The following is a 45,339-nucleotide window of genomic DNA, read 5'->3' as shown; positions in this document are numbered from 1 at the left end:
CTGGCTGCCGCAGAGACCAGCGTACCACATACCACGCCGTGCGGAATCGGAAAAAAAGCGCCCAGTGGGGAAGCCAATCCGTGCACACTGCCGAGCCCTGCATTAGCCAGTGTCAGACCGGAGATGGACGAAGCGTAGAGCATGCCTGAGCGCGCCTCCAGATTATCGCCCTGCTCTACCGCCGGATCAGAGACTCCCGCACATGCGCCAGCCCACTCAGAGCCAGCGCATCGGTGATCGGACTGGCATCAGATGACAGATAGGATTCCAGCAACTGGGTCAAGGCATCCATACCGCAGGCCGCTGTCACATCGGGCGGGCAGCCCAGAGATAACTCCGGATCCAGAATAATAACGCGCGCCACCAACAGGTCATGACGAAACGATTTCTTGAATCCATTTTTACCGACCACCGATAACACTGCATTTTTGCTGGTTTCGCCACCGGTTCCTGCCGTGGTTGGAAGCGCGATGAATGGCGTCGATGGCCCGTTATATATACTACCCCGCCCTACCCCTTCGAGATATTCCATCACCGAAGCGCCACTCGGCAGCAGGCCGGCAATGGCCTTGGCGGCGTCGATCACACTGCCGCCGCCGATGGCTACCACACAATCGGGCAGCCAGCCGGCATATCCGGCAACCGCCTGATCCACCAGCTGCGGCGATGGCTCACCGCTGACACGAACTCGCCTGAGCTCGAATTGAGCCTGCAGGTTATCCAGCAGGAGTTGTCCATAACCAGATGCTTCAAAGGATGCAGCACCTGTAACCAGCAATACCCGCCGTCCGAATGATGCGATCACTTTCTCCAGTTCATGTCGCTTGCCAACGCCAAAATGGATATGTGGTGTTGCCGCAAAGCTAAAGCTCTCACTCATGACTCTCTCCCCCGGCCCGGGTTACACGCGCCGAACCTTAAGCAGCAAACTATCGCTTGCTTACGTTGGCGTAAAAGGCCACTCCGGATTTGGCATCTTCGTAAACCTCCATCCAGACATCTGTACCCCTGGCCGCATCCGGCAGGTCTGTGTCCGGAATATGGGCTTTCAGGCTTGTGCTCTCGCCATTGAAACGACCGATAATCTGGCAGTCACCATTGAGCTGATATTCCGTATCCCGGGCTTCACCGGTGTAGAGAAAACTCAGCTGGCAATTCACACCAACATCGTCCAGACCACCACTCTCATTGTCACTGAGCACATCCTGCTGAAGGTTGATCACGTCTCCGCTCAGCGCCCTTGCACTGTGCGACAGAAGCAGCAGGCGCGTACCGTTCATCTTGTCAATAAACTGGCTGAAATTGCCAAACATGATCGGGTCATACTCATAGTTCGGCTGCACCTTGACAAAGATCATGAAATTCACGCTTCTGGACTCATCCGCCTGAACATTAGCTGCCATCAGATTCATACCTGCCGTTGCAAGCAGCACAGCAATAATATAACGCATTAAAATACCCCGTTTATATGATTGTTTTATATAGATTACTTATATTCAATGAAGCGGGATATAACCGAGCTTCTTTACGATTGCCTGGCACTCATCTGCCTGCATATAGTCGATAAAGTCTTTCACTTCACCCACCGGCTCGCCCCTGGTCAGCAGTAACAACGGGCGCGAGAGCTTGTATGTGCCGTTCACCACATTGGCGGTCGTCGGCTCAATACCATCCAGCCTCAACAGCTTCACACTCCCGTTGCGGGAAAATTCACCGGCAACACCGACTGATGCAAATGTGATCGCATCTACATCATGGGCTACTTTATCCAGCGCGATATCCTGTGAAAAAGCGATCCATGCATGTCCATGATCAAATACCAGATTGCCGTCTACCTCCTCACCCTTCAGATGAAAATGGTGGGAAAACAGCTCGTAGGTTCCATGCTCCGTACCCAGTGAAATCAGATTCACCGCAGCATTCGCGCCGCCTACTGCCTGCCAGTTACTCACTGCGCCCTTGAACAACTGCTCCACCTGTGCGGAACTCAGATCTGAAATGGTATTGGCGGCATTTACCACAAGCACTACACCGTCGGTTGCAAGCTTGAAGGTTTTCATCTCCGGATAGGCTGCCAGCTCCTTATCCTTGATGGCACGAGAGGCACGACCAATATCCACTTTACCTCTTGCAATAGTCTTCACGCCTTTGCTCGAGCCACCTCCTGCAATAATAAATTGCATGTCAGCATGGGTCTTTTTATAGGCCTGTGAGCAGGCCTTCATCGCCGGCTGAACGGTGGTCGAACCGGCCGAAGTAATTACGCCTGCATGGGCAGAGGTTGCGCTCACAAACGCAGCGACAGCTGCGAGCGCTCTGAATCTGGTCATCTGTTCATCTCCACTATATCCGTGATTAAAGGTAGCTGTTAGCCAGCCGGATTTGCTGCACCTGTGCTAATAGTCGATTGGCCTGCATCAAAAGGCGGCGCATCATGCCAACGCACCATTGCTTTGGGAATAGTGGAACCAGGCTGATCCCATACCGATGCAGCAAGACAAGCCGAGGTAACATGACTGAAAAAAAGACTACCTGATTGAGCCCCCGTTGCACTAGGCTTTCGCCCATGAAAAATAATATGATTCTCAAGAAGATATCCATCGCCAACAATCTCAAACATTTCGAGATCAAGGAGATTTTCGAGCTTGGCGGTTTCGAATTCAGCAGCAGTCAGGTCAAGGCATTTATGGCCGGTTCACAAAACAAAAATCACGAGAAGCTGTCCGACGAACAGTTTGAAGCATTTCTCAACGGTTTCATTCTCTACTCACGCGGTACGCCGGATGACCCTGCACTGTTGCCGCGCACCATCGAAAACTTCATTATCGGCCTGATTGAAGCCGGTAACAGTGCCGCCATTGATGAGATCCAGTGCCTGATTGAAGACGCCAAAGACAACATGGGCACGACAGAGAAAACCGACTAAATCATACAGAGCAGCCAAACGTGACCATCGACAAAAATGAAGAACCCCCGCAGAAAACTGAACAATCGGCTGCAAATACCGGCCGGAGTGGCGCACCAGGACAGCCGATCAGACCAGGCACTGGATCTGCACAACAGCAAAAGGCATCCGCACACCATCATCACAAACGCCACCCGCATGCAAAAAAAGGACGCTGGCATCACCACAAGCGTCGTTTGCTACGGCTGTTAATCGGACTTACCGTGCTGGCATTGCTGCTCTCTTCCTGGGCTATATACCGCTCGTTTGAAGTAGCCTTGACCGGCGAGCATGCCAATCTGTGGAAAGCGGAGCTTAAACAGGGGCACTATACCGCCGCCGCCAGCCAGTTTCTGGGACTGACCAACAGTGCAATATCACAGGTCTTTAACAAGGAGCTCTCCCTTGAGCACATCAGCTCGGATATCAAGACAACGTTGCCATATCTGAAAAAGGCGGGCTATACGCTGACCGAGATCGATATTGAGGTCGGTGTGCCGCCAAAAGTGTTTGTCCATTTTCATCATCACGGCAGCGGAAAAGTCGATGAAGAACAGGCCATGCAAGCTCTGCATGACAACCTGATCGGCAAGGCGCTGGTCATGGCCATCTCACAAGCGGGCAAGCTACAGGACAAGGTGGAAGATCCCGACATGCCATTTAACCATGTGGAGGTTGAGCTGGCGCCCATTCCCAGTGTGAAGATTGAATACATCAGCCCGAGCAAACTGCACCCGTGGGGAAATGAAAAGCACTGAAGCGGTTAACAACCCGGTTTCCATTTCAGAGCAATCAGCTGCTCCGTTACTCGCAGAGGACGGCGCGTACTCTCTCAGCTGATACCTTGCTTCAGGTTACAACAACAGAAGCACCTCTTACCCGGCATCAGGATAGCACGAATTTACAATTTCCTTACATAGCTTTGCACAGTGGATGCACTTCTATGCATTTCTCCGCCTAGGGTTTCCCACTATGAGGGATATATCCCTACAGGAGACAGATATGAAACGAATAGTGACTATTACCCTGTTGACCACGACTCTGCTTGCCGCACCTGTTGTTCAGGCTGCATCCTATCAGGATCGGGCCATGACTACCGGTGCCGTTGTCGGTGCAACCACCGGCGCTGTTGCCGGTTCTTCCAGCGATCAGGCCCTGCAGGGCGCTATCTTCGGCGCCGTACTGGGTACCATTGCCGGCGCGGTCATTGCCAGCCAATATCAGGAGCAGGTTGTTTATGTGGCACCGCATCAACCACGCGTCCACCACAAACCGGTAGTGACGCGATATGAGCACCGCGTGCGGAGACCTCTCTATGTGCATCGCACACAGAGACCCATCTATGAACATCGCGTACAGAGGCCTGTCTACTCACACAGTCGTCAGGTCCGCAGCAACAACCGCCAATACTCCCGTTATGCCGACAATCGTAGCTATGGGCATGAGCGCCGCGACTAATTGCTTAGTCTAAAAGCCTCACCTGTGAGGCAAGCCCATCTCTCAGCGACCGGCACCTCTGTATGTAAAAGGTGCCGGTCGTTTTTTTAACAGCACTCTCATTCAAAACTGAAATTATCAGCGAATACTTTCAGGCAGGCATCCACCGCGATCGGGCAGTACTTTTTACCACGATTTTTTGTAATTTCATCCAACGCCTCCTGATGCCCTTTTGACGCACGATAGGGACGATGCGATCCTATAGCCTCCACCACATCAGCCACGGCAACCACTCTTGCCTCAAGACAGATCGCCTCCCCTTTCAGCCCCTGAGGGTAGCCGCTTCCGTCCCATCGTTCATGATGCTGATAGGCGATTTCAGCGATTGGCCAGGGAAATTCAATGCCTTTTAAGATATTGTAGCCATTCAGTGCGTGCTCCTTGATTAATTCGAATTCAGCAGCACTCAACTTCGTCGGTTTTGACAGCAGTTCAGATGGAATCTGAATCTTGCCGATATCATGAACCAGCGCTCCCAAACGTATCCCCTCTACCTGCTGACTCTCCAGCCCCACTTCCTGGGCCATCCTTCGGGCAAGTCTTGAGACCCGCAGCTGATGACCTCCGGTATACGAATCCTTTGCCTCAGCAGCTCTGGCTACAATCTGGACCGTGGTGATCAAGCTCTTTCTCAATCGCTCGGTAAGAGACAGCAGTTCCGCCTCGGTCTGCTTTCTGTGGTTGATATTGCGGATAATCGCCGTTGCATGCCGGCATCCGTTACGCAGGTAGGAAGAGGCAGACAACTCAACCGGAATCTCCGTGCCATCTTTATGCAACAGCACTAGCTCGAGGGTTTCTCCGCCCCCATTTCCCCGGTCAGAATCATGATGATACGCCAGTGCATCGCGCAGCGTGGCCCTGTACCCCTGCGGCACAACAAGCGTATCTAACGAGTGTCCAATGGCATAACTTGCTTTATAACCCAACATTTTTGTCGCAGCATCATTCCAGATACTAATCTTTCCGAACTCATCCACTCCGAGAATGGCATCTGTAGCCGTTTTCGTCAGGGACTGAAACTGATCCTCGCTTTGACGCAGGGCCTGTAACAAGTGTGCATGCAGCGGCTTGAGAATCATAAAGTAGGAAATCGGAAACAAAACAATGATCAGTAGAGCCGCATCCAGTATCGCGACGGTCAGCCATTCAAGTTTATGATCCAAGCCATTAATCGACAGCATGATCATGAATTCAACAACTGCTATAACCAGCAGGTAAAGAAGCACTGCCCGAAAAAGCCCTTTTCTTTTCTGTCTGTCGCGTGCAGTAACTGTTTTATTCTTATCCATGCTCGCTTTACCTCTCTGTCAAAAGCAGCCCTCCAAGCAACAAATGCGTGCCTTGATAGCACTATCACAGTATAAAGTCAATCAAATCATATAAATACAAACCTTTGTCATAGCAGGAGTGATCCGGAGGTTACTTGCAGATTACGGATAAGCTTCAGGCATTGTGATTCATCAGCCCTGTGATTTTGGCAACGTAATTTACGGTCTCCTGCGGCATGCGTTCAGGGTCACGTTCGAGACTCCCCATCCCCCGGTCATAGTCTGCAAGGGCCAGTTTCGTATTCCCATAGTAGCAGCCCATCTGCTGTTTAAAGGCATTTTCTGACGGCCCGACCCACGCGGCACTCCCCCGGTGTCATCAAATTGAACGTTTCCGCTTAAGTACAGAGCGCCCATGGTCTAGGATAGGTTAATGGAACACACCTCTCTGGTCAGCGCAGTCATCTGGAGTATTTTCAGCCTGCTGCTGGTAGCACTCTTCATCCAGTTTCTGGCTCAACGTGTCCGCCTGCCCTTCACCATCCTGCTGGTACTCGTCGGCATTGGACTGAATTCCCTGCACGACGTATATCCCGGCTTCAGTATTTTTCATGCCTTAAAGATATCCCCGGACATGATTCTTTACGTCTTCCTGCCTGCCTTGATTTTCGAATCCAGTTATAATCTCAATGCCCGAAGACTTGTCCACAATATTGGCCCTGTGTTGACCCTGGCTGTGCCGGGGCTGCTGATCTCCACTTTTACAATCGGCTGCATCCTATGGTGGGCCACCGCTATTCCATTTTCCATGGCACTGCTGCTCGGCGCTATCCTGAGCGCCACCGATCCTGTTGCTGTTGTTTCCATTTTCCGCCAGATCGGCGCCCCGGACCGCCTGAATACACTGATCGAAGGCGAGAGTCTCTTTAACGATGCTACCTCAATCGTAGTCGCAGGCATTCTGATTGGCATGGTCATCGAACACAGTGGCGAGGCTTCTATCAGCAGTGGAATAATAACATTCTTTTGGCTTTTTATCGGTGGTCTGGCAACCGGCATCGGGCTCGGCTTCCTTACCGGCAAAATTATCGGCTGGGTTGAATCGGAATCCTTTATCGAGATAGGCCTGACCACAGCACTGGCCTATCTCTCCTTTCTGCTGGCCGAAGAGGTATTCCATGTCAGCGGCGTCATGGCCACCGTCGGTGCAGGGTTGACACTGGGAAGCTGGGGTCGTATCCGTATCTCTACATCGGTACGCATCTACCTGGAACACTTCTGGGAGCTGCTTGCCTTTATCGCCAATGCGTTGTTATTTCTTCTGGTCGGCATGAAGGTCAACCTTGCCGATATGTGGCAAACCATGGGCATGCTTGTCTGGGTTATTATTGCCATGCTGGTTGCACGGGCCATTGTCATTTTCTGCCTGATTCCACTGATCGGCCGGCTGCCGGGATCCCGGCCTATATCCATCCCCTACCAGTTCATTATGTTCTGGGGTGGCCTGCGCGGTGCAATCGCGCTGGCACTGGTACTCAGCCTGCCGGAATTTGAGTACTCCGATCTGTTCGTGGCGATGGTCATGGGAGCCGTCCTGTTCACGCTGTTGGTACAGGGGCTCTCGATCGAATGGGTGATGAAAAAATTGAGACTCAATGTCCCTCCGCTTGCCGACCGGTTCGCCTTCATCGAACTCGATCTGGCCTCCAGGCAACGGGCCATGGAACAACTGCCATCTCTCAGGGATGGGGGCTTTTTTTCCAGTCGTATCGCCCATAACCTGACTGTGGAGTGTGATCATGCCATCAGCAGTGCCCTGCAAAGGATTGATGAGCTGCGTGCATCAGAGTTGGACAGAAACAATGAGTTAAACCTGATCTATCTGCGGGCGCTGAGCGAAGAGAAGTCCTTTTACACAGAGATGTACAACAAGGGCCATATCAGTGAAGGGGCCTATCGGGAGCTATCACTGGTTCTGAACCTGCAGATTGATGCCTTGCGCTATCACGGCGCTTTCGAGCATGTGCACTCCCATCGCATCAAACGCGTACTGGAGCAGTCCTTTTTCCATATGGCTAACCTGGCCCCCTGGTTAATGCCGGTGGCTGAAAAAATACGTATGTCGCGAATCATTCTCGATTATGAGCAGATATGGGCGCACTTTCTTGGCAGCCAGCACGTCATCAGGTCGCTTGGCAAGCTGGCGAAAATGGAGTTGATGAGCGAGACGAATGCTGAAGAGGTGATCGACAAATATCGTTCATGGCACGAAATTGCCACCCGCCATCTCTATCAGGTTAGCGAGCAATATCCGGAGTTCGTCAACTCGATGCAGACCCGACTGGGGCAGCGCATGCTCCTGCTCGCCGAGCTTGAAACCGCAGAGGAAAAAGCTGAACAGGGGGCCCTGCCCGAAAGTGTGGCCAAAAATATCGAGGCAGGACTCTCCAGGAGGCTGGGGACACTGCGTGGCCAACAGGTAGAACCGATCCCGAACAACGTGCCCGACATGATTCGTCGCGTCCCACTGTTTTCTGACCTGAATGATAGTGAAATCGGACAGCTCGCAGCACAGTTCAAGACGATCAGTCTGCTGGAACACGAGTATCTTGTGCGGCCCGACAAACAGAACGAAAGTCTTTTTATCATCGCTCGCGGTGTTGTACGTATCACTTTCGATTCGAGTGACGAACACCGCGAAGGAGCCCTGTTAACAGGTGAGTGTTTCGGGGAGAAGGCACTGATGGGCCATGGTTCTGATATGGACAGTGCATCAACCGTTAAGGTGGAGGCCATAATTCCGTGTATGGTTCATGTGATCAGCCGCGACCGGCTGCTTACTTTGCTTGAGCAGGAGCAAGAGCTTGCCAACAAACTCACTACCCGTGATGCTGAACTGGGTGAAAGTTATTCGCTGACACAACAGAAACCTTTGTCACCGGCCGGCAAGCGTTAACTGACGCGAGCCTTCCATGCACATCTCAGGCTGCGCTATTCATCAGGCCGGTGATTTTGGCAACGTAATTTACGGTCTCCTGCGGCATGCGTTCAGGGTTTCGCTCGAGATTGCCCATACCCCAGTTGTAGGCTGCCAGCGCAAGCCCGGTATCTCCGTGATATCGATCCATCAGTTGCTTCAGGTATTTACTGCCCGCCTGAATATTCTGCTCGGGATCAAAAGCATCCTTAACGCCGAGATCCGCCGCCGTACCGGGCATCAGCTGCATCAGCCCCTGTGCCCCGACAGGAGAAACCGCCTGAGCATTAAAACCGCTCTCTGTCTGAATGACGGCTTTTATCAACTTCGGGTCCAGCCCGAAGGCTGCTGCTGCACGTGTAATCACTGGTCCATACTGTGCCCGTGTATCGGCACCTGGCACGACACCGGACTGCTTGATCTCTTCTTTCGTTGATATCACTGGTGGTTCAGAGTCCTTCATCACGGGTGTTGATATAGCCGGTTTTTCGCCTGCCGCAGGCACGGCAGAGGCTGCCGGCATAACGGCACTGTTACGCATGGCCATAAACAGGTCGGTGGAGGCAAAACCTGCATCCGAACCACCACTTCCGGATTCGGAAAACAGGGCATGCATGCTGGCCCGCTCCAGTGCTGAAATAAGGTTTGCCGCCAGTGTCCGGATGGCATCGGGCGTCAATGTTTTGTCTGATAGCGGCAACCCACCACCGCTGCTTTTATCCAGATATTGCTGGAACAGACCGGCAGCGGTATGCGTACCGCCCTGCTCCGGCAGCTTTACAGGCTTCAGGCTCCAGCCGGCCACACCTATATTTTGATAACTGTTCATAATGGTGAATCAGCAACAGACATGCCAAGTCACTTGTATCAGAGCGCTGGTCTGCCATCATTGAGTCACTGCAACCGGCAGGAGGGAGAGTGATTGGATGAAGGTGCTGGCCGTTTATAACATCAAGGGTGGCGTGGGAAAAACCTCGACGGCTGTGAATCTGGCATGGTACGCATCCAGTCAGGGGCAACGCGTCCTGTTATGGGACCTTGATCCTCAGGGGGCCTCAACATACTGCCTGCAGGTCAAACCGGGAAAACGCCCCGACCGGCTGCTGCGTGGCAAGGTGGATGCCGAAAATATTGTCAAACCAACGCTCTACGACAACCTCGACCTGCTACCCTCGGACTTCTCCATGCGACATGCCGACCTGTTACTACATGGGATGAAGAAATCGCAACAACAACTGCAGAAAATTCTCTCCCCGCTCTCACGCGATTACGATCTGGTGATTATGGACTGCCCGCCCGGCTTTACACTGCTTTCCGAGGCTATTTTCCACGCAGCAGACATGCTCATCGTACCTACGCTGCCGTCAGTGCTTTCTCTACGCATGCTCAAACAGGTTATCGACTTCAAGAAAGAGCACAGTATAGGCAAGCTGCGTATCCGCGCCTTTCTCAATATGGTGGATCGCCGCAAGAAACTGCACCTTCACATCCTTGGCCAACGGCATCGTATCGGCAAACAGATGATGCAGGCCTGCATTCCTTATGCCAGCGCCGTCGAGCAGATGGCCGAGCTCAGACAACCACTGCCCGAATTCAACCGTCTGGCACCGGCAGCCATGGCCTACGGCGTACTCTGGGCCGAAATATGGGACGCCATTCCCGGTGGTCTGAAACTACCCTGCACCCCGGAGTGACCAGAGTATCGTGCTTTAGCGCTTTGTTATCGGCACCTCAGTTGAATCTCTCCGCCATCGGCAACCGGGGTTATTCGACGCTATAGCGAACCCATAAACTATGCCTGTCACCAGCGGTCAGCTGCACAACATCCTCGGCGGCATTGGCGCTCTCCACGCATACCATACCAAGAAAACCCTGATCCGATCCGAAATCACCCATAGCCCGGCATTTATCAATCCACGGATTCCAGACTATTGTTGAGTGGCTGCCTCTTTTTTCGATGCGTATACCGCGATCCAGCCCAGGATCCTCGATCACAATATCCTGCCCCTGATCGAAATAGATGCGATCCACCTCTGAGGCGATCCTGATATCATGCTTCTGTGTCCTGCGCGCGGCAGGCCCGACCTTGTCCAGATAGTCACAGCCGTCCAGCCCTCGAACAGCAATCCTGCTGATATCGCTGACGCAAAAATAGGTATGCAGCGCATCACCGACGGTAATCGTTTCCTCACCCCGGTTTTCAGTAACCAGTTCCATCTCAAGTTTGCTGCCTATCACCATATGCATTTCAGCCGGTGCATCATATGGCCACAGCTCTCTGTTGATCTCGGCAATACGAAAGCTGATCGACGTGGAGCCATCATCCAGTGCCGCTGTAGCAATCACATCCCATGCCACCGTGCGGGCAAAACCGTGGCCGGGAAAAGAGGCTTCGCTGGCATGCGCGCCGAACCAGGGCCAGCAGATCGGCACCCCGCCGCGAATAGACTTGCCCTGTGCAAGTTTCGCCACGGGCGACATCCAGATGACCGGCTCCTCACCCTTCGGGTTCCACCTCATCAGATGAGCCCCCTGCATGGCTATGCTGGCCGTGCACTGACTATTATCGACATCAATGACAATAAAACCGCCTCCGGCATCGCGAAAGGCCAGTTGCTCTGCTATGCCGAAATCATCATTCAGTGTAAAACCTTTTGCATTCATAACATCTCCCTGTGCAACTGTCATAGCTTGAGGCATTGCAGAGTGTTGGGCAAGGTAAATAATGAAGAGTTTGTAAAAAGTCATCACCGCGCCCATGACCCTCCGGTATAACATAAAAACAGTGACCTTCCGATAGAGGCAACACACTCTGTGTTTTGCCCCGCCCTACTTTAATAGATCAAGTTTACTGTGGAGAGAAAATCAAAAGCCACTATGATTGTGACATTAGCCAATGGCAGAGTGTCCGGGCAGAAACAGGCAGGTAAAACATGAATCTTGTAGAAGCGCAGGTTGAATTTGACTTTAAAGGCATTCGCTATGCCCCGGCTGCCATCATTAACCTCGATGAGTGCATGCGCCATCATGATCCGGTTGACTACATTTTCAGAATGCTCGCAGCTGACTGCGGCATCGGCACCTATTCGCACGAATTTGATATCATGATCGAAGGGGAACTCTCATTTGATCACCCGACAGGGCTGGCGACTGATTGTGTTACCGATAACAAGCTGGATTTCGAACGATTCAGAAAGGCATGGCTGGAAGAGTGTACCATGCGTATTCTGCAACCGATCGCTGCGACATATTTGTCCATTACCAACCTCGATGAGCATCCGAAGCTGAAAGCTGCGCTGATCGCCGCTTATGAGGCCTGAGACACAACCCGAGGGAGTTTAACTCACCGGAAACGGAAAACGCCGGCATCTGTATATGCCGGCGTTTTCTATTATTGCACCCTTCTTACGTGGCAGAGAGCTTTTAATGCCCGGAAGTGAACCTACTCTTCGTGCGAAAAATCCTTGATGATATAACCGCCGGATTTCTCGTCCTTCTCCAGAGTCAGCAACTCGCGCTTTTCCGCCTCTTCAAGCATTTTTCCGAAACTGCTGAATCCGTGGTAGCCCTCGGAGAAGCCCGGTTTGCGGCGCTTTAGGGTCTGCTTGACCATGGAGCCCCAAACCTTGTCTTCATCACTGCGCTCCTTGAACAGATCCTCGACCGTTTCCAGCACCAGGTCGATCCCCTCCTGCTGAAGGGTAACTTCATCGACCGGCAGCTCATTATTCTCGGTTTTCGCTTTGGCTTTGGACTTGCCTGACGAGCGACGCCGGCGTGACTTGACCTGCTTCTCCGAATCGCGCACCAGATCATCGTAATAGATAAACTCATCGCAGTTGGCGATAAGCAGGTCGGAAGTCGACTGTTTGACACCCACCCCGATCACCAGTTTGTTATTCTCGCGTAACTTGGAGACCAGAGGTGAGAAGTCGGAGTCGCCGGAAATGATAACAAACGTATCCACATGCGCCTTGGTGTAGCACAGGTCCAGTGCATCAACGACCATGCGGATATCGGCAGAATTTTTACCGCTTTGCCGCACATGCGGGATCTCGATCAGCTCGAAAGCCGCCTCATGCATCGGTGCCTTGAAATCCTTGTAGCGCGCCCAGTCACAGTAAGCTTTTTTGACGACAATATTACCTTTGAGCAACAAGCGTTCGAGTACCCGCTGGATATCGAATGCATCGAGTTTGATATCGCGTACACCCAGTGCGACATTTTCGAAGTCGCAATACAGGGCCATACTGCGTGAATCATCTCTGCCGCTCATACCTGTCTCCTTATTACTATAACCGGTTTAACCATGATAGCGCACAGACTCTTCGCGCACAGCCTTGAAGAATTCGATCGCGTGCTCGGGCGGCACATCCGGGGTAATACCGTGCCCCAGGTTGAACACATGGCCGTTGCCGTGTCCGAATCGGGCCAGAATATCTTTCACCTCGGCACGAATCCGCTCCGGTTTTGCATACAGCATGGTCGGGTCCATATTACCCTGCAGGGCAACACGGTCACCAACGCGGGCTTTTGCCACATCGATATCAATCGACCAGTCCAGCCCCAGCACATCGCAACCGGTATCAGCCATCGCTTCCAGCCAGCCCATGCCGCCCTTGGAGTAGAGAATAACAGGCACGCGGCGCCCGTCATTCTCACGGGTCAACTGCTGCACAATGCGCTGCATATAGGCCAGCGAAAATTCTTTATAGTTACTTGTATTGAGAATGCCGCCCCAGGTATCAAAGATCTGTACTGCCTGAGCGCCGTTAGCAATCTGTCCATTCAGATAGGCTGCAACAGAGTCGGCCAACTTCTCAAGCAGTAAATGCATGGTCTCCGGCTCATTGAACATCATGGCTTTGACTTTGGAGAAATTCTTGGAACCGCCACCTTCCACCATATAGGTAGCCAGTGTCCACGGACTACCGGCAAAACCAATCAGCGGCACACGTCCGTTCAAATCCCTGCGAATCGTGCTTACTGCATCCATCACATAACCCAGCTCTTTGGATGGATCGTCCAATACGGGCAGTTTTTCCACATCGGCACGACAGGTGATCGGATCGGGAAATTTCGGTCCCTCCCCCACGCCAAAGGTCAACTCCATACCCATAGCTTCCGGGACTACCAGAATATCGGAAAACAGAATGGCGGCATCGGCACCCAGTATATCAATCGGTTGCAGCGTCACTTCCGAGCAGAGCTCAGGTGAGCGGCACAGATTCAGGAAACCACCGGCGCGGGCTCTTGTCGCCCGGTATTCAGCCAGATAGCGCCCGGCCTGACGCATCATCCATACCGGGGTGCGCTCTACATCTTCTCTCAGGCATGCACGCAAAAACAGATCATTCTTCAATTCAGTCATTCTTATATTCCTTTTTTCTCACCACAGAGGACACGAAGGACACAGAGGGTAATTGTTATAGTTTCGTCACAAGACACTCCCACACAAAGAGCAGAGACATTACACTCCTCTGCCTGCGATGGGAGATATTGAAATGTTGCATTTAGTCCCAGATATAACCTTCTGTCGGACTGGAGGCAGAAGCAAAGGCACGCTTGGGCATACGGCCTGCCAGATACGCCATGCGCCCTGCCCTGACCGCATCGCGCATGGCACGAGCCATCATGCACTCATCTCTTGCTTCGGCAATAGCGGTGTTGATCAAAACCGCATCCGCCCCCAACTCCATAGCCTTGGCTGCATCGGAAGCCGTACCGATCCCTGCATCGACAACAATCGGCACCTTTGCCCGCTCCTTGATAACACGAATATTGAACGGGTTGGCCAGGCCGCGACCGGAGCCGATCGGATTACCCAGAGGCATCACAGCCACGCAGCCGATCTCTTCCAGTCGTGTGGCTACAATCGGGTCGTCATTGGTATATACCATGACTTCAAATCCTTCGGCCACCAGCGTTTCCGCCGCCTTGATCGTCTCCACCACATTCGGATAGAGCGTCTGCGTATCGCCGAGCACTTCCAGCTTGACCAGATTCCAGCCGCCTGCCTCGCGGGCCAGCCGCAACGTGCGCACGGCATCATCGGCATTAAAACAACCTGCAGTATTGGGCAGAATGGTATATTTTTTCGGATCAATATAATCGAGCATATTCTCTTTGCCCGGATCGGTAATATTCACCCGACGTACAGCCACGGTAATCATCTCCGCTTCCGCCGCCTCGGTGGCACCTTTCGTGGTCTGAAAATCCTTATATTTTCCGGAGCCCACAATCAAACGTGATTTGAATTCATGTGTGCCAACCTTGAAACTGTCTGTCATGTCCTCTCCCGTTCAATGATCCGAATTAATGCATTACAAGCATGATTTCATGTCAGCCGCCACCTATCATGTGCACCAGCTCAATACGGTCACCAGTTATCAGCGGCGTCGAAGCATATTGACTTTTCGGCACAACTTCGAGGTTTCGTTCTATTGCGATCATCCGTTGCTCCAGACCAAGCTCGCTGATAAGCCCTGCCAGCGTGGCGGCCCCGGTACTGTACTCTTCCCCGTTCAAACGGATCATAATTGTTTTCGGCATATTCCCTCTCTGGCCAGAAACGACTCGATTTTGCAGCATATTGATTCAATACGGGCCTGTTTTTACTCATTTTTCACAAAATCGGATTGACCCGCTATGCGCGACTGCGTAGCTTCAGGGGCATGCTAGCAGCAAGCACATCTGCGCCCAATACCCATTCGTCCAAATCGATGCCAAAGCCGGTAAACTGGCGTGGTGTTTCAGAAGGTATGGCCGCCGCCTTTGCTGCGGCCCGCAACGGCAAACTGGAAACAGCCGAAGTTATTCTCAGAGATGTGCTCGAATTTGCGCCGGCGGAAATGCGCGCCTGGAAGCTGCTTGCCAGAATTCAGAGAAAGCTCGGCCATATTGATGCCGGCATTGCCAGTGCTATCCGCGCACTACAGCTTCAGGAACTCAATAAAAGACATGACCCGGCCGCCTCGATCACCCTTGCCCGACTTCTCTTTGAACAGGGTGAGCACGATGAGGCGCTACATATGCTCGACCGACTACTGCAACTAAAGCCGGGGGACGCCGTGCTGATACAACTTAAAGAGAAGTGGCTACTGGAGAGACCGGAATGAAAACATTACGCATACTTGTGCTGCACGGTCCCAACCTGAATATGCTGGGCACGCGCGAACCCGGCCATTATGGCAATCAGACACTGGCGGAAATCACGAACAACATGCACACACTGGCTGAGTCTCTCGACATCGAAATTGAGAACTTCCAGAGCAATCATGAGGGTGCATTGGTTGACCGCATCCAGCAGGCGGTTTCTGAAGATGTGGATGGCATTGTCATCAATCCGGCCGCTTATACCCATACCAGCATCGCGCTGCGTGATGCACTGCTGGCCACCGCACTGCCTTTCATTGAAGTACATCTGTCCAATATTCACCAACGGGAAAGCTTCCGCCATCACTCCATGCTGGCAGATGCTGCCGCCGGAGTCATTGCAGGCTTCGGCGCTACTTCCTATCTGCTTGCCCTGCGCGGGCTGAACGACTTACTACGTATACAACATATCAATACAGGAGTTTAATGTGGACATATCGCAAATTCGCAAACTGATCGGACTGGTAAGAAACACCGACATTACAGAACTTGAGGTCACTATAGCTGACCAAACGGTGCGCATCTCACGCCAGAATCAGGCTGCTGCCACGCAGACGCCAGCCGCCGCTCAGCAGGTCTACGCAGCAGCCGCACCTGCAGCAACACCAGCACCAGCTGCTGCCGAAGCTCCAGTCGCAGCAAGCGAGCCGGATGATGCACATGTCGTCAAATCCCCCATGGTCGGCACCTACTACTCTGCCCCCAGCCCGGATGCTGATGCCTTTATCAGCGTAGGCGCGAAAGTGGCCAAGGGCGATACACTGTGCATTATCGAAGCAATGAAAATGATGAATGAAATCGAAGCGGAATACGGTGGTATTGTCGAGGCCATTCTGGTTGATAACGCCTCCCCGCTCGAGTATGGCCAGCCTATGTTTATCATCACGCCTCTGGCATAACGGGGGTTACATGTTTCACAAAATTCTTATTGCCAATCGCGGCGAAATCGCAGTCCGTATTATTCGCGCCTGCAAAGAGATGGGCATCCGTTCTGTCGCCGTCTATTCTGAAGCCGACAAGGATGCCATGCACACGCGTCTGGCCGATGAATCTATATGTATCGGACCAGCTCCCAGCACATTATCCTATCTTAATATAGCAGCCATCATGGCTGCAGCCGAACTGACCGATGCCGAGGCCATCCATCCGGGTTACGGGTTTCTGGCTGAAAACGCTTCATTCGCGGAGATTGTCAGTGAATCCGGTCTTGTCTGGATTGGCCCGACACCTGAATCGATGCGCATTATGGGCGACAAGGTGGCTGCCAAACAGAAGATGGATGAGGCCAATGTGCCGTTGGTGCCGGGCTCAGATGGTGCAGTTACCACTGTCGATGAGGCAAAAGCAATTGCCAAGGCAGCCGGATTTCCGGTCATTGTGAAAGCTTCTGCCGGTGGTGGCGGACGCGGCATGAAGGTAGTTCATAGTGAGGCTTCACTGCCGAATGCCTTCTCCATGTGTCAGAGCGAGGCCGGAGCTGCATTCGGTGACGACACCGTATTTATCGAGAAATATCTGGAAGAGCCGCGCCATATCGAAGTACAGGTACTCGGCGACAAGCACGGCAATATCGTGCACCTGTTTGAACGCGAGTGCTCCATGCAACGGAATAATCAGAAAGTACTGGAAGAGGCGCCCAGCCCCTTCGTGGATGACGAGACGCGCGCAAAGATTTGTGCTGCCGGCGTTGCCGCCGCCAGGGCTGTTGATTATGTCGGAGCAGGCACCATCGAGTTCCTTATGAATCCGGATAAATCCTTCTATTTCATAGAGATGAATACACGTATTCAGGTTGAACATCCTGTTACCGAATGGATCACAGGCGTCGATCTGATCGAATGGCAGATCCGCGTTGCCAGTGGTGAGCAGCTCGCCTTCACTCAGGATGATATCAAAATGAAGGGGCATGCCATTGAGTGCCGCATCAACGCCGAGCATCCATTCAAGTTCACTCCGTCACCTGGAACTGTTCAGCTGTATCACGCACCGGGTGGTCGCAGTGTACGTGTGGACTCATTCCTCTATACCGGCTACTCCATCCCCCCCTACTATGACTCCATGATTGCCAAAATCATCACCCATGCACGTGACCGCCAGAAATGCATCCGCCGCATGCAGCGGGCAATGGATGAACTGGTCGTATTGGGTGTTACCACCAACCAGGAACTACACCAGCGCCTGCTGGCCAATCCGGGGTTCCAAAGTGCCGATTTCAATATTCACTTTCTGGAGCGCTGGCTCAACCAGATGCACCTGTAAAAGACAAGGCGTAAAGGGTGTTGTATCACACACCCTTTACGCCTGATTCACGCCATGGGTCGTGGCACCCCGGCTGCATGTAAATCAAATCTGCACGGCAATAGCAATAACAGGTAAAGCGGATCAGCAATGATGATCGTTACAGGGAGAGCAATCACCCTGCAGATGAGATGATTCGGGCTGCAGCGTGGCGTGATCCACCCCCTGCTTGCGCAGTTTCTCCAGCAGGAGAGGCAGGATTTCATCCCATTCCGACATCGATTCAATCTCAACATGAGCTGACATACCCATACGGCCATCCGGTAATTTCCAGAGATGGATATGGTGAATATCGGAAATACCCTGCACAGCTTTCAGACAGGCTTCGACAACCTCAGTATCGATAGCATCAGGAACGGCCTCCATCAACTCCGCGGTAGTCTCACGGATCAGTCGCCATCCTCCCCATGCGAGAATTGCAGCCACAAGGAATGAAAGAATCGGGTCAATCGGCATCCATCCCGTGAAATAGATTACCACGCCGGCAATAACCGCCGCGACGGAACCAAGCGCATCCCCTACCACATGCCAGAATGCAGCACGTGAATTGATATCATGCTCTCCATGTAGCCATGTTAAAATAACCAGATTCACTATCAGGCCAATCGCGCCGATCGCTATGACCATACCGCCATGCACAGCTGGCGGCGCACTCAGACGACCAGTTGCCTCCCATGTAATCCAGCCACTGAGAAACCACAGGGCAAAGCCGTTTAGCTGCGCGGAAAGTACGCGTGCACGTCCGTAACCGTAAGTCATGCCGCTATGGGCCGGTTTCAACGCCAGCCTGCCGGCAAATGCCGCAAGCGCGAGCGCAATCACATCGGATGACATATGTGCCGCATCAGCCAGCAGTGCCAGAGAGTTGGAAATCAGGCCGCCAATCAACTCAACAATGGCAAACAGCAGTGTCAGCCCTAGTGCCAGATCCAGTTTATGGCCGTGGTGGCCATGGCTATGACCGTGGTGGTCGTGTGCGTGATTCTCCATCTATTAAATTATCCGATGAAGGACATCACCATTCAACCCTTGGCATTGACAGGATATTGTGCCCGTTGCATATCCTGATTCTGCTGGGCCTGTATCAGAAAATACTCTGATGCGCCCACGCCTCATGACCCGCCAACAGCACCCGATACCACTCTCCCTGACGATACAAGGTTATCACAGGAGTTCCCTGTTTTAATCTGGCCACCACTTTGCCATGCTTGCCGGGTGCATCCCTGATAATGCCGAGATGCACACTGACAGTAAGCACTTGTCTCTGCTCTACCCGTTTAACTTCAGAGTTTGCTGTAGCCGACACTGTATCTGTCGAGGAAGCCGTCGTTTCAGATGAGTTCGCGCCGGCTTGATCAGCGGCAGCATCTGGCTGAGAAGCAGTGACGGGGGCCGCTGTGCCAGATCCGGACACCTGTCCGGTTGATTTTTCCGCAGGCTCGCCCTTAGCTATAGCAAAAATAACCTTGTTACCCCATGCTTCCCTGCTATCGGGAAGGCGAATCCGGTACCAGTCCCCCTGACGAAACAGGCTCAACACAACTGTTCCCCTCTTTAAGCGCGCAACCACCTTACCCTCGCTGCCTGGCGCATCCCTGATCAGCCCCAGATGAACATCAACGGTGAGCAACTGACGCTGCATATCTTTTTCAACCGCCGTATTTGCTGCTGGCTGTACTGCTGGCTGCTGATTGGCGGCAGAGGACTGCTGCTGACTCTTCACTATGCCGGCCGGCAATGGCGCTACATTTTTAGTCACTTCGACTTTTTTGGGTGCTACTTCAGGAACATCTGCAGCGCTTGCCGGCACAGGGTTATCCTGAGCAGCAGGTTTGTCTTCAACCGGGTCAGGTGATGATTGCGCCACGGCAGTTGATTGATCCGCTTCGCCTGAAGCTGCGGGCGCGTCAGGCGTCGCTTTGACATCATGCTGAGCCACCGACTGTGACACGGAACTGTTAATGTCTGTTGTATTCGGCCAGAAGAACCAGAGCAGCGCCAGCATCAGCGATGTGGATACGGCGAAGAGCCCAAACAGAAACTTGAAAGGACGCCTGCCCTGCGCCTCACCTTCAAACATATCGGTCGAATAATCGGCATGCGGCATGTCGTTGCCCTGCTGCATACCGTGATCATCCGCATCCAGCCAGGACATGTCACTCTCATCCGATGTATCCTCATATGTATGATTGGCAAAGGATTCATCCAGATGATCCAGCTCGTCGACCAGATGGTCCAGTCTGTTCTGCATATCCGCAGATTCTTCGGTCGACTTTTTCCACATACGACTCCCCCCTCAGGCCCACATCACTGGTGGATTTATAATCGCACAATCTGAACGGTGCAAGGTATATTCAGATATAACCATGTGATTTGGCGTGGCTCCAATGTTCTCATTCCTCATAGCTATCGAGCCAGCACAGAGCCGGTCGAAATGGCGAGGGTTCCATTCTATCCTGTATTAGCTTTGCCAAGGACTCTGTTCAGCCAGAGATAGCCACAAACAGCCGACAGTGTAGATGCGGCAATAATGCCCAACCGCTCATCGAAGAGGAAATTGTCGCGACTGCCTTCAAAGGCGAGAGAACCGATAAACAAACTCATTGTAAAGCCGATACCACAGAGCAGGGAAGCACCATATATATGACGCCAGTTCACACTACCAGGCAACCTGGCCAGCCCCGCTTTTACAGCCAACCATGCAAAGGTGAACACACCTAACTGCTTGCCGACAAACAGACCAAGTGCAACGCCGATTGTCGCCGGGTGTAACAGCTGTTCGACACCTACCTCAGTCAAATCCAGTCCGGAATTAAAGAAGGCAAACAGGGGCAGAATCACAAAAGCAACGACGGCATGGAGATCCCGCTCCAGATCTTTCAGCGGAGAGCGATCACTACGCGGATCAGGGGCAAGCGGAATAAACAGAGCCAACAGTACACCGGCAAGCGTGGCATGTACTCCTGACTTCAGCACCGCCACCCACATGATCAGACCTACCAAAAGATATGGCGTCAGCCTGTAGACATTTATCCTGTTCAACAGCGCCAGCACAGCCAGGCACGCGGCGCCGATAACAAGGCTGATTGTGGAGATATTGCTGGTATAGAAGATAGCAATAATGATGATCGCACCGATGTCATCGAAGATCGCCAGAGAAACCAGAAAGGTCTTCAGCGCCAAGGGCACACGCTTGCCCAGCAGTGTCAGAATGGCCAGTGCAAAAGCGATGTCGGTCGCCGTCGGAATAGCCCACCCCTGCAGGACAATCGGGTCGTGCCTGTTCATCAGGATATAGATCACAGCCGGCACAATCATGCCACCCAGCGCACCGAATGCCGGCAGAGCAATGGCCTGCATGCTGGCCAGCTCCCCTTCACGCACTTCCCGCTTCAGCTCCAGGCCGACAATAAAGAAAAATACCGCCATCAGCCCGTCATTGATCCATAGCAACAGCGGCTTGGCAATCTCAATGGCGCCGACTCGCACCTCCACCGGTGTATCCAGCAGCAGGTCGTAGTAGTGCGACAGCGGAGAGTTTGCCAGTACAACGGCAAACAGGGCTGCAAAAATCAGCAAAATGCCGCTTGCTGCCTCGAGCCTGAAAAAAGCATTTACTGCTGAAAGCATATGCACCCTCCTCTATCTGCATGTGACGCGGCAGATGGTTCTATATATACAGGAAGGATCATAATTGGCCGGGATTTAGTGGGATCAGACGGGAAATAGCGGGAAAAACAAAGGCATTAAAGAGAATTTAAAGCGCCTATAAAGAAACGGTCAAAAATTTACTGCGACACATGGACGGATAGCAATTTGGACGCTTGCGACACATGGTTTTGGTTATTGGTAATCAGACACCAGCACAACCTTTCCAGTTTTATCGAGTGAAAAAATCTGGTTCTGAATGATATATGCACCGAAGGCATTCTTGGCGCGATACTTCACCCGCACCATGAAGTATTCACCACCCTTGATGACCTTGCTCCATTCAACTATTTGCAATGAGGAAGGATCATTGAGGTTGCGTTGCAGGTAATCTTCAATCTGAGATACCGACCCATCCCAAGAGCTATTATATACGACGGCGTGCTTAACAGAATTTGCTTTGGAAGAAGCTGTTTTTTTTACCGAAGGCGCGACAAATAGGCCGACAACACCAAGAATAACCGCAATGAAAAGAAACCCTCCGCCAAACCTACTTACCACCAGCCCCCTATTTGATGTGAATACAATACCTGGGTGAATAAGTCCAATTAACATCAGTAGAAGAGGGGTGATAAATGCGATAGCAATAGCGATAATCGTAAAGCTTTCCATCTTACACCTCCTGATCGGCAAATACTACCTTACTTACTATATATAGCATACTCAATGGGTTTAATCATCCATAAAGCCTGGTGATGTTGTTAGCGATGGTGGCGAGCTGGCGCAGCGCCTTTTGTCTGTTTTCAGGATCAGGGAAGTCGGCCAGGATATCCACGTATGCTCTGGCGGCCATCTCACCGATATCTTTGGCCGGGATGGCTGTTTTTTGCGTATAGGCCGCATCCATAAAGATAGCCATGATCTGCCCCATCAGATCAATATCGAACCCAGCCGGTGCAGCAAGCTCATCACCAGGGAGCATCGGGCCTTCGCCTGTAGCCAGCCATTCGATATTAACATCCGTTGCTTTGGCGATAGCTACAATCGTATCTATCTTGGCCTTGCTATCTCCAGCAATGATACGATGCAGCTGGGACTCTGACACATCAGTCATTTCTGCGAGCTTTCTCTTCCCGCCAATAAGGCTAGATGCCGCACTTATGCGCGTTCCGATTCCATCGACGAGAATCGGAACTGTGAGTTCCGATTTGTCATAGCGCTCCGATTCTCTATCTTTCTCTATCATATCAACACTTTACCACACATAAGAAATGCATATTGCATAAGTGCAAATCGGAACTCGCACTTATGCTTGACAAGCGTCGCATATCTGCACTATATTTCGCCACATGACGAGCGAAAGTACAAAAATAGACATGCAGCCAAAAAGGGTCAAAAGACCCCGTACAGGATGGCACCGCGAGGATATCAAGGCTGAGCTGCGTAAGCGCGGATGGCCGCTGGTTCGCGTATCCACAGAGCATGGTTACGCACGGAAATCCGCGCAGGCCACCCTGGGTCATTCATGGCCGAAGATGGAGCGCATTATAGCCAATATCCTTGAGGTTGAGCCCTGGGAGATCTGGCCGCATCGCTATAACGACTACGGACAGCCTGTCCAGGACGGCAATCCCAACATGGTTAAGTTAAGCCATGCAGGCCGCCCGCGCAACGTCGAACTTCAGGTGGTGAAGTAGACATGCGCCATTGCCCAACTGCAAATGATATGCAACGAGAGTTTTTCAGCATATTGGCCACATCAGAATTGTCTGATGATGAGCGGGATCTGCTTGAAGCACGCATTGATGAATATTTATACCACGAAACGCTGCTTATAAATACAACAAAACTGCTTGCATTGCGTGATATTTTACACCGCAGAGAAACAATAAAAAAAGCAAAACAGGACGGCACCGCATGAGAAAGGTGGTTGATTCTCGAACGCTGGATCTCTTCTCTGTACCTGTTCAAAGCACCATTCCCGGAGCATTAAATCTCAACCTTGAAGTGCCCGGCATGCTCTCTTTGGCCATTAAGGATAGCGGCATGGATCGCGATGTGATTGCCTTCCAGATGAGCCGCCTTACTGGCGACCATATCTCCGAAGATATGCTCAATGCCTGGACAGCGAAATCAAAAACACAGTGGCGCTTCCCCTTACAATATTTGGCCGCATTTGAAGTGGCCACAGGCACCCATCTGGTGAGCCATCATATGGCCGAAAAATGCGGCGGTACATTCCTGATCGGTGCCGATGTCCTGCAAGCCAGACTCGGCAAGCGGCTATCACAGAAAAAGCAACTGGAAGAGGAAATCCGCGATCTGCAAAAGCGGATTAGTGGCGCAGTATGAACGCATGGATGCCAGCTTCAGAACTAGCAGGCCTGCCTGGACTTCCCGGCACTGATCGCGGAATCAGAAAACTGGCGGATCGTGAAGGTTGGCAGTCACGCAAGCGTCAGAAAGGAAAAGGCCTGGAATATAGCCCTTCAAGCCTGCCGGAAGTCACCCGCACCCATCTGGCGCACCTTAGCGTGAAGGCGGCGATGGATGAGGTCTCAAAGCAGCCGGAATATGCCCAGTATGCCGAAGCTGAACCGGTAGAAAGCATCCCCGGCGTCAAGACACGCGAGATGCTGGATGAAGAGGCCGCTGAGCATCGCCGGTTGATTGCGCGCGGCATTGCCGAGTTTGCCAGTATTCCAGCCGGTCATCGCAGGAAAAAGAAGGCCATCGCGCGCCGCTGGATCATGACTGCGCTGGGCAATTTTATTCGTGACCATAAATGCTCACGCACAGCTGCATATCATGGCCTTTCAGCAGCGATTGAAAGCGGCGAATACGCCCTGCCTGAGTGGGTGCAGGCTGAAATGCCTACCTATCGCGGCCAGCAGAGCCTGAAGCCCGCGACGCTGGCCAAATGGGACGCTGATTATCGAGAAAAAGGCATCATGGCCCTGACAGATGGCTACGGCAATCGCAAACATCAATCAATCATCGAGACAAATGAAGGGCTCTTCCGGCTGGTGATTGGCGCCATGATTAAAGCGCCGCAAATCACCGGCAAAGCGATGATCGAATTCATCGAGGCAACCAATCGTCTGCGTGCCCCTACTGCTGATGCACCCGCATTGCCAGTGCCCAGTCAACGCGCCTATGAGCGGTTTCGTGGTAGCTGGATTGCGGAAAACAAACAGATATGGACCAAGATCATCAATCCGGATCAGTGGAAAAATGTGTATATGTCCGCCGCCGGTTCACATACCGAGAATATCAACAGACTGAATCAGCTATGGGAGCTGGACAGCACGCCTGCCGACTGGTTGCTGACCGATGGCCGCCACTCAGTGGTTGGCGTGATCGATATGGACAGCAAGCGGCTGAAATATTACGTCTCAAAAACCAGCAAATCGATGGCTGTATGTCAGGTCACCCGCCGGGCAATACTCGACTGGGGTGTACCTGAAGGCGTGCGTACTGATAACGGCAAGGATTATGTCTCTGATCAGTACGACATGGTGCTGGATGGCCTGACTATCGCCCACCAGGTATGCATCCCGTTTGCCTCTGAAGAGAAAGGAACTATCGAGCGAGTCATGCGCACGATGAGCCACGGCATTCTGAATCTTCTGCCCGGCTTTATCGGCCACAATGTGGCTGAACGTAAGGCGATTGAAGCACGCAAAAGCTTCTCTGCCCGCCTGATGACACATGGTGAAATCGTGGAAGTGGAGATGACAGCCGCCGATCTGCAGCAGCATCTGGATGACTGGTGTGAACACTATTATGGCAATGACAAACATGCCGGCCTCGGCATGAGCCCGAACCAGAAGGCCCGCAGTTACCGTGGCACGATCCGCCGTATCGAAGATGAACGGGCACTGGATATGCTGCTCTGTGAAATCGGCGGCGTGCGCAGGATAGGCAAGAAAGGCGTCCGCTTTGAAAATCACACCTATTTCAATGATGAGATCGGTCAATATATCGGCAAAAACGCCCTGCTCAAGTACGACGAACAGGATATAGGCCGGCTTTACGCCTATGTAGAAGATCGTTTTATCGGCGTTCTGCTGTGCCATGAAATCCTGGGCATATCGCGCCAGGAGGCTGCAGTCGCAGTCAAATCCAAACAGAAGAAGCTGCTTGCCGAGCAGACCAAAGAATATCGCGCCTTCAGCAAGGAAATCAAAACCAACATGGCCGAAACGGTGCTGGAGCATCGCATTGCCGAGTCCGAAAACATCGTATCCATACCGCACCGATCAGAAGTACATCGGACTACAGGACTGCATGAGGCAGGTAGAGCAGCGCGCAATGGTGAAGATGTTATCAAGCCGCTTTCAGAGCGTGAACAGGTTGAATTCGAGCGGCTTAAGGCTGCCGATAGCGAGGCTGAAAATGTCACCAGCATACTCGAGTTCGGCGATGACCCAGTGCGTAACTTCCGTCTTTGGGAAACGCTGCAGGCGCGTGATGCACGCGGAGATCAACTGAAGCCGAGAGAACGCGAGATGATGGTGTCCTATGCCCGCAGCAATGAGTACGTGGCCATGAAGAAGTTTAACGAAGCTGAATAAAAAAAGGCTGCCCGACCGTGAGAAGTCAACAGGCAGCCAATTCAAGGAGAGAGAACGATGCGATCAAAGATATTGAAAGTCAAGAATGTGGCCCGGCTGACCATTGCCGGAGAAGCGCTTACCAGCCGCTCTATCGGCATGCCCGGTATGGGGTTGATATATGGCCCGACCGGCGCCGGAAAAACCACTGCCATCACGTGGTATATCAATCAGTGCAACGGTGTTTATGTGCGGGCATGGGCGGTCTGGTCCCCTTCCGCCATGCTTGAGGCGATCAGCTCAGAACTGAACCTGCCTAAGATGCGCTCGCTGGCATCAATGGCCGCCGCCATCGTGGCCAAGCTGGAAGAGACAGGCCGGCCGTTGTTTATCGATGAGGCTGATTATGTGATCGAGCAGCAACGCATGGTGGAAACCCTGCGCGATCTGCACGATATGAGCGCAGTTCCAGTGATTCTCATCGGCATGGAAGGAATCCATCGCAAGATCCAGGCGCGCAAGCAGGTATCGGGCCGTCTGGCCGAATGGGTCGAGTTCACGCCGTGCGATCTGGATGATGCCCGCCTGCTGGCCGATGGACTGTGTGAAGTGATTGTCGATGATGATCTGCTTGCAGCCCTGCATAAATCCACCCACGGTCTGGCCCGCAATATGACAGTCGGCCTGTCTCGTATCGAGGCACGTGGTAAAAAGAACGGCAAGGCTCGCATGTCGCTGGCCGACTGGCCGAAGGGTGAGCCGTTCTTTGTCGGTCCGGAGGTCGGCTGATGGCGCGACTGATTGGGTGCGGAACCAAAAACCCGCACAGGACATCACGCTATCGCGCCTGGCAGTCGATGCGCATGCTGCGCCGTTTCACCATCCCCGAGATCGTGGCAACAGCCGAGATCAGCGACAGCAACGCCACCAAATATATCCGGGCACTGGTTGCCTCCGGACACCTGCGCATTGCCCGCGCCAAGCGGCATGGATCGGCCGGCGGCCATGCTATTTATGCAGTGGCCAACAACAGCGGACCAATCCAGCCGGTGGCAGGTAAAGGCGGCGTTGTTTTCGACCCCAATTCCGGAAAAACCTTCGATCCGGCGGAGGTGAGTGATGAGTGAGGCGTGGATTATCGTACTGCGTAAAGCCTGCAAAATTAACAGCCAGGCTGCTGTTGCTACCCAGATCGGTATGAGTCCGGCGGTCGTGAATCAGGTGCTTAAAGGCACGTATAACGGTCGCTTGGATAATGTTCAAAAGCGCGTTGAAGGCGCTCTGATGGGCATCACCGTCGATTGCCCCGTGATCGGAGATATCCCGCTAAACCGCTGTATTGAAAACCAGTCGCGGCCATTCGCTGCCACCAATCCGCTGCGCGTGATGCTGCATCGGGCCTGCAAAACATGCCGCAACAACAGAAATACAGGAGGAAGTGATGAATAATCTAGCATGTAAATGGAGAGTAGCGCCGACAACAAATATATCTGACTTCACCATCGAGCAGATCACCGATGATCGGATCAATATGCTCGGTGTTAGATTTCAGGCCAACCGCATCTTTGCTTTGATGGGTTTGACGTTCGTGGAATATCTGGAGTCACCGCGGCAATACGATCGCATTGCTGCGCACCTCGATGCCGGCGGAGGCTGCCGGAGAGAGGGTGGTGAATTGGTGATCAATACCCCTGCCCCGCGCGCTGGTGAATGCGGCTGGTGCGAGCGCTTCTGGAGCATGGCATCCGGCGGTCTGGACGAAAAGGACCTATGCCCGGAGTGCCGTCGTTCATTCATCAGATCACGTCTATATAGCACGCAGACACGCAGGGAGCAGCGCCATGCTCACGGATAATGAGGCATCGCTGCTGATGATCGCTGTGATGGTTGTGGCCCTCATCGTCACGCTGGCCGGCCTGCGCTACATCACTTCCGACATGCAAAAATGGGATGAAGAATCAAAAGATATCGAGCGCTGGCTCGAGCAAGGAGAAGATCATGGCAAGTAATGCAAAACGCATCAAAAACAAGGCTGTAGGACCTGTTCCACAGAGCCGGGATGAGGCTCGGGAATATATGCGCCGGATCGGCAGCCATCAGAACGAGCGCAAGCGGATCGAAGCCACTATGAATGAGCAGATCCAGAAGATCCGCGACAAGTATCAGGCGCTGGCGGCACCGCATGCCGAGCAGATCAATGAGCTCTCGCAGGGCCTGCATGTGTGGTGCGAGGCCAATCGCGGCGATCTCACCAACAACGGCAAGCGCAAGTCGGCTGACCTCGGAGCTGGTGAAATAGCCTGGCGCATTACGCCGCCGAAGGTGTCGCTGCGCAACATCATGGGCGTGATTGAAAACCTGAAGTCGCTGGGCCTCGATCGCTTTATCCGCAGCAAGGAAGAGATCAACAAGGATGCCATTCTGGCCGAGCCTGATGCAGTTGATGGTATTGCCGGCATCAGCATCACCCAGGGCGAAGATTTCGTGATCAAACCGCACGAGTCCGAGCTTGAGGAGGTGGCGTGATGAATAGCTCATGCGAAGATACCTGCCGCAACCTTCCTGCGGGGGAACATTCGGCATTCTGCCCTTTAAGCTATTATGCCGAGCGCATCTATATGTATATAGCTGATGAGGAACCGCTGCTGGCAAAGCTGCGCTTGCTGCAAAATCCGGAGCCAGTGGATCTCGGTGTATCGGTCATAAAGGTACGGATAAACGAAAATTTAAGCAGCCCCATCAAACGAGAACCAGTGAAGCAAGAAGCCGTTGCAAAACAGGATAAGCCCGCTGCAAATGTTTCGAGTGAAGCAAAGAAGCGCGGCAAGAAAGCCTCAAAAGCAATGCATATCCAAAAGGCCAGCAAGGCTGAAAAATTCAAAGGCCACAAAGATAGCTGCATGACTGGAAAGGTCCGCCACATCATCAACACATCAGTCGATGATGCACGCTATGCCATTCGCAACTGCGATGACATCAGTGTCCTGACCGCAGCGCTGGACCGGGAATCGACCGACGGCAAGCGCTCCACGTTAATCAAAATGCTGAAGACACGAATCCGCAAACTGGAGGTGGCGTGATGGATTTCACCTGCGCAGAGATATGCCGCAACCTTCCTGCGGGGGAACATTCGGCATTCTGCCCTTTAAATAAAAGTTGTGAGAATTGTGAGCATTACGATAAATCACCTCACATACACCCATGTTCAGATTGTCATTTGCTCAATGAAAAATGGCTGATATGGCAACCAAACGAATGACTATTTTGCCGACGACGGGCCGGGTCATTCATTCCCGAACGGTCGAGGGTCAGCCGGAGGTGCCCACGGGTGGAATAATGCACCACTCAACTCCGGCCGGCAGAGGCGGACTCCAACCGTTGATCTGCTGGCAGTGCCCGGTCTGCCCGAAAAAAACGGGACAAATTGTAAAGGAGGTTCACCAGTGAGCGTATATCTTGAGATGGCACAAAAAAGACTGAAAGAATTCATGGAAGCCAATAAGGCATCCGTGAAAGAAATGGAAAGTATCCTAGGCTTCCGGCCGGGCATCATCACGCCGCTGATGAATCAAAAGGAAGGCTGCAATGCCTATGCCGAGCGCATCTATATGGATATGGCCGATGCTGTACCCCTGCAGCACAAGCTGCATGCGCTGCGCAATCTTGATCTGGAGGATGAATCGGAACCAGTGAAGCAAGAAGCCGTTGCAGTTAAACAGGATAAGCCCTCTGCAAATGTTTCGAGTGAAGCAAAGAAGCGCGGCAAGAAAGCCTCAAAAGCAATGCATATCCAAAAGGCCAGCAAGGCTGAAAAAGGCGCGATTGTAGAGCGGCTGAAGGCGTTCAAGAAATCGCTCGGGCTGAGCTGGGATGAAGTGGCTGAAAGCCTGAATGCCGCCGGCGTTTTTGAGTTCAAGGGCTCACGCATCAGCGTGCAGATATCGCCTTCAACACAAATGTCGAAAGATCTTTTCAACCACTTCAAGGCCGCCCTGGATGTCGCCGAAGCCAACATTGGTGAGCTAAAACAGCCGAAGCCTGAGCGCAAGCAGGTCGAAGCTGCAGTCACAGAATCAGACACGCAGCCTGAAAACCTGCAGCAAAACAGTGCAGATTCGCATGCCGCAGACGCAACCGACCAACATGAGACGCCGGCTGTTTCCGATGAACCACAGATTCCGTCCATCATCCGTATTGCGATCACGCGGGAGGCTGCGCGGCGCTATCTGGAAGACGAGCTGGGTTGTGATATGGAAGAGCTGCGTGCTCTTGCCGATCCGATTGAGTCACTGCTCTATGCCCTGCGCGCCGGCGTTAAAGCCCGTGTGATTGTGCCCATGCATGAAGTGCAGGTGAAGCTGTGACAAAACTCACCTGCCCATCCTGCGGGTGCTCTGGCGATGAGGAGCTGTTCGGCGCTGACATGGAGTGGCGCCGGGCACTCATGATCGCTCTGCAGCTGCCGTCCGATTGCGGGCCATTGGTTGGCCGGTACGTGAAGCTGTTTGCGCCACTAAAGCGCAACCTGTCATCCGCCCGTTCCCGCAAGCTGCTGGATGAAGTCTCGGAGCTGGTACTGGCCGAGTCGATCGCATTCGATCGCGCCAGCTATCACATCCCATCGAATATCTGGGCTCAGTCTTTGCAGATCATGTTGGATAAGCCTGATCTGCAAAGGCCGATCGCAAATCACAACTATCTGATCAAGGTGGCCATAGGCCAGCTCAGCAAACGCGCCGATATCGATCAGACTGAACGGTATGAAGTCCGGCGCAACAGCGAACCATCGCGGACTACATCAGCCGGCATGCAGGCAATCAGCAAGGCGCTGGATCCGGAGCTGCCGGAGATCCCGGGAGCTGAGCGTGAAGACTGGCTGTATAAAGCCCGATCAGACCTGGTTGGCAAAGGCATGAACGAGAAGTTCATTATCGCTCCGCTCATCGAACAGCGGGCGCGTGAAATGTACCAGGAGGCGCAAAATGGCATTTGATCTGGATCGGGACTCGGTGCTGTCAGCGCTGACAAAGCATATCGGCAAATCGCGCGGTATCACAGCCAGGCAGCTGGTATCTGAAGTAACATGGAAAACGCCGAGCGATGCTCATTGCCGGCGGTTGCGCCATATCATTGAAGATCTGCGCGATGAAGGCCATCACATCTGCGGCCATCCATCATCCGGCTACTTCATCGCAGCAAATGAACAGGAGCTGAACGATACCTGCCGCTTTCTCACCGATCGTGCGCTGGCCAGCCTGAAAAAGGTGGCACGCATGAAGAAAGTCAGCCTGCCGGATATCCACGGCCAGCTGGGGCTGAAGATATAATGTCTACCATCACCATTCGCCCCATCCAGATACGCAGCGCATATATGCGGCCGGCAGTTATGCCGTCTGTCCGCTGCCCGATCGTCAGGGACCTTTCCACCGGGCGCACCGGTACTGAATGGATGGGCATCAATCACTGCAATGCCTGCGCCTATGTGCGCGAGCTGCATATCAATTATGAAACCGGAACCGGGGAGGTGCATTGTGCCGCATAAATCAAACAAGCAACCGACTAGAGAGCAATGGGCTGAAATCGAACGCGAACTATGCAGACCATTTGGCTACGTTTTTTTGGAAATAGACGGTTATGATATCTCCCTTCAAGTCATGCGCGATGGCATGAAACTGGTGATCGGCATCTATGTGGAGCACTTAATGCGTGGTGCCTGGATCGTTGATAATTGTGAGGAGCGCCGCAAGTTTCTGCCCGAGCGCCAGCGCAATCGCTATACAGAAAAGCAGAGAAAGCTGTGGGCGAAACTGGATGGGTTGACCAAACGGCAGCTGGACAAGCAGAAGGCCGAAGGCACCGGATTATATGAAAAAACAACATTTTATTGCTTTCATTTTAACTCGTTCCGAGCCATGAAAAGCAAGCTGGTCAATAATAATGAATGCATCGAAGTAGTGCGGATCGGTCATGGCAGCTAAAACCCCTGCAGAGTATCGCCGCTCCGAGCTGGCCAAGATTCACCTGGCCAAAAAGGATCTCGGGCTGGATGATGATACCTACCGCGATGTGTTGTGGACCATCTGCCGGGTCCGCTCTGCTGCCGATCTGGATAGCACCGCCCGCTTCAAGCTGATCAAGCATTTCGAGTCTCTGGGCTGGAAGCAAAAAGGCAACCGCAACTGGGGCCGTAAACCGGCCGTAACAGCCGATAAAACGCAGCTTCTGAGTAAGCTGGAAGCACTGCTTGCCGATAATCGCCTGGCGTGGAGCTATGCCGACGGCATGGCGCAGCGCATGTTCAAGGTGGATAAAGTGGCATGGCTCAACCCCGAGCAGCTGCGCAAACTGGTTGCAGCCCTGCAGATCAGCGTTAACCGCAAAAAGGCGGTGAAAGAGTGATCACGGAAGACGCCATTGATATCGATCTACTGCCGGAGATCCTGCAGGATATTGTGGCACTAATCGGGCTGCCCATGACGCTGCGCCTGGTGCGTGAATATGGCGGAGTGCGCCTCTATATCCCGAAGCTTGCGGTCGATGATGATCACAACCTGCCGGCACTGATCGGATGCGATGCCACCAGAAAACTGCAGGCCATGTTCGGCGGCGAACCGCATTTCGATATCCCGAAGGCAGAGCGCGCCATGCTGGCTGTCCGTGATCGTGAGATCCGCCGGCAGCGAGTACGTGGTCGGCCGATACGCACGCTGGCGCGAGAATACAAGCTCACAGAGCGGCAGATCCGCTCGATCTGCAACAGCAGCGGCCCGCTTGTCGATGACAGGCAGGCGGTGCTGTTCTAAACTTTAGCCATCAGGAGGCCTTATGAAAAAAGCAATCATCATCGCGGCGCTGTTTTGGAGCCTTCCGGCATTTGCCGGATCTTTCGAGAATGTGCGGGATAAAGCCATGCACGGCGATTACCAGGCGCAACGCAATTTGGCCTACGGATACAGCTCACACCCCTATGCCGGACAGGAGAAGAGCCCGCTTTTGGCCTGTGCCTGGCGCAAGCTGATCCTGCGCTCCGGCAGTGAAAAGGTCGACCAAACTGATACCAACAACTTCCAGGTTTATTGCGGCCAGCTTACTGAAGATCAGCAGCGCATTGCAGAAGCGCAGGCGCAGCGCCTGTTTGCCGAGATTTACAAGCGCTGACGAAAGCGTATCTTTCCCCCCTCTTACACAGCCCGGCCATTGCGCCGGGCTTTTTGTTGCGCGGAAGCTCTTCCGCCTTAACCGCCCACCAGCTTAATCCCATCATCACGCCTATTGCGGGTGCGAGGGGTAACCACTAGTCCGGTTACCCCTCAATCCACCTCCCGCCGAGGTCGTCCACGTGTCTGTCACGCCGAATAATCTCACCGACATACTGGAAATCCCGCGCGACCGCGCTGAAAAGTGGGCCGCCCCGTTGACTGCTGCATGCAGTCACTACGGCATCATCACGCCCCTGCAGGTCGCTGCATTCATTGCCCAGATAGGCCATGAGTCCGGCCGGCTGCGCTATGTACGCGAACTCGGCGGCCACGATTATCTGGACAAATACGATACCGGCCAGCTGGCAGCGCGCCTTGGCAATACCCCCGCAGATGATGACGACGGGCAATTCTATCGCGGACGCGGACTGATCATGGTCACAGGTCACGATAATTATAAGCGCTGCGGCCTCGCCCTCGGGCTGGATCTGCTCAATCACCCGGAGCTGCTGGAGCAGCCGGAGCATGCAGCCATGTCCGCCGCCTGGTTCTGGGATCTGCATCACCTCAATCAACTCGCCGATGTCGGCGACATGCGCGGCATCACCCGCATCATCAATGGCGGTTACAACGGGCTTGGCGATCGACTGAGTCTGTATGCAAAAGCCCTGGAGGTGCTGTCATGACAAAAGTGCAGGAAAGCAGTTTGCACGACCGCAGGTCGCCCATCGGGTGCCGCACAGGAGGTAAGGCATGATTCAAACTATGTTGGATATCTGGTGGCTGCTGTTTGTCACTGCGATCGGTAGCGCCGGTTGGTTTGGCTGGGAGGCATGGAAGGCCGGGAATACCACCGAAGGCTTTGAGGCCTTCGGCGATGCCGTGCTGGCTGCTATCTGCATCATCATAGCCCTGCTCGCGGGCGCTACCATCTGCGCACTCAGGCTGGCGGTGTCGCTATGACAAAAGTACAGGACAGTAGTTTGCACGCGCCAGCGGCGTGCCCGAAGGGTCGAGCACATGGAGGTGCGAGATGAAGCTCATCTCAAATCCAGATGGTACAATCAGCCTCTCCCGCCTCCTCTTTGTCAGCACATGGTTGGTGGTGATGGCGAAGTACATTCTCGCCGATGTTGTTCTCGGCCCCTTTGATGGTACAGCTGCAGCAATGTTGCTCACGTCATGTGGCGGCGCTTATGTATTCCGCGCGCATCAGCAGGGTAAGAATCCAGCCGATCCAAAGGCGAAGCCCTGATGTTCGGTCTGCCTCTCTCATGGATCATCGCAGGCGCGGGGATTGCCGCGCTGGCCGGTTATATCGGCCTGTTGAAGCTCAAGGCTAAACTGGCCAATAAACGCGCTGTAATCGCCACGCAGGAGCGTGACAACGCCCGTGTCGAGCAGCGCACCACACAAACGGCACAAGATGCCGAGCATGCCTATCAGGCCGCGCATGATACGGCCCTGCAAGATACAACCCCGAAGAGAGAGCAGAAAGCCGACAAGGATGTTGGCTCCGGTGGCAGTGGCGGACCGGATCAGTCCGCCACTGCCAATAAGCTGAACAGCCTGTTTCCCGTGTTGCTGCTCTGCCTGGTTCTTGTCGGATGTGCCTCTCCGGCCACGCTGGTAGCCAGCAATCCTGCCGCTCAGGTGGTGATTCCTGCCGCCGATTCTCTGGAGCCGGTCACCTTTTTTGTGCGTGATGGCAACTACTGCCTGGATGATGCTGCAGCCGCAGCGCTGGGACGCAATGTCAAAAAATTAAAAGCCCGAACTGCCGGGCTGGAGGCCGCCCTGCGATCGCTGGGCGCGGAGGTGAAATAGTGGCTGATCCGTGTGATATGGGCTCAGAACGCGAAGAGATATCACGCCAGGAGGCGCTGGACCGTGTGCGCTATCGGCCGCTGGAAGCGCCTCTACTCGATGAGGAATACAGGCGCATCTGTCGTGATTGTGAGTGTCTTATTCCATCTGCACGCCTCGCAGCAGTACCGCATGCCGTGCGCTGCGCATCATGCCAGGAAGAACACGAGGGAGGGAAATGATGGATGCAAATTTCTGGCTGGCTGTGCTGCGGGATGTGTTAACCGGAGCCGTCTACCTCTATGTATTTTTCAGCAACAGGCGCAAGGCAACCACGAAGAACATTGAGGATATGAAGGCCCATGTGGCTGAGCAGCAGAAATTGAATGATAAACGTCTGACCATGCTGGAGTCGGATATCAAGCATCTGCCGACACACACCGATCTGGATTCGATCAACAAAACCCTGTCGAACGTGGAGGGCACGCTAGGCGGCTTGAAGCGAGCCGTGGACTTGATGAACCAGCACCTGCTCAACAGCAAGGGGAAAGCATGACAAAGGCGTATGACAGCAATGGAGGTATGAAATGAACCCATTTGCCGAGGCCAAGGCTGCAGATCGCCGCCTGGCTATCCTGCAGGCACTGGCGGAAGATACAGCGCACCGGATGAATGATCGTGAGCTGCAGCGGATGCTGCACCTGTTCGGTCATGACATGTCGGCAGGTGATGTGCGCAAGGATCTCTCCTGGTTGGCTGCGCGCGGACTGTTGACAGTCGAGCAGGTTGTAACGCTGCAGATTGCCACGCTGACGGAGCTGGGGCTGAGCACCTCAAAAGGCCATAATCATGTTGATGGTGTAGCCCTGCCGAGACTGGATTAAGTATGCCCCGCCCCTCATCCATCGAAGTACTGCCGCCGGATATCCTGGAGAAGCTGCAAGCGCTGCTGCGCGATCGGCGCGTCTCCCAGCTGGAGGTCGTGGCACGTATCAATGATCTGCTGGCCGATCGTGGCGAAAAACCGCTAAGCAAGTCGGCTCTTAATCGTTATGCGGTGAAGATGGATAAGGCAGGCGAAAAGCTGCGCCAGTCGCGCGATATCTCCGAGATGTGGATTGCCAAGCTTGGCAACGCGCCCCAGGGCAAAACCGGTCAGCTGATCAATGAGCTCACCCGCACGATGATTTTCGATGTAAACCTGCAGCTGATGGAAAAGATGGAAGCTGGCGAGGATGTTGATCTGGAAGCCACCATGTCCGTGCTCAAGGATGTGGCGCTTTCCGTTGCCCGTCTGGAGAAAGCCGCCAGCCTCAATGAAGATCGCGAAAAGAAGATCCGCGATGATGAGCGCGCTAGGCTTACCGATGAAGCAACGAAATTTGTCCGCGATCAGGGCTTGTCTGTCAGTCAGGAATCGGAGCTGCGCAACTTCCTGATGCAGGTGTCATAATGGCTCAGCTGACAGACGGTGTTCTGCTCAAGGGTCAGCGCGATTGGGTTGCTGACCCTTCGCCATTGAAGGTTATTCCCAAAGGGCGCCGAACCGGTATCACCTGGGCAGAGGCATCCGACGATGTGCTAATTGCCGCCGCAAGCAAGGCGGCTGGCGGCCAGAATGTCTACTACTACCCGCAGTCGAAAGAGGATGCGATAGAGTATATCGAAACCTGTGCCAAGTGGGCGAAGGCTTACAACAAGGTATGCGGATCTATGGAGGAAGGAAGCTGGGAAGATGAGCTGGGCATGGTATTGCCGGAAGGCGACCCTGATAAAGCGATTAAAACCTACACCATCAAATTCCCGTCCAGCTTCAAGATCCAGGCATTATCATCGGCCCCGGCCCGCGCGCGTGGTAAACAGGGCGTGTTTGTGCTTGATGAGGGTGCTTTCCACCCCAACCTTCCGGGCGTACTCAAATCCGTAGTGGCTGCCATCCTGCGCGGTGGCAAGGTGCGTGTTATCAGTACCCACGACGGAGAAGAGAACCCGTTTAATCAACTGATCGAGGAGATCCGCGCCGGCCGACGTAAAGGCACAGTGCACGACTATCCATTCAGGAAGGCCGTGGCCGACGGCATGTACAAGCGGATCTGCGAGCTCAATGGCGAAGAGTGGAGCCAGGAGAAAGAGGATCAGTGGGTGCTCGATGCCTATGCCTTCTATGGCGAAGATGCCGACGAAGAACTGGATGCTATCCCATCCGCAGGGTCCGGCGTCTATCTGGCTGGCATCCTGATTGAAAAGCGTATGCGCAATGCGCCGGTTCTGCGCATGGAATACGATGATGCATTTTCTCTGAAGCCGATCCCGGAACGCCGCTCAATCTGCGAGGCATGGCTCGATGATCATCTGAAGCCGGTACTGGATATGCTCAATCCAAAACTTGAGCACAGCTATGGACAGGACTTCGGCCGGACAGGAGATCTGTCCGTGATCCCCGTGCTGGCCACGCAGCCGAATCTGGATCGCATCGAGCAGTTTGTGCTGGAGATGCGCAAGGTCCCGTATGATCAACAGGAACAGGTGCTGGACTATATCATCCCGAAGCTGCCCCGCTTTACAGCCGGTAAGCACGATGCGCGCGGCAATGGACAGGCGCTGGCCGAGTATGCAGCCAGCCACTATGGCCATAACCGCATCGAGCAGGTGATGCTCACCGAGGGATGGTACCGGGATAATATGCCGCAGCTCAAAACTGCTTTTGAAGACGGCACGATATCGATCTGCAAATCAGCCGATCACCGCACGGATCTGCGCGCCATCCAGATGATCAAGGGTGTGGCCAGAATTCCGGACAGCTACAAGGGCAAGGGTACCGACGGTAAACAGCGCCACGCCGACTATGCCGTAGCGCTGGCCCTGGCCTATGCCGCATCGCTCGCAGATGTCGCCCCGATCGAATGGACCCCCGCCCCGATCGCGCGATCGCGATGGGACGATGTGGCTGGTGATGATGGTGGCGGACGCGATGATGTATTGCGTGATTCAAGAGATGGAGGTTCAGGGGCATGGTGAAACTATACGATCATCGCGGCAATGAAGTGGATATGGCTGCCCTGCAGGAAGAGCAAACTAGGCGACAGGACGCCCTGGTCGGTTCGCTATATCGTGAGTTTTCCAGCCATCCGTCGCGCGGGCTAACGCCAGGCAGGCTGGCTGCCATTCTGCAAGAGGCCGAGCATGGCAATATCCGGTCTCAGTGCGAACTGTTTGAGGATATGGAGGAGAAGGACGGCCATATTTTCGCTGAGCTATCCAAGCGGAAACGCGCCATTCTGGGGCTTGACTGGTGTATCAAGCCGCCGCGTGGCGCCACGGCTGCAGAACAGGCCAATGCCGAGCGACTTACCGAAATGATCCAGGATATAGAAAACTTCGAGGATGTGCTGTTCGATATGGCCGATGCCATTGGCAAGGGGTTCAGCCACCTGGAATATGAGTGGGAGAATGCGGGCCGTGAGTGGATGCTCAATGAGATAACCCACCGGCCGCCCGAATGGTTCATGCTCAACCCTTATGATCTCAATGAGCTGCGTCTGCGCGGCATGAGCAGTATGGGTGAAGAGTTGCAACCGTTTAGCTGGATTCAGCATGTGCACAAGGCCAAGTCCGGGTACATTGCACGCGCCGGCCTGTTCCGCATTCTTGCATGGCCATACCTGTTCAAGAATTTCAGTGTGCGCGATCTGGCCGAATTTCTGGAGATCTACGGCCTGCCGCTGCGCCTGGGCAAATATCCATCCGGCGCAACACAGGACGATAAAATGACACTGCTGCGCGCCGTTACCCAGATCGGGCATGCAGCTGCCGGCATCATACCCGATGGCATGGCCATTGATTTCACCGAAGCCGCCAAGGGTGCTGCCGATCCATACAAGTGCATGATGGACTGGTGCGAGGGAACCCAATCCAAGGCCATTCTTGGAGGCACACTTACAACCAGTGCACAGAGCACGGGCTTGGGCTCAAACCTCGGTGATGTACACAACGAGGTGCGTCATGATCTGCTTATCAGCGATGCCAGGCAGATTGCCGGCACACTGACAAGGGATATGGTATTCCCGTATGCCGTGCTTAATGGCATCCGGGTTGAGAACAGCCGGCGCATGTATCGCTTCGCCTTTGATACAACAGAAACTGAAGATATGGAGCCGTTCTCCAAAGCGCTGGATAGGCTTGTCGGCGCCGGTGTGCAGGTGCCACGGAACTATCCGAATGAGAAGCTTGGTATTCCTATCCCGGAAGAAGGCCAGCCGGTATTGATGCGCGCGGATAAGCCAGCCACGCCGCCTTCATCCGGATCTGCTGCGCTGAAGGTATCCACTCCGACAGCTTCATTTGCCGAGGCTTCGGCATCACCCGATACATCAGACAGGTTGGCCGAGCAGCTGGCGCGTGAAGCCGAACCGATTACCGATGCGATGGTGAATCAGGCACGATCGCTGATGGATGAGTGTGCTGATCTCTCCGAGTTCGCCGATCGGCTGCCGGAGCTGCTCGGCACAATGGACACGTCTGCCCTCACCGAGCTGATGGATAAGGCATTCGCCACAGCCAACCTGGAAGGCCAGTACGAAGTAAGCCAGGGGCAATAGGCACACACCACAGAACTCGCACCACAGAGTACACGAAGGACACGGAGGAAGGCATGAAGAATAACTATATTGCATCATTATTGATCTGCATTTCATGCACTATCTTATCTGCGCTTGGCCACAATTCAGACTGGCACTGGTTGCTGGTTAGTGATGCCAATGTAGCTGTATTCCTATTGCTGGCTCACTTGATGGACCGCGATAAAAGATGATTTACTCTGCGACCGGGTGCCGGGCAGGAGCCCAAATGCCTCGCGCGCAGGATGCGCAGGAGAGGCCGGTGAAAGGTTCTGACTATGGCCGTTAAATACGGCTCGCTGCCGTTCGATGCGCAGATTGCCTTCTTCAGAAAGAAGCTGGCCATGCCGTCGCGCTCCTGGACCGATATCATGCACGGCGAGCACGATCATGCCTTCGTTGTTGCTGGCGCCACGCGCATGGATCTGGTCACCGATATGCAGGGCGCGGTGCAAAAGGCGATTGAGAACGGCACTACGCTGCATGAGTTCCGCAAGGATTTCGATCGCATTGTGGCCGAGCGCGGCTGGACCGGCTGGACCGGTGAAGGCACAAAGGCCGGCCGCGCCTGGCGCACCAAGGTGATCTATCAAACCAACTTGCGCACCAGCTATGCTGCCGGCCGCTTCGAGCAGCTGCAAAAGCTGGAGTACTGGCAATATCACCATTCGCCTGCCTCCGAAGATCCACGGAAGCAGCATGTCGACTGGGATGGGCTGATCCTGCCTAAGGATGATCCATTCTGGCTCACCCACTACCCGCCCAACGATTTCGGCTGCAAATGCTGGGTCACCGGCCTGAGCAAGCAGCGTATGGCAGCCAAAGGGCTTACACCATCGCAGTCGCCGAAGATCGAAATGGAGCAGAAAACAATCGGCACGCGCGGCCCCAACCCGCGCACGGTTAGCGTGCCGAAAGGTATTGGCCCCGGCTTCGCCTATGCGCCCGGCCGTTCGGCCTGGATGCATGCCCATGTGCCGGCGGAAAAAATGGATGCACCATCGCCGTTTAACAAGCGCGATGCCCATTTCCGCATCATCCCCGATCGTGCGTCTCACGATCTGATGCCGGATCCACGCCCGTTCCCGGCAAAGAAGCTGCTGCCGCCGATGCCGGCCGGTAAGGAAGAGGCCTATGCCAGCGCATTCCTGCAGGCGTTCAAAGCCGATATCGGCAAGCCGGTGGTGTTCACTGATGTTGCCGGCGAATCAATGGTGATCTCCGATGATCTGTTCAAGGATCATACCGGCGCATGGAAAATGCGCCGCGATCGTGATCGCTACCTGCTACTGCTGGCCGATACCGTGCGGGATCCTGATGAAATATGGGCCTTCATGGAATACCATCGGGCCACAAAGCGCACGGTTGCCCGGCGCGTTTATCTCTCCCGACATACCATTAATGGAGAACGGCAGGCAGCCTGGAGTGTGTTCGAGTACGATAAAGATGGCTGGAACGGTGTATCGTCCTATCAGTCCGATCAAAAGCAGTTCGATGAATGGGATAACAAGATTACTCTGAACAGGCGCGGCATCCGGCTGTACAAGCGCGGGGAAAAATGAAGAAGGCCACGCTCCGGCGCAGCCTTCTAATGTCTGTTTCCCGTTGCTGGGTCGCGGAGACCACCCGGTTGCAGACGTGCAGTGGGAATCATAGGCTAACCTGATGGCTGGTGCAAGTGAGATAATATCTATCGAGTATGATGACAAGGCTATCACGGAAGCGCTGGAGCGGCTGCAGAAGGCTACAGGTGATCTGGAGCCGGCATTTATCGATATCGGCGAGCATCTGTTGGAGTCTACCCAGCAGCATTTTGCCGACCAGGTGGATCCGGACGGGAACCCCTGGGCTGAGCTGACTGATGCAACCAAGGCGCGGAAGAAAAAGAATGCCGACAAGATACTGATCGGTGAAGGCGACCTGATGGGGTTTATGCGTTATAATGCCGATCATAACGGATTGGCATTCGGCAGTGATCGGATCTATGCTGCCATGCAGCAGTTTGGCGGCGAGACCGCAGCCAATAGCGCGATACCCGGCAAGACCATCCCCGCCCGCCCCTTCCTCGGCATCAGTGCCGACGATGAGCAAGCGATCATTGGTATCGTCAGTCACTATCTGAGCGGCGTGATATCCTGATCATGGCGCGAGCGCACAGAATCGATTCTAAGGCGTTTTTATAGTCGCTCTGCTGCCTAGCCAATGGCTTTACCGCTCCGACGATTTTTAAACGGGTCTTAAACGGGCTGTGCGCGATTGCGCGTGCGCACGTATGCTGCCGGTTTTGCTTTTTCACTACACCGGTGCCAGAGTGAGCCCGCTTCCGATATCCGAAAGGGTGACGCGGAAGCCCTTCCGCCTTAACTCCCCCTCCCGCCGCCCCATCATTGCGGCATGCGAACCAAGAGAAAATCAAACAAGCCGCAGATTGCGGTTTGTTCATTTGAAATTAGCAGCGCATCCAGCGAGGTACAGCTTACGCCTGCCGGCCACTTTCGGGCGCTCGATGGACGTCCGTTTGATGCCGATTCCTGGTATATCGATGGCGCGATCGCACAGGTAATTATTGCTCAGGCCGCCATACGCAAAACCCCCTACATTATCGATTACGAACATCAGACACTGCTGTCCGAAAAAAACGGCCAGCCGGCTCCGCGCGCCGCCAAATTCACACAAATGGAATGGCGTGAAGGCGAAGGCCTTTTTGCCACCGATGTGGACTGGACCGATCGGGCAAAGAAATTCATTGATGACCGCGAATACGGCTTTCTATCGCCCGTTCTGCCGTATCGCAAAGGAACGGGCGAGGTGCTCGGCTTTATGCATGCAGCCCTCACCAACACACCGGCCATTGATGGCATGGATGAAGTCGTATCACTCGCAGCTGCGAAATTTCAGAGCGACACAACACAGGAGGAAAACCTTATGAACCGCGAAGAACTCATTGCGGCGCTGGGCCTGTCTGCCGATGCAAGCGATGGCGATATCAAAACCGCTATCGCTGCGCTGAAGCAGCAGGCAGCCACCGCCGACACACAGGGGCAGACGATCGCTGCGCTTAAAGCCACGCAATTCAATCCGGCCAGGCACATCGACATCGAAACCTACAACCAGACCAAAGATGAGCTGGTTGCACTGAAGCAGAAGGACCATAACGCTGAGGTGAATGTGCTTGTTACCGCCGGCCTGGCCGACGGCAAGCTGCTGCCAAATCAGGAGGCGTGGGCGCGCAAGCTAGGCGAATCCGATGTCGCTGCGCTCAAACAGTACCTGGATGAGGCCACCGGCCTGGCTGCACTCAAGGGAAGTCAGACAGGCGGCAAGAAGCCTGCGGGTGCAGAGGCCGACGCGCTTAGCGAAACCGAGCTGGCCGTGTGCAGGCAGATGGGCGTGAGTCCTGAAGATTATCAAAAGAACAAGGCCAAGGAGGTATAACCAATGGCTCTGACAGCAGATCGTAATACTCCCATGCGCGACGGGGATCTTATTGAGCCCCCTGTCGCAACAGGCGTTGCCATCAAGTCCGGCTCGCTTGTAGCTGCCAATGCTACCGGCTTTGCTACGCCTGGTGCAGCTGCCACCACCCTGACCTACCTCGGCCGCGCCGAAGAGGCCGTGGATAATACGCTGGGTGCCGATGGCGCCGTAACCGTAAAGGTCCGCCGCAAGAAGGCATTCAAGTTCGCCAACTCGGCAACGGATGCCGTCACCCAGGCGAGCCTCGGCAAGGCCTGCTACATCGAGGATGACCAGACGGTCGCAGCAACCAATGGCACGGGCACGCTCTCCGCCGCCGGCACTGTCATCGGCATCGACACAGACGGCGTCTGGGTCGAATAAACAAACCACTACATACAAAGCGAGGTAATAAAATCATGAAACATATTCTCAGAACCATAGGTGCGATGTCTGTATTTGCCATCATCGCCTGCTGCTGGTTTGTCGGTGAGCCGGCACATGCCGCAACGCTGATCACGCCGGAAAACGTCGCAGGCATGGCCTTCGGCGGCTTGCTGGTCAACAAGGATTCCCTTGATGTCATTTTCACCAACCTGAAGACACTGTTCAATAATGCATTCACCGGTGCCGAGACAACCTGGCAGAAAATTGCAATGGAGGTCCCTTCAACCGGCAGCAAGAATGATTACGCCTGGCTGTCGATGTTTCCCAAGATGCGCAAATGGGTTGGCGAAAAGTTCATAAATAACTTCGAAGCCTTCAAGTATGCGATCGTCAACGATGATTTCGAGGCGACGGTGGTAGTAAAACGCAACGATATCGAAGATGATAACCTGGGCATATACAACCCGCAGGCGCAGATGGCCGCCTATTCATCGGCACAGCTCCCCGACGAGCTGGTGTATGAAGCAGTGAATGCTGCTTTCACAGCACTCTGCTACGACGGGCAATACTTCTTCGATATCGATCACCCGGTGAATGATCCGGCTACAGGTCTGCCGGCAAGCGTGAGCAATAAGGGCACGAAGAAGCTCTCCTGCGCCACACTGGCTGCTGCCCAGGCATCGCTGGGTGTAGCCCGCACGACCATGCGCAAGTTCAAGGATGATGAGGGACGTCCACTGGGCGTGCGCCCGAAAGTGCTACTGGTTCCACCGGCTCTGGAAGATACGGCTAATGTGCTGGCCAACAACGAGCGCCTGGAGGATGGCAAGCAGAATCCGTACAGGGGCACGGTTGAAGTGGTAGTCGGTGACTGGCTGACCAGTGATACAGCCTGGTTCCTGCTGGATACCAGTAAGCCTGTGCGGCCGTTCATCTACCAGAACCGCAAAGCGCCTGTCTTCGTACAGCAGATTGATCCGATGGCTGACAACGTGTTCAACCGTGCTGAGTTCAACTTCGGTGCAGAGGCGCGCGCCGCAGCAGGCTACGGCTTCTGGCAGCTCGCCTGGGGTAGCGACGGAACTGTGGCTTAAGGAGGGGTCGGGGCGGCTTCGGCCGCCCCGTTTTCCTATGCCTTAAGGCAACCGTAAAAACCATTTAAGGAGCATTTTATGACTGCAAATAAAACCGATTCACCTGCTGAAAAGTCCGCTGCTGAAAAGGCTGATGCTGAAAAGGCTGATGCTGAAAAAGCTGCTGCTGAAAAAGCTGGCAAAAAAGCGCCGGCTCTGAGTATCACGTCGAGTGTTGAGGGTTTTCGTCGTGCCGGGCATGCGTTCGGCAGCAAGGAAACCATCATCAAGCTTTCTGACCTGAGCGATGAGCAGATTGCCGCCCTGAAGGCGGAGCCGAAGCTGGCCGTAACAGAAACAACCGTAGCAGGCGCTGCATAACATGATGTATATCACTCGTAGCGAGATGATTCTCCGCTTTGGCGAAGGGGAGATGATCCAACTGACGGATCGATC

At 53.9% G+C, this 45,339-nt stretch carries 61 protein-coding genes and 1 pseudogene; 46 read left to right on the top strand and 16 right to left on the bottom strand.

Translation table 11 applies throughout. The features are described 5' to 3' along the window. From SPV1_RS14830 to SPV1_RS09270, 4 genes and pseudogenes are all read right to left on the bottom strand, one after another. Positions 1 to 143 (bottom strand): annotated as a pseudogene (locus SPV1_RS14830) (iron-containing alcohol dehydrogenase); the annotation flags it as partial. A gap of 32 nt (positions 144 to 175) precedes the next feature. Beyond that, positions 176 to 880, bottom strand: a complete 705-nt coding sequence (locus tag SPV1_RS09280) for an iron-containing alcohol dehydrogenase (RefSeq protein ID WP_009850918.1) — start codon at positions 878 to 880, stop codon at positions 176 to 178. Between the two features lie 49 nt (positions 881 to 929). Beyond that, a complete protein-coding gene (locus tag SPV1_RS09275) occupies positions 930 to 1,451 on the bottom strand; it encodes a hypothetical protein (protein WP_009850917.1) in 522 nt (173 codons plus the stop codon). A gap of 45 nt (positions 1,452 to 1,496) precedes the next feature. Next, positions 1,497 to 2,330: a phosphate ABC transporter substrate-binding protein gene (locus SPV1_RS09270; RefSeq protein ID WP_009850916.1), complete on the bottom strand. Its 834-nt coding sequence runs from the start codon at positions 2,328 to 2,330 to the stop codon at positions 1,497 to 1,499. 236 nt (positions 2,331 to 2,566) lie between these two features. On the opposite strand from SPV1_RS09270, the gene SPV1_RS09260 reads away from it, so the two are divergent. The 3 genes from SPV1_RS09260 (at position 2,567) to SPV1_RS09250 (ending at position 4,402) form a co-directional block, all read left to right on the top strand. Beyond that, positions 2,567 to 2,926, top strand: a complete 360-nt coding sequence (locus tag SPV1_RS09260; protein WP_009850914.1) for a DUF1456 family protein — start codon at positions 2,567 to 2,569, stop codon at positions 2,924 to 2,926. Positions 2,927 to 3,141: 215 nt separating this feature from the next. Then, a complete protein-coding gene (locus SPV1_RS09255; RefSeq protein WP_231288361.1) occupies positions 3,142 to 3,702 on the top strand; it encodes a hypothetical protein in 561 nt (186 codons plus the stop codon). A 244-nt stretch (positions 3,703 to 3,946) separates the two neighbouring features. Further along, positions 3,947 to 4,402, top strand: coding sequence for a glycine zipper domain-containing protein (locus tag SPV1_RS09250; protein WP_018293608.1), 456 nt, complete (start codon positions 3,947 to 3,949; stop codon positions 4,400 to 4,402). A gap of 98 nt (positions 4,403 to 4,500) precedes the next feature. Here SPV1_RS09250 and SPV1_RS09245 read toward each other — a convergent pair whose 3' ends face one another. Continuing rightward, positions 4,501 to 5,607 (bottom strand): HD domain-containing phosphohydrolase, encoded by a 1,107-nt coding sequence (locus SPV1_RS09245; protein WP_231288360.1) that lies wholly within the window; start codon positions 5,605 to 5,607, stop codon positions 4,501 to 4,503. A 538-nt stretch (positions 5,608 to 6,145) separates the two neighbouring features. On the opposite strand from SPV1_RS09245, the gene SPV1_RS09240 reads away from it, so the two are divergent. Continuing rightward, complete coding sequence (locus tag SPV1_RS09240) at positions 6,146 to 8,668, top strand: cation:proton antiporter (RefSeq protein ID WP_009850909.1); 2,523 nt, start codon at positions 6,146 to 6,148, stop codon at positions 8,666 to 8,668. 25 nt (positions 8,669 to 8,693) lie between these two features. Here the strand turns inward: SPV1_RS09240 and SPV1_RS09235 are convergent, their stop codons facing one another. After that, on the bottom strand, positions 8,694 to 9,518 hold the full coding sequence (locus tag SPV1_RS09235) for a lytic transglycosylase domain-containing protein (RefSeq protein ID WP_009850908.1): 825 nt from the start codon (positions 9,516 to 9,518) through the stop codon (positions 8,694 to 8,696). Positions 9,519 to 9,615: 97 nt separating this feature from the next. Here SPV1_RS09235 and SPV1_RS09230 point away from each other — a divergent pair, with 97 nt between their 5' ends. Continuing rightward, positions 9,616 to 10,383 (top strand): ParA family protein, encoded by a 768-nt coding sequence (locus SPV1_RS09230; RefSeq protein WP_009850907.1) that lies wholly within the window; start codon positions 9,616 to 9,618, stop codon positions 10,381 to 10,383. Positions 10,384 to 10,453: 70 nt separating this feature from the next. On the opposite strand, the gene SPV1_RS09225 is transcribed toward SPV1_RS09230, so the two are convergent. Beyond that, on the bottom strand, positions 10,454 to 11,353 hold the full coding sequence (locus SPV1_RS09225; RefSeq protein ID WP_231288359.1) for a D-hexose-6-phosphate mutarotase: 900 nt from the start codon (positions 11,351 to 11,353) through the stop codon (positions 10,454 to 10,456). A gap of 269 nt (positions 11,354 to 11,622) precedes the next feature. Between SPV1_RS09225 and SPV1_RS09220 the strand changes: the two genes are divergently transcribed. After that, a complete protein-coding gene (locus SPV1_RS09220) occupies positions 11,623 to 12,009 on the top strand; it encodes a hypothetical protein (protein ID WP_009850905.1) in 387 nt (128 codons plus the stop codon). 122 nt (positions 12,010 to 12,131) lie between these two features. Here SPV1_RS09220 and SPV1_RS09215 read toward each other — a convergent pair whose 3' ends face one another. The 4 genes from SPV1_RS09215 to thiS form a co-directional block, all read right to left on the bottom strand. Next, a complete protein-coding gene (locus SPV1_RS09215) occupies positions 12,132 to 12,965 on the bottom strand; it encodes an NYN domain-containing protein (protein ID WP_009850904.1) in 834 nt (277 codons plus the stop codon). Between the two features lie 27 nt (positions 12,966 to 12,992). Next, positions 12,993 to 14,060, bottom strand: coding sequence for a uroporphyrinogen decarboxylase (gene hemE / locus SPV1_RS09210; RefSeq protein ID WP_009850903.1), 1,068 nt, complete (start codon positions 14,058 to 14,060; stop codon positions 12,993 to 12,995). A gap of 142 nt (positions 14,061 to 14,202) precedes the next feature. Beyond that, the gene (locus SPV1_RS09205; RefSeq protein ID WP_009850902.1) at positions 14,203 to 14,979 is read right to left on the bottom strand and encodes a thiazole synthase; all 777 of its coding nucleotides are present in this window, start codon (positions 14,977 to 14,979) and stop codon (positions 14,203 to 14,205) included. A gap of 52 nt (positions 14,980 to 15,031) precedes the next feature. Next, positions 15,032 to 15,241 (bottom strand): sulfur carrier protein ThiS, encoded by a 210-nt coding sequence (gene thiS / locus SPV1_RS09200; protein ID WP_040881925.1) that lies wholly within the window; start codon positions 15,239 to 15,241, stop codon positions 15,032 to 15,034. A gap of 122 nt (positions 15,242 to 15,363) precedes the next feature. On the opposite strand from thiS, the gene SPV1_RS09195 reads away from it, so the two are divergent. Genes SPV1_RS09195 through accC form a run of 4 tightly spaced genes read left to right on the top strand, consistent with a single transcriptional unit; the run spans position 15,364 to position 18,103 of the window. After that, on the top strand, positions 15,364 to 15,807 hold the full coding sequence (locus SPV1_RS09195; RefSeq protein ID WP_231288358.1) for a tetratricopeptide repeat protein: 444 nt from the start codon (positions 15,364 to 15,366) through the stop codon (positions 15,805 to 15,807). Continuing rightward, positions 15,804 to 16,271, top strand: a complete 468-nt coding sequence (aroQ, locus tag SPV1_RS09190) for a type II 3-dehydroquinate dehydratase (protein WP_009850899.1) — start codon at positions 15,804 to 15,806, stop codon at positions 16,269 to 16,271. The genes SPV1_RS09195 and aroQ overlap by 4 nt, the downstream gene beginning before the upstream one ends. Before the next feature lies 1 nt (position 16,272). After that, positions 16,273 to 16,743 carry an acetyl-CoA carboxylase biotin carboxyl carrier protein gene (accB, locus tag SPV1_RS09185; protein ID WP_009850898.1) on the top strand — a complete coding sequence of 157 codons (471 nt, stop codon included), beginning with the start codon at positions 16,273 to 16,275 and terminating at the stop codon, positions 16,741 to 16,743. Positions 16,744 to 16,753: 10 nt separating this feature from the next. Next, on the top strand, positions 16,754 to 18,103 hold the full coding sequence (gene accC / locus SPV1_RS09180) for an acetyl-CoA carboxylase biotin carboxylase subunit (protein ID WP_009850897.1): 1,350 nt from the start codon (positions 16,754 to 16,756) through the stop codon (positions 18,101 to 18,103). A gap of 123 nt (positions 18,104 to 18,226) precedes the next feature. On the opposite strand, the gene SPV1_RS09175 is transcribed toward accC, so the two are convergent. From SPV1_RS09175 to SPV1_RS09155, 5 genes are all read right to left on the bottom strand, one after another. Continuing rightward, a complete protein-coding gene (locus SPV1_RS09175; protein ID WP_009850896.1) occupies positions 18,227 to 19,132 on the bottom strand; it encodes a cation diffusion facilitator family transporter in 906 nt (301 codons plus the stop codon). 94 nt (positions 19,133 to 19,226) lie between these two features. Then, on the bottom strand, positions 19,227 to 20,426 hold the full coding sequence (locus SPV1_RS09170; RefSeq protein WP_009850895.1) for an SH3 domain-containing protein: 1,200 nt from the start codon (positions 20,424 to 20,426) through the stop codon (positions 19,227 to 19,229). Between the two features lie 167 nt (positions 20,427 to 20,593). Beyond that, complete coding sequence (gene nhaA / locus SPV1_RS09165; protein ID WP_009850894.1) at positions 20,594 to 21,772, bottom strand: Na+/H+ antiporter NhaA; 1,179 nt, start codon at positions 21,770 to 21,772, stop codon at positions 20,594 to 20,596. A 213-nt stretch (positions 21,773 to 21,985) separates the two neighbouring features. Further along, positions 21,986 to 22,462, bottom strand: a complete 477-nt coding sequence (locus SPV1_RS13970) for a hypothetical protein (RefSeq protein ID WP_009850893.1) — start codon at positions 22,460 to 22,462, stop codon at positions 21,986 to 21,988. A 64-nt stretch (positions 22,463 to 22,526) separates the two neighbouring features. Beyond that, positions 22,527 to 23,036 carry a helix-turn-helix domain-containing protein gene (locus SPV1_RS09155; protein WP_081441984.1) on the bottom strand — a complete coding sequence of 170 codons (510 nt, stop codon included), beginning with the start codon at positions 23,034 to 23,036 and terminating at the stop codon, positions 22,527 to 22,529. 103 nt (positions 23,037 to 23,139) lie between these two features. Here SPV1_RS09155 and SPV1_RS09150 point away from each other — a divergent pair, with 103 nt between their 5' ends. The 36 genes from SPV1_RS09150 to SPV1_RS08985 all read left to right on the top strand — a co-directional run bounded on the left by SPV1_RS09150 (position 23,140) and on the right by SPV1_RS08985 (position 45,264). Continuing rightward, positions 23,140 to 23,487 carry a helix-turn-helix domain-containing protein gene (locus tag SPV1_RS09150; protein WP_196795121.1) on the top strand — a complete coding sequence of 116 codons (348 nt, stop codon included), beginning with the start codon at positions 23,140 to 23,142 and terminating at the stop codon, positions 23,485 to 23,487. A gap of 2 nt (positions 23,488 to 23,489) precedes the next feature. Then, positions 23,490 to 23,711, top strand: a complete 222-nt coding sequence (locus tag SPV1_RS09145) for a hypothetical protein (RefSeq protein WP_040881788.1) — start codon at positions 23,490 to 23,492, stop codon at positions 23,709 to 23,711. Continuing rightward, positions 23,708 to 24,142, top strand: coding sequence for a hypothetical protein (locus tag SPV1_RS09140; RefSeq protein ID WP_009850889.1), 435 nt, complete (start codon positions 23,708 to 23,710; stop codon positions 24,140 to 24,142). Before SPV1_RS09145 ends, SPV1_RS09140 begins: the two co-directional genes overlap by 4 nt. Positions 24,143 to 24,150: 8 nt before the next feature. Next, a complete protein-coding gene (locus tag SPV1_RS13965) occupies positions 24,151 to 26,367 on the top strand; it encodes a DNA-binding protein (protein ID WP_196795120.1) in 2,217 nt (738 codons plus the stop codon). Positions 26,368 to 26,424: 57 nt separating this feature from the next. Next, positions 26,425 to 27,135, top strand: coding sequence for an AAA family ATPase (locus tag SPV1_RS09130; protein ID WP_009850887.1), 711 nt, complete (start codon positions 26,425 to 26,427; stop codon positions 27,133 to 27,135). Beyond that, positions 27,135 to 27,473: a hypothetical protein gene (locus tag SPV1_RS09125; protein ID WP_009850886.1), complete on the top strand. Its 339-nt coding sequence runs from the start codon at positions 27,135 to 27,137 to the stop codon at positions 27,471 to 27,473. Before SPV1_RS09130 ends, SPV1_RS09125 begins: the two co-directional genes overlap by 1 nt. Beyond that, positions 27,466 to 27,795: a helix-turn-helix domain-containing protein gene (locus SPV1_RS09120; RefSeq protein ID WP_009850885.1), complete on the top strand. Its 330-nt coding sequence runs from the start codon at positions 27,466 to 27,468 to the stop codon at positions 27,793 to 27,795. The genes SPV1_RS09125 and SPV1_RS09120 overlap by 8 nt, the downstream gene beginning before the upstream one ends. Next, on the top strand, positions 27,788 to 28,201 hold the full coding sequence (locus SPV1_RS09115) for a hypothetical protein (protein ID WP_009850884.1): 414 nt from the start codon (positions 27,788 to 27,790) through the stop codon (positions 28,199 to 28,201). The genes SPV1_RS09120 and SPV1_RS09115 overlap by 8 nt, the downstream gene beginning before the upstream one ends. Next, positions 28,188 to 28,355, top strand: coding sequence for a hypothetical protein (locus tag SPV1_RS14355; RefSeq protein WP_009850883.1), 168 nt, complete (start codon positions 28,188 to 28,190; stop codon positions 28,353 to 28,355). The genes SPV1_RS09115 and SPV1_RS14355 overlap by 14 nt, the downstream gene beginning before the upstream one ends. Beyond that, positions 28,345 to 28,872, top strand: a complete 528-nt coding sequence (locus tag SPV1_RS09110; RefSeq protein WP_009850882.1) for a host-nuclease inhibitor Gam family protein — start codon at positions 28,345 to 28,347, stop codon at positions 28,870 to 28,872. Before SPV1_RS14355 ends, SPV1_RS09110 begins: the two co-directional genes overlap by 11 nt. Further along, entirely contained in the window at positions 28,869 to 29,426 is a 558-nt protein-coding gene (locus SPV1_RS09105; RefSeq protein ID WP_152909339.1) for a hypothetical protein, read from the top strand. Before SPV1_RS09110 ends, SPV1_RS09105 begins: the two co-directional genes overlap by 4 nt. A gap of 363 nt (positions 29,427 to 29,789) precedes the next feature. After that, positions 29,790 to 30,710, top strand: coding sequence for a hypothetical protein (locus SPV1_RS09100; protein ID WP_152909340.1), 921 nt, complete (start codon positions 29,790 to 29,792; stop codon positions 30,708 to 30,710). Beyond that, the gene (locus tag SPV1_RS09095; protein WP_009850879.1) at positions 30,707 to 31,339 is read left to right on the top strand and encodes a hypothetical protein; all 633 of its coding nucleotides are present in this window, start codon (positions 30,707 to 30,709) and stop codon (positions 31,337 to 31,339) included. Before SPV1_RS09100 ends, SPV1_RS09095 begins: the two co-directional genes overlap by 4 nt. Continuing rightward, on the top strand, positions 31,329 to 31,673 hold the full coding sequence (locus tag SPV1_RS09090) for a hypothetical protein (protein WP_009850878.1): 345 nt from the start codon (positions 31,329 to 31,331) through the stop codon (positions 31,671 to 31,673). Before SPV1_RS09095 ends, SPV1_RS09090 begins: the two co-directional genes overlap by 11 nt. Further along, the gene (locus SPV1_RS09085; RefSeq protein ID WP_009850877.1) at positions 31,673 to 31,888 is read left to right on the top strand and encodes a hypothetical protein; all 216 of its coding nucleotides are present in this window, start codon (positions 31,673 to 31,675) and stop codon (positions 31,886 to 31,888) included. Before SPV1_RS09090 ends, SPV1_RS09085 begins: the two co-directional genes overlap by 1 nt. Next, a complete protein-coding gene (locus SPV1_RS09080; RefSeq protein ID WP_196795119.1) occupies positions 31,878 to 32,324 on the top strand; it encodes a hypothetical protein in 447 nt (148 codons plus the stop codon). The genes SPV1_RS09085 and SPV1_RS09080 overlap by 11 nt, the downstream gene beginning before the upstream one ends. After that, positions 32,314 to 32,745: a gp16 family protein gene (locus tag SPV1_RS09075; RefSeq protein WP_009850875.1), complete on the top strand. Its 432-nt coding sequence runs from the start codon at positions 32,314 to 32,316 to the stop codon at positions 32,743 to 32,745. Before SPV1_RS09080 ends, SPV1_RS09075 begins: the two co-directional genes overlap by 11 nt. Then, positions 32,742 to 33,149, top strand: a complete 408-nt coding sequence (locus SPV1_RS09070) for a Mor transcription activator family protein (RefSeq protein ID WP_009850874.1) — start codon at positions 32,742 to 32,744, stop codon at positions 33,147 to 33,149. Before SPV1_RS09075 ends, SPV1_RS09070 begins: the two co-directional genes overlap by 4 nt. A 22-nt stretch (positions 33,150 to 33,171) precedes the next feature. Further along, complete coding sequence (locus tag SPV1_RS09065; RefSeq protein ID WP_009850873.1) at positions 33,172 to 33,504, top strand: hypothetical protein; 333 nt, start codon at positions 33,172 to 33,174, stop codon at positions 33,502 to 33,504. A gap of 181 nt (positions 33,505 to 33,685) precedes the next feature. Continuing rightward, the gene (locus SPV1_RS09060; RefSeq protein ID WP_009850872.1) at positions 33,686 to 34,231 is read left to right on the top strand and encodes a glycoside hydrolase family 19 protein; all 546 of its coding nucleotides are present in this window, start codon (positions 33,686 to 33,688) and stop codon (positions 34,229 to 34,231) included. A 67-nt stretch (positions 34,232 to 34,298) separates the two neighbouring features. Continuing rightward, positions 34,299 to 34,508, top strand: coding sequence for a hypothetical protein (locus tag SPV1_RS09055; protein ID WP_009850871.1), 210 nt, complete (start codon positions 34,299 to 34,301; stop codon positions 34,506 to 34,508). Between the two features lie 70 nt (positions 34,509 to 34,578). After that, the gene (locus SPV1_RS09050) at positions 34,579 to 34,800 is read left to right on the top strand and encodes a hypothetical protein (RefSeq protein WP_009850870.1); all 222 of its coding nucleotides are present in this window, start codon (positions 34,579 to 34,581) and stop codon (positions 34,798 to 34,800) included. Then, on the top strand, positions 34,800 to 35,372 hold the full coding sequence (locus SPV1_RS09045; protein WP_009850869.1) for a hypothetical protein: 573 nt from the start codon (positions 34,800 to 34,802) through the stop codon (positions 35,370 to 35,372). The genes SPV1_RS09050 and SPV1_RS09045 overlap by 1 nt, the downstream gene beginning before the upstream one ends. Beyond that, positions 35,372 to 35,593 carry a TraR/DksA C4-type zinc finger protein gene (locus SPV1_RS09040; RefSeq protein ID WP_009850868.1) on the top strand — a complete coding sequence of 74 codons (222 nt, stop codon included), beginning with the start codon at positions 35,372 to 35,374 and terminating at the stop codon, positions 35,591 to 35,593. The genes SPV1_RS09045 and SPV1_RS09040 overlap by 1 nt, the downstream gene beginning before the upstream one ends. Then, the gene (locus SPV1_RS09035; RefSeq protein WP_040881784.1) at positions 35,593 to 35,907 is read left to right on the top strand and encodes a DUF2730 family protein; all 315 of its coding nucleotides are present in this window, start codon (positions 35,593 to 35,595) and stop codon (positions 35,905 to 35,907) included. The genes SPV1_RS09040 and SPV1_RS09035 overlap by 1 nt, the downstream gene beginning before the upstream one ends. 31 nt (positions 35,908 to 35,938) lie before the next feature. Beyond that, positions 35,939 to 36,235, top strand: a complete 297-nt coding sequence (locus SPV1_RS09030; RefSeq protein WP_009850866.1) for a VpaChn25_0724 family phage protein — start codon at positions 35,939 to 35,941, stop codon at positions 36,233 to 36,235. Positions 36,236 to 36,237: 2 nt separating this feature from the next. Beyond that, complete coding sequence (locus tag SPV1_RS09025; RefSeq protein ID WP_009850865.1) at positions 36,238 to 36,804, top strand: DUF3486 family protein; 567 nt, start codon at positions 36,238 to 36,240, stop codon at positions 36,802 to 36,804. Then, on the top strand, positions 36,804 to 38,369 hold the full coding sequence (locus tag SPV1_RS09020; protein WP_009850864.1) for a hypothetical protein: 1,566 nt from the start codon (positions 36,804 to 36,806) through the stop codon (positions 38,367 to 38,369). Before SPV1_RS09025 ends, SPV1_RS09020 begins: the two co-directional genes overlap by 1 nt. Next, a complete protein-coding gene (locus SPV1_RS09015; protein ID WP_009850863.1) occupies positions 38,363 to 39,949 on the top strand; it encodes a DUF935 domain-containing protein in 1,587 nt (528 codons plus the stop codon). The genes SPV1_RS09020 and SPV1_RS09015 overlap by 7 nt, the downstream gene beginning before the upstream one ends. A gap of 53 nt (positions 39,950 to 40,002) precedes the next feature. Next, positions 40,003 to 40,161, top strand: a complete 159-nt coding sequence (locus SPV1_RS14350) for a hypothetical protein (RefSeq protein ID WP_155806663.1) — start codon at positions 40,003 to 40,005, stop codon at positions 40,159 to 40,161. Between the two features lie 84 nt (positions 40,162 to 40,245). Further along, positions 40,246 to 41,529 (top strand): PBECR2 nuclease fold domain-containing protein, encoded by a 1,284-nt coding sequence (locus tag SPV1_RS09010; RefSeq protein ID WP_009850862.1) that lies wholly within the window; start codon positions 40,246 to 40,248, stop codon positions 41,527 to 41,529. A gap of 103 nt (positions 41,530 to 41,632) precedes the next feature. Then, a complete protein-coding gene (locus SPV1_RS09005; protein WP_009850861.1) occupies positions 41,633 to 42,106 on the top strand; it encodes a phage virion morphogenesis protein in 474 nt (157 codons plus the stop codon). 255 nt (positions 42,107 to 42,361) lie between these two features. After that, positions 42,362 to 43,402, top strand: coding sequence for a phage protease (locus SPV1_RS09000; RefSeq protein ID WP_009850860.1), 1,041 nt, complete (start codon positions 42,362 to 42,364; stop codon positions 43,400 to 43,402). A 3-nt stretch (positions 43,403 to 43,405) separates the two neighbouring features. Next, entirely contained in the window at positions 43,406 to 43,807 is a 402-nt protein-coding gene (locus SPV1_RS08995) for a hypothetical protein (protein ID WP_009850859.1), read from the top strand. Positions 43,808 to 43,977: 170 nt separating this feature from the next. Continuing rightward, the gene (locus SPV1_RS08990; RefSeq protein ID WP_040881916.1) at positions 43,978 to 44,904 is read left to right on the top strand and encodes a Mu-like prophage major head subunit gpT family protein; all 927 of its coding nucleotides are present in this window, start codon (positions 43,978 to 43,980) and stop codon (positions 44,902 to 44,904) included. A gap of 78 nt (positions 44,905 to 44,982) precedes the next feature. Then, entirely contained in the window at positions 44,983 to 45,264 is a 282-nt protein-coding gene (locus SPV1_RS08985; protein ID WP_009850857.1) for an HI1506-related protein, read from the top strand. Positions 45,265 to 45,339 lie beyond the last annotated feature (75 nt).

The organism is Mariprofundus ferrooxydans PV-1 (assembly GCF_000153765.1).
GTDB lineage: Bacteria > Pseudomonadota > Zetaproteobacteria > Mariprofundales > Mariprofundaceae > Mariprofundus > Mariprofundus ferrooxydans.
This window is presented reverse-complemented; position numbering and strand designations above follow the sequence as displayed.

Bases quoted from the DNA above. Each gene is read 5' to 3' on its own strand.
- SPV1_RS09280 (WP_009850918.1), bottom strand. From the start codon at position 880: ATGAGTGAGAGCTTTAGCTTTGCGGCAACACCACATATCCATTTTGGC.
- SPV1_RS09275 (WP_009850917.1), bottom strand. From the start codon at position 1,451: ATGCGTTATATTATTGCTGTGCTGCTTGCAACGGCAGGTATGAATCTG.
- SPV1_RS09270 (WP_009850916.1), bottom strand. From the start codon at position 2,330: ATGACCAGATTCAGAGCGCTCGCAGCTGTCGCTGCGTTTGTGAGCGCA.
- SPV1_RS09260 (WP_009850914.1), top strand. From the start codon at position 2,567: ATGAAAAATAATATGATTCTCAAGAAGATATCCATCGCCAACAATCTC.
- SPV1_RS09250 (WP_018293608.1), top strand. From the start codon at position 3,947: ATGAAACGAATAGTGACTATTACCCTGTTGACCACGACTCTGCTTGCC.
- SPV1_RS09240 (WP_009850909.1), top strand. From the start codon at position 6,146: ATGGAACACACCTCTCTGGTCAGCGCAGTCATCTGGAGTATTTTCAGC.
- SPV1_RS09235 (WP_009850908.1), bottom strand. From the start codon at position 9,518: ATGAACAGTTATCAAAATATAGGTGTGGCCGGCTGGAGCCTGAAGCCT.
- SPV1_RS09230 (WP_009850907.1), top strand. From the start codon at position 9,616: ATGAAGGTGCTGGCCGTTTATAACATCAAGGGTGGCGTGGGAAAAACC.
- SPV1_RS09225 (WP_231288359.1), bottom strand. From the start codon at position 11,353: ATGAATGCAAAAGGTTTTACACTGAATGATGATTTCGGCATAGCAGAG.
- SPV1_RS09220 (WP_009850905.1), top strand. From the start codon at position 11,623: ATGAATCTTGTAGAAGCGCAGGTTGAATTTGACTTTAAAGGCATTCGC.
- SPV1_RS09215 (WP_009850904.1), bottom strand. From the start codon at position 12,965: ATGAGCGGCAGAGATGATTCACGCAGTATGGCCCTGTATTGCGACTTC.
- hemE (WP_009850903.1), bottom strand. From the start codon at position 14,060: ATGACTGAATTGAAGAATGATCTGTTTTTGCGTGCATGCCTGAGAGAA.
- SPV1_RS09205 (WP_009850902.1), bottom strand. From the start codon at position 14,979: ATGACAGACAGTTTCAAGGTTGGCACACATGAATTCAAATCACGTTTG.
- thiS (WP_040881925.1), bottom strand. From the start codon at position 15,241: ATGCCGAAAACAATTATGATCCGTTTGAACGGGGAAGAGTACAGTACC.
- SPV1_RS09195 (WP_231288358.1), top strand. From the start codon at position 15,364: ATGCTAGCAGCAAGCACATCTGCGCCCAATACCCATTCGTCCAAATCG.
- aroQ (WP_009850899.1), top strand. From the start codon at position 15,804: ATGAAAACATTACGCATACTTGTGCTGCACGGTCCCAACCTGAATATG.
- accC (WP_009850897.1), top strand. From the start codon at position 16,754: ATGTTTCACAAAATTCTTATTGCCAATCGCGGCGAAATCGCAGTCCGT.
- SPV1_RS09175 (WP_009850896.1), bottom strand. From the start codon at position 19,132: ATGGAGAATCACGCACACGACCACCACGGTCATAGCCATGGCCACCAC.
- SPV1_RS09170 (WP_009850895.1), bottom strand. From the start codon at position 20,426: ATGTGGAAAAAGTCGACCGAAGAATCTGCGGATATGCAGAACAGACTG.
- nhaA (WP_009850894.1), bottom strand. From the start codon at position 21,772: ATGCTTTCAGCAGTAAATGCTTTTTTCAGGCTCGAGGCAGCAAGCGGC.
- SPV1_RS13970 (WP_009850893.1), bottom strand. From the start codon at position 22,462: ATGGAAAGCTTTACGATTATCGCTATTGCTATCGCATTTATCACCCCT.
- SPV1_RS09155 (WP_081441984.1), bottom strand. From the start codon at position 23,036: ATGATAGAGAAAGATAGAGAATCGGAGCGCTATGACAAATCGGAACTC.
- SPV1_RS09150 (WP_196795121.1), top strand. From the start codon at position 23,140: ATGACGAGCGAAAGTACAAAAATAGACATGCAGCCAAAAAGGGTCAAA.
- SPV1_RS09145 (WP_040881788.1), top strand. From the start codon at position 23,490: ATGCGCCATTGCCCAACTGCAAATGATATGCAACGAGAGTTTTTCAGC.
- SPV1_RS09140 (WP_009850889.1), top strand. From the start codon at position 23,708: ATGAGAAAGGTGGTTGATTCTCGAACGCTGGATCTCTTCTCTGTACCT.
- SPV1_RS13965 (WP_196795120.1), top strand. From the start codon at position 24,151: ATGCCAGCTTCAGAACTAGCAGGCCTGCCTGGACTTCCCGGCACTGAT.
- SPV1_RS09130 (WP_009850887.1), top strand. From the start codon at position 26,425: ATGCGATCAAAGATATTGAAAGTCAAGAATGTGGCCCGGCTGACCATT.
- SPV1_RS09125 (WP_009850886.1), top strand. From the start codon at position 27,135: ATGGCGCGACTGATTGGGTGCGGAACCAAAAACCCGCACAGGACATCA.
- SPV1_RS09120 (WP_009850885.1), top strand. From the start codon at position 27,466: ATGAGTGAGGCGTGGATTATCGTACTGCGTAAAGCCTGCAAAATTAAC.
- SPV1_RS09115 (WP_009850884.1), top strand. From the start codon at position 27,788: ATGAATAATCTAGCATGTAAATGGAGAGTAGCGCCGACAACAAATATA.
- SPV1_RS14355 (WP_009850883.1), top strand. From the start codon at position 28,188: ATGCTCACGGATAATGAGGCATCGCTGCTGATGATCGCTGTGATGGTT.
- SPV1_RS09110 (WP_009850882.1), top strand. From the start codon at position 28,345: ATGGCAAGTAATGCAAAACGCATCAAAAACAAGGCTGTAGGACCTGTT.
- SPV1_RS09090 (WP_009850878.1), top strand. From the start codon at position 31,329: ATGGCATTTGATCTGGATCGGGACTCGGTGCTGTCAGCGCTGACAAAG.
- SPV1_RS09085 (WP_009850877.1), top strand. From the start codon at position 31,673: ATGTCTACCATCACCATTCGCCCCATCCAGATACGCAGCGCATATATG.
- SPV1_RS09075 (WP_009850875.1), top strand. From the start codon at position 32,314: ATGGCAGCTAAAACCCCTGCAGAGTATCGCCGCTCCGAGCTGGCCAAG.
- SPV1_RS09065 (WP_009850873.1), top strand. From the start codon at position 33,172: ATGAAAAAAGCAATCATCATCGCGGCGCTGTTTTGGAGCCTTCCGGCA.
- SPV1_RS09055 (WP_009850871.1), top strand. From the start codon at position 34,299: ATGATTCAAACTATGTTGGATATCTGGTGGCTGCTGTTTGTCACTGCG.
- SPV1_RS09050 (WP_009850870.1), top strand. From the start codon at position 34,579: ATGAAGCTCATCTCAAATCCAGATGGTACAATCAGCCTCTCCCGCCTC.
- SPV1_RS09045 (WP_009850869.1), top strand. From the start codon at position 34,800: ATGTTCGGTCTGCCTCTCTCATGGATCATCGCAGGCGCGGGGATTGCC.
- SPV1_RS09035 (WP_040881784.1), top strand. From the start codon at position 35,593: ATGGATGCAAATTTCTGGCTGGCTGTGCTGCGGGATGTGTTAACCGGA.
- SPV1_RS09030 (WP_009850866.1), top strand. From the start codon at position 35,939: ATGAACCCATTTGCCGAGGCCAAGGCTGCAGATCGCCGCCTGGCTATC.
- SPV1_RS09025 (WP_009850865.1), top strand. From the start codon at position 36,238: ATGCCCCGCCCCTCATCCATCGAAGTACTGCCGCCGGATATCCTGGAG.
- SPV1_RS09020 (WP_009850864.1), top strand. From the start codon at position 36,804: ATGGCTCAGCTGACAGACGGTGTTCTGCTCAAGGGTCAGCGCGATTGG.
- SPV1_RS09015 (WP_009850863.1), top strand. From the start codon at position 38,363: ATGGTGAAACTATACGATCATCGCGGCAATGAAGTGGATATGGCTGCC.
- SPV1_RS14350 (WP_155806663.1), top strand. From the start codon at position 40,003: ATGAAGAATAACTATATTGCATCATTATTGATCTGCATTTCATGCACT.
- SPV1_RS09010 (WP_009850862.1), top strand. From the start codon at position 40,246: ATGGCCGTTAAATACGGCTCGCTGCCGTTCGATGCGCAGATTGCCTTC.
- SPV1_RS09005 (WP_009850861.1), top strand. From the start codon at position 41,633: ATGGCTGGTGCAAGTGAGATAATATCTATCGAGTATGATGACAAGGCT.
- SPV1_RS09000 (WP_009850860.1), top strand. From the start codon at position 42,362: ATGCGAACCAAGAGAAAATCAAACAAGCCGCAGATTGCGGTTTGTTCA.
- SPV1_RS08995 (WP_009850859.1), top strand. From the start codon at position 43,406: ATGGCTCTGACAGCAGATCGTAATACTCCCATGCGCGACGGGGATCTT.
- SPV1_RS08985 (WP_009850857.1), top strand. From the start codon at position 44,983: ATGACTGCAAATAAAACCGATTCACCTGCTGAAAAGTCCGCTGCTGAA.